General features: G+C 42.6%; 45 protein-coding genes, 1 tRNA gene, 1 other RNA gene and 1 pseudogene. 23 read left to right on the forward strand and 25 right to left on the reverse strand.

The window, feature by feature from the left end; genetic code table 11:
• Nucleotides 1-151: 151 nt before the first annotated feature.
• The 5 genes from ACOCD9_RS02800 (at nucleotide 152) to ACOCD9_RS02820 (ending at nucleotide 4,994) form a co-directional block, all read left to right on the forward strand.
• A complete protein-coding gene (locus ACOCD9_RS02800; RefSeq protein ID WP_287701395.1) occupies nucleotides 152-403 on the forward strand; it encodes an acyl carrier protein in 252 nt (83 codons plus the stop codon).
• Between the two features lie 69 nt (nucleotides 404-472).
• Entirely contained in the window at nucleotides 473-1,723 is a 1,251-nt protein-coding gene (gene fabF, locus ACOCD9_RS02805) for a beta-ketoacyl-ACP synthase II (protein WP_287701397.1), read from the forward strand.
• 82 nt (nucleotides 1,724-1,805) lie between these two features.
• Nucleotides 1,806-3,812, forward strand: a complete 2,007-nt coding sequence (gene tkt, locus ACOCD9_RS02810) for a transketolase (RefSeq protein WP_419546318.1) — start codon at nucleotides 1,806-1,808, stop codon at nucleotides 3,810-3,812.
• Nucleotides 3,813-3,925: 113 nt separating this feature from the next.
• The gene (locus ACOCD9_RS02815; protein WP_039900197.1) at nucleotides 3,926-4,186 is read left to right on the forward strand and encodes a helix-turn-helix domain-containing protein; all 261 of its coding nucleotides are present in this window, start codon (nucleotides 3,926-3,928) and stop codon (nucleotides 4,184-4,186) included.
• Nucleotides 4,167-4,994, forward strand: a complete 828-nt coding sequence (locus tag ACOCD9_RS02820; RefSeq protein WP_419546319.1) for a restriction endonuclease — start codon at nucleotides 4,167-4,169, stop codon at nucleotides 4,992-4,994. Before ACOCD9_RS02815 ends, ACOCD9_RS02820 begins: the two co-directional genes overlap by 20 nt.
• Before the next feature lie 9 nt (nucleotides 4,995-5,003).
• Here ACOCD9_RS02820 and ACOCD9_RS02825 read toward each other — a convergent pair whose 3' ends face one another.
• Nucleotides 5,004-5,897, reverse strand: coding sequence for a DNA adenine methylase (locus ACOCD9_RS02825; protein ID WP_002736931.1), 894 nt, complete (start codon nucleotides 5,895-5,897; stop codon nucleotides 5,004-5,006).
• Between the two features lie 299 nt (nucleotides 5,898-6,196).
• On the opposite strand from ACOCD9_RS02825, the gene ACOCD9_RS02830 reads away from it, so the two are divergent.
• Nucleotides 6,197-6,964, forward strand: coding sequence for a hypothetical protein (locus ACOCD9_RS02830; protein ID WP_419546320.1), 768 nt, complete (start codon nucleotides 6,197-6,199; stop codon nucleotides 6,962-6,964).
• Nucleotides 6,961-7,431: a type II toxin-antitoxin system VapC family toxin gene (locus ACOCD9_RS02835; RefSeq protein ID WP_004159431.1), complete on the forward strand. Its 471-nt coding sequence runs from the start codon at nucleotides 6,961-6,963 to the stop codon at nucleotides 7,429-7,431. The genes ACOCD9_RS02830 and ACOCD9_RS02835 overlap by 4 nt, the downstream gene beginning before the upstream one ends.
• A gap of 779 nt (nucleotides 7,432-8,210) precedes the next feature.
• On the opposite strand, the gene ACOCD9_RS02840 is transcribed toward ACOCD9_RS02835, so the two are convergent.
• The 10 genes from ACOCD9_RS02840 to ACOCD9_RS02885 form a co-directional block, all read right to left on the reverse strand.
• A tRNA-Leu gene (locus ACOCD9_RS02840) sits at nucleotides 8,211-8,295 on the reverse strand.
• Nucleotides 8,274-9,161 carry a M48 family metallopeptidase gene (locus ACOCD9_RS02845; protein ID WP_419546321.1) on the reverse strand — a complete coding sequence of 296 codons (888 nt, stop codon included), beginning with the start codon at nucleotides 9,159-9,161 and terminating at the stop codon, nucleotides 8,274-8,276. The genes ACOCD9_RS02840 and ACOCD9_RS02845 overlap by 22 nt, the downstream gene beginning before the upstream one ends.
• A complete protein-coding gene (locus ACOCD9_RS02850; RefSeq protein WP_002748977.1) occupies nucleotides 9,154-9,573 on the reverse strand; it encodes a tetratricopeptide repeat protein in 420 nt (139 codons plus the stop codon). The genes ACOCD9_RS02845 and ACOCD9_RS02850 overlap by 8 nt, the downstream gene beginning before the upstream one ends.
• Nucleotides 9,574-9,692: 119 nt before the next feature.
• Entirely contained in the window at nucleotides 9,693-10,430 is a 738-nt protein-coding gene (locus ACOCD9_RS02855; RefSeq protein WP_104396523.1) for a sulfite exporter TauE/SafE family protein, read from the reverse strand.
• 31 nt (nucleotides 10,431-10,461) lie between these two features.
• On the reverse strand, nucleotides 10,462-11,229 hold the full coding sequence (locus ACOCD9_RS02860) for a proteasome-type protease (protein ID WP_002754509.1): 768 nt from the start codon (nucleotides 11,227-11,229) through the stop codon (nucleotides 10,462-10,464).
• Between the two features lie 240 nt (nucleotides 11,230-11,469).
• Nucleotides 11,470-12,246: a 3-oxoacyl-[acyl-carrier-protein] reductase gene (gene fabG / locus ACOCD9_RS02865; protein ID WP_287701412.1), complete on the reverse strand. Its 777-nt coding sequence runs from the start codon at nucleotides 12,244-12,246 to the stop codon at nucleotides 11,470-11,472.
• A 141-nt stretch (nucleotides 12,247-12,387) separates the two neighbouring features.
• Entirely contained in the window at nucleotides 12,388-13,287 is a 900-nt protein-coding gene (locus ACOCD9_RS02870) for a lysophospholipid acyltransferase family protein (protein WP_104396522.1), read from the reverse strand.
• Between the two features lie 105 nt (nucleotides 13,288-13,392).
• Nucleotides 13,393-13,878: a DUF29 domain-containing protein gene (locus ACOCD9_RS02875; RefSeq protein WP_287701406.1), complete on the reverse strand. Its 486-nt coding sequence runs from the start codon at nucleotides 13,876-13,878 to the stop codon at nucleotides 13,393-13,395.
• A gap of 475 nt (nucleotides 13,879-14,353) precedes the next feature.
• Nucleotides 14,354-15,001, reverse strand: a complete 648-nt coding sequence (locus tag ACOCD9_RS02880; RefSeq protein WP_287701408.1) for an SH3 domain-containing protein — start codon at nucleotides 14,999-15,001, stop codon at nucleotides 14,354-14,356.
• A 454-nt stretch (nucleotides 15,002-15,455) separates the two neighbouring features.
• Nucleotides 15,456-17,810 carry a calcium-binding protein gene (locus tag ACOCD9_RS02885; protein WP_419546322.1) on the reverse strand — a complete coding sequence of 785 codons (2,355 nt, stop codon included), beginning with the start codon at nucleotides 17,808-17,810 and terminating at the stop codon, nucleotides 15,456-15,458.
• Nucleotides 17,811-18,267: 457 nt separating this feature from the next.
• Here ACOCD9_RS02885 and ACOCD9_RS02890 point away from each other — a divergent pair, with 457 nt between their 5' ends.
• The 3 genes from ACOCD9_RS02890 (at nucleotide 18,268) to ACOCD9_RS02900 (ending at nucleotide 19,821) form a co-directional block, all read left to right on the forward strand.
• Entirely contained in the window at nucleotides 18,268-18,438 is a 171-nt protein-coding gene (locus ACOCD9_RS02890) for a hypothetical protein (protein ID WP_287662226.1), read from the forward strand.
• A 356-nt stretch (nucleotides 18,439-18,794) separates the two neighbouring features.
• A complete protein-coding gene (locus ACOCD9_RS02895; protein WP_287703696.1) occupies nucleotides 18,795-19,052 on the forward strand; it encodes a hypothetical protein in 258 nt (85 codons plus the stop codon).
• Nucleotides 19,045-19,821: a class I SAM-dependent methyltransferase gene (locus ACOCD9_RS02900; protein WP_419546323.1), complete on the forward strand. Its 777-nt coding sequence runs from the start codon at nucleotides 19,045-19,047 to the stop codon at nucleotides 19,819-19,821. Before ACOCD9_RS02895 ends, ACOCD9_RS02900 begins: the two co-directional genes overlap by 8 nt.
• Here the strand turns inward: ACOCD9_RS02900 and uvrA are convergent.
• Together uvrA and cysE are read right to left on the reverse strand one after the other, a co-directional pair.
• Nucleotides 19,778-22,690 carry an excinuclease ABC subunit UvrA gene (uvrA, locus tag ACOCD9_RS02905; RefSeq protein ID WP_419546324.1) on the reverse strand — a complete coding sequence of 971 codons (2,913 nt, stop codon included), beginning with the start codon at nucleotides 22,688-22,690 and terminating at the stop codon, nucleotides 19,778-19,780. The two genes, ACOCD9_RS02900 and uvrA, sit on opposite strands and share 44 nt — an antisense overlap.
• A gap of 53 nt (nucleotides 22,691-22,743) precedes the next feature.
• Nucleotides 22,744-23,562 carry a serine O-acetyltransferase gene (gene cysE, locus ACOCD9_RS02910; protein ID WP_110544776.1) on the reverse strand — a complete coding sequence of 273 codons (819 nt, stop codon included), beginning with the start codon at nucleotides 23,560-23,562 and terminating at the stop codon, nucleotides 22,744-22,746.
• A gap of 214 nt (nucleotides 23,563-23,776) precedes the next feature.
• Between cysE and ACOCD9_RS02915 the strand changes: the two genes are divergently transcribed.
• The 3 genes from ACOCD9_RS02915 (at nucleotide 23,777) to ACOCD9_RS02925 (ending at nucleotide 26,313) form a co-directional block, all read left to right on the forward strand.
• Nucleotides 23,777-25,315 carry a choice-of-anchor I family protein gene (locus ACOCD9_RS02915; protein ID WP_419546325.1) on the forward strand — a complete coding sequence of 513 codons (1,539 nt, stop codon included), beginning with the start codon at nucleotides 23,777-23,779 and terminating at the stop codon, nucleotides 25,313-25,315.
• Between the two features lie 146 nt (nucleotides 25,316-25,461).
• A complete protein-coding gene (locus tag ACOCD9_RS02920; RefSeq protein ID WP_419546338.1) occupies nucleotides 25,462-25,578 on the forward strand; it encodes a PEP-CTERM sorting domain-containing protein in 117 nt (38 codons plus the stop codon).
• Between the two features lie 297 nt (nucleotides 25,579-25,875).
• On the forward strand, nucleotides 25,876-26,313 hold the full coding sequence (locus ACOCD9_RS02925; RefSeq protein WP_419546326.1) for a DUF29 domain-containing protein: 438 nt from the start codon (nucleotides 25,876-25,878) through the stop codon (nucleotides 26,311-26,313).
• A 207-nt stretch (nucleotides 26,314-26,520) separates the two neighbouring features.
• Here ACOCD9_RS02925 and ACOCD9_RS02930 read toward each other — a convergent pair whose 3' ends face one another.
• The 3 genes from ACOCD9_RS02930 to ACOCD9_RS02940 form a co-directional block, all read right to left on the reverse strand.
• Nucleotides 26,521-27,864: a TldD/PmbA family protein gene (locus ACOCD9_RS02930; RefSeq protein ID WP_419546327.1), complete on the reverse strand. Its 1,344-nt coding sequence runs from the start codon at nucleotides 27,862-27,864 to the stop codon at nucleotides 26,521-26,523.
• A gap of 92 nt (nucleotides 27,865-27,956) precedes the next feature.
• On the reverse strand, nucleotides 27,957-28,502 hold the full coding sequence (locus ACOCD9_RS02935) for a DUF456 domain-containing protein (protein ID WP_419546328.1): 546 nt from the start codon (nucleotides 28,500-28,502) through the stop codon (nucleotides 27,957-27,959).
• Between the two features lie 2 nt (nucleotides 28,503-28,504).
• Entirely contained in the window at nucleotides 28,505-29,974 is a 1,470-nt protein-coding gene (locus ACOCD9_RS02940) for a TldD/PmbA family protein (RefSeq protein ID WP_012266273.1), read from the reverse strand.
• Nucleotides 29,975-30,158: 184 nt separating this feature from the next.
• Here ACOCD9_RS02940 and ACOCD9_RS02945 point away from each other — a divergent pair, with 184 nt between their 5' ends.
• The 3 genes from ACOCD9_RS02945 to ACOCD9_RS02955 all read left to right on the forward strand — a co-directional run bounded on the left by ACOCD9_RS02945 (nucleotide 30,159) and on the right by ACOCD9_RS02955 (nucleotide 32,458).
• Nucleotides 30,159-30,623 carry a hypothetical protein gene (locus ACOCD9_RS02945; RefSeq protein ID WP_002776087.1) on the forward strand — a complete coding sequence of 155 codons (465 nt, stop codon included), beginning with the start codon at nucleotides 30,159-30,161 and terminating at the stop codon, nucleotides 30,621-30,623.
• A 268-nt stretch (nucleotides 30,624-30,891) separates the two neighbouring features.
• Nucleotides 30,892-31,282, forward strand: a transfer-messenger RNA (tmRNA) gene (gene ssrA, locus ACOCD9_RS02950).
• Between the two features lie 9 nt (nucleotides 31,283-31,291).
• Nucleotides 31,292-32,458 (forward strand): pyridoxal phosphate-dependent aminotransferase, encoded by a 1,167-nt coding sequence (locus tag ACOCD9_RS02955; RefSeq protein WP_419546329.1) that lies wholly within the window; start codon nucleotides 31,292-31,294, stop codon nucleotides 32,456-32,458.
• A 118-nt stretch (nucleotides 32,459-32,576) separates the two neighbouring features.
• Here ACOCD9_RS02955 and rsmH read toward each other — a convergent pair whose 3' ends face one another.
• From rsmH to ACOCD9_RS02975, 4 genes and pseudogenes are all read right to left on the reverse strand, one after another.
• Nucleotides 32,577-33,455 (reverse strand): 16S rRNA (cytosine(1402)-N(4))-methyltransferase RsmH, encoded by an 879-nt coding sequence (gene rsmH / locus ACOCD9_RS02960; protein ID WP_419546330.1) that lies wholly within the window; start codon nucleotides 33,453-33,455, stop codon nucleotides 32,577-32,579.
• Between the two features lie 310 nt (nucleotides 33,456-33,765).
• Nucleotides 33,766-35,277, reverse strand: coding sequence for a threonine ammonia-lyase, biosynthetic (gene ilvA, locus ACOCD9_RS02965; RefSeq protein WP_002797906.1), 1,512 nt, complete (start codon nucleotides 35,275-35,277; stop codon nucleotides 33,766-33,768).
• Nucleotides 35,278-35,312: 35 nt separating this feature from the next.
• Nucleotides 35,313-35,522 (reverse strand): annotated as a pseudogene (locus tag ACOCD9_RS02970) (hypothetical protein).
• Between the two features lie 238 nt (nucleotides 35,523-35,760).
• Nucleotides 35,761-37,215: a GUN4 domain-containing protein gene (locus ACOCD9_RS02975; RefSeq protein ID WP_419546331.1), complete on the reverse strand. Its 1,455-nt coding sequence runs from the start codon at nucleotides 37,213-37,215 to the stop codon at nucleotides 35,761-35,763.
• A 627-nt stretch (nucleotides 37,216-37,842) separates the two neighbouring features.
• Here ACOCD9_RS02975 and ACOCD9_RS02980 point away from each other — a divergent pair.
• Nucleotides 37,843-39,522, forward strand: a complete 1,680-nt coding sequence (locus ACOCD9_RS02980; RefSeq protein ID WP_419546332.1) for a DnaJ domain-containing protein — start codon at nucleotides 37,843-37,845, stop codon at nucleotides 39,520-39,522.
• A gap of 280 nt (nucleotides 39,523-39,802) precedes the next feature.
• Here the strand turns inward: ACOCD9_RS02980 and ACOCD9_RS02985 are convergent, their stop codons facing one another.
• The 4 genes from ACOCD9_RS02985 to ACOCD9_RS03000 form a co-directional block, all read right to left on the reverse strand.
• Nucleotides 39,803-41,083 (reverse strand): HhoA/HhoB/HtrA family serine endopeptidase, encoded by a 1,281-nt coding sequence (locus ACOCD9_RS02985; protein ID WP_419546333.1) that lies wholly within the window; start codon nucleotides 41,081-41,083, stop codon nucleotides 39,803-39,805.
• A 342-nt stretch (nucleotides 41,084-41,425) separates the two neighbouring features.
• The gene (locus ACOCD9_RS02990) at nucleotides 41,426-42,985 is read right to left on the reverse strand and encodes a serine/threonine protein kinase (RefSeq protein WP_419546334.1); all 1,560 of its coding nucleotides are present in this window, start codon (nucleotides 42,983-42,985) and stop codon (nucleotides 41,426-41,428) included.
• 526 nt (nucleotides 42,986-43,511) lie between these two features.
• Complete coding sequence (locus tag ACOCD9_RS02995; RefSeq protein ID WP_419546335.1) at nucleotides 43,512-44,519, reverse strand: serine/threonine protein kinase; 1,008 nt, start codon at nucleotides 44,517-44,519, stop codon at nucleotides 43,512-43,514.
• A gap of 231 nt (nucleotides 44,520-44,750) precedes the next feature.
• On the reverse strand, nucleotides 44,751-45,518 hold the full coding sequence (locus tag ACOCD9_RS03000; protein WP_016514820.1) for a DUF6816 family protein: 768 nt from the start codon (nucleotides 45,516-45,518) through the stop codon (nucleotides 44,751-44,753).
• 35 nt (nucleotides 45,519-45,553) lie between these two features.
• On the opposite strand from ACOCD9_RS03000, the gene era reads away from it, so the two are divergent.
• The 5 genes from era (at nucleotide 45,554) to ACOCD9_RS03025 (ending at nucleotide 50,159) form a co-directional block, all read left to right on the forward strand.
• Nucleotides 45,554-46,510: a GTPase Era gene (gene era, locus ACOCD9_RS03005; protein WP_419546336.1), complete on the forward strand. Its 957-nt coding sequence runs from the start codon at nucleotides 45,554-45,556 to the stop codon at nucleotides 46,508-46,510.
• A gap of 187 nt (nucleotides 46,511-46,697) precedes the next feature.
• The gene (locus tag ACOCD9_RS03010) at nucleotides 46,698-47,375 is read left to right on the forward strand and encodes a uracil-DNA glycosylase family protein (protein ID WP_193979988.1); all 678 of its coding nucleotides are present in this window, start codon (nucleotides 46,698-46,700) and stop codon (nucleotides 47,373-47,375) included.
• 3 nt (nucleotides 47,376-47,378) lie between these two features.
• Nucleotides 47,379-47,924, forward strand: a complete 546-nt coding sequence (rsmD, locus tag ACOCD9_RS03015) for a 16S rRNA (guanine(966)-N(2))-methyltransferase RsmD (protein WP_149987704.1) — start codon at nucleotides 47,379-47,381, stop codon at nucleotides 47,922-47,924.
• A gap of 547 nt (nucleotides 47,925-48,471) precedes the next feature.
• Nucleotides 48,472-49,776 (forward strand): threonine synthase, encoded by a 1,305-nt coding sequence (gene thrC, locus ACOCD9_RS03020; protein WP_002750866.1) that lies wholly within the window; start codon nucleotides 48,472-48,474, stop codon nucleotides 49,774-49,776.
• A gap of 107 nt (nucleotides 49,777-49,883) precedes the next feature.
• Nucleotides 49,884-50,159: a MoaD/ThiS family protein gene (locus ACOCD9_RS03025; RefSeq protein ID WP_043999947.1), complete on the forward strand. Its 276-nt coding sequence runs from the start codon at nucleotides 49,884-49,886 to the stop codon at nucleotides 50,157-50,159.
• A gap of 389 nt (nucleotides 50,160-50,548) precedes the next feature.
• Here the strand turns inward: ACOCD9_RS03025 and ACOCD9_RS03030 are convergent, their stop codons facing one another.
• Nucleotides 50,549-51,016 carry a DUF29 domain-containing protein gene (locus ACOCD9_RS03030; protein WP_046662854.1) on the reverse strand — a complete coding sequence of 156 codons (468 nt, stop codon included), beginning with the start codon at nucleotides 51,014-51,016 and terminating at the stop codon, nucleotides 50,549-50,551.
• A 210-nt stretch (nucleotides 51,017-51,226) separates the two neighbouring features.
• Here ACOCD9_RS03030 and ACOCD9_RS03035 point away from each other — a divergent pair, with 210 nt between their 5' ends.
• Nucleotides 51,227-53,989: a DNA methyltransferase gene (locus ACOCD9_RS03035; RefSeq protein ID WP_419546337.1), complete on the forward strand. Its 2,763-nt coding sequence runs from the start codon at nucleotides 51,227-51,229 to the stop codon at nucleotides 53,987-53,989.
• Nucleotides 53,990-54,343: the final 354 nt, after the last annotated feature.

The raw sequence follows: 54,343 nt of genomic DNA on the forward strand, positions 1-54,343 counted from the left end.
CTTCATCAAGAGGGGAACAACTTCCAGTAAGATGAAAAATGGTCAGTGAAAAAGCTAACCGAAATTTATTGTCGGAAATGGTAACACCGCCCCATTTCCCCAGACCCTAGAGGCTAGAGTCCGGTAAACCAGCGGATAAAAATTGACATCCATGAGTGCAGACATTTTCGATCGAGTTAAAAAAGTTGTTGTGGAACAATTAGAAGTAGAGGATCCGGGTACAGTTACCCCCCAAGCAAGCTTTGCTGATGATCTGAAAGCGGATTCCCTTGATGTGGTCGAGTTAGTGATGGCTTTAGAGGAAGAATTTGATATTGAAATTCCCGACGAAGCGGCCGAACAAATTCTCACTGTGGGCAAAGCTGTCGAGTATATTAACGAGAAAGTAGGAGCAACCGCCTAATTATTGCGGGAAAATTGACAATTAGGATTAAATATCTGGGGCAAAATCTGCCCTTATTTTTGAACAAACATGACAGAATTGCCATTAAAAAGGGTTGTCATCACGGGGATGGGTGCGATCACTCCCCTCGGCAATAATCTAGCCGACTATTGGACAGGCTTAATCAACGGCAAAAGTGGCATTGGTTTAATCACCCACTTTGATGCCTCCCGTCACGCTTGTCGCATTGCTGGGGAAGTGCGGGGTTTTGACCCCCACGACTATGTGGATCGCAAAGAGGCAAAGCGGATGGACCGTTTCGCTCAATTTGCCGTCGCCGCCAGTTTGCAAGCACTGCAAGATTCTCGATTAGTTATCGACGCTCTCAATGCCGATGATATAGGTGTACTAATTGGTACGGGCGTGGGTGGCATAAAAGTGCTGGAGGATCAACAGGAAATTTACTTGACAAAAGGTCCGAGCCGGTGTAGTCCTTTCATGATCCCGATGATGATTGCCAATATGGCCGCTGGTTTAACCGCTATCCATACGGGAGCCAAGGGACCGAGTAACTGTACCGTGACCGCTTGCGCCGCCGGTTCCAATGCCATCGGCGATGCTTTTCGTCTAGTACAAAGGGGTTTGGCCAAAGGGATGATCTGCGGTGGGACGGAAGCCGCCGTTACCCCCCTAGGATTGGCTGGTTTTGCCTCCGCTAAGGCCCTGTCCACCCGCAACGATGACCCCACCCGGGCCAGTCGTCCCTTTGACAAGGATCGGGATGGTTTTGTCATGGGGGAAGGGGCAGGAATCCTGATTATAGAGGAATTAGAAACGGCCTTGGCTCGTGGGGCGCGGATTTACGCCGAAATGATCGGTTATGGTCTGACTTGCGATGCCTATCACATGACGGCTCCGGTTCCCGACGGTCGTGGGGCCACCAGAGCGATCGAATTAGCGATCAAAGATGCCGGTTTAACTCCGGCGGAAATTAGCTATATCAACGCCCACGGCACCAGTACAGGGGCCAATGATCCCACGGAAACCAAGGCGATTAAAAAAGCTTTAGGAGAATCGGCCTACAAAATCCCCGTCAGTTCCACCAAATCGATGACAGGCCACCTTTTAGGCGGTTCTGGCGGCATTGAAGCCGTGGCCACGGTAATGGCGATCGCTAATGATCGGATTCCCCCGACTCTCAACCTGGACAATCCCGACCCCGATTGCGATCTCGATTACGTCCCCTACGAAAGTCGTCAGCAGATAGTTAACGCTGCCCTCTCCAACTCCTTTGGATTTGGCGGCCATAACGTCACCTTAGCTTTTAGAAAATATGCTTGAGTCGATGCCCCTGAAAGAGTAATCTGTGAGTGGCTCCCTCTTTAACCTGGTCTTATTTTTGTAGTTCATTCTAAAAAACATTATGGTTGTCGCCTCCCAATCCCTCGAAGAACTTTGTATTAATGCGGTACGTTTTTTAGCGGTGGATGCCGTGGAAAAAGCTAAATCCGGACACCCCGGACTGCCCATGGGAGCCGCTCCCATGGCCTTTGTCCTCTGGGATCAATTCCTGCGTTTTAACCCGAAAAACCCCCAATGGGTCAATCGCGATCGTTTTGTTCTCTCCGCCGGTCACGGTTGTATGCTGCAGTATGCTTTGATGTACCTGACCGGATACGATAGCGTCCCCCTAGAGGAAATTAAACAATTCCGGCAGTGGAAATCGAAAACCCCCGGCCACCCCGAAAATTTCGTCACGGAAGGGGTGGAAGTGACCACCGGTCCTCTGGGTCAAGGGATTGCCAATGGTGTCGGTTTGGCCCTAGCAGAGGCCCATTTAGCGGCCCGTTTCAATAAACCGGATGCCAAAATTATCGACCATTACACCTATGTGATTTTGGGTGATGGTTGCAATATGGAGGGGATTTCCGGGGAAGCTTGTTCTTTAGCCGGTCACTGGGGTTTAGGCAAGTTAATCGCTCTCTATGATGATAACCATATCTCGATCGATGGTTCCACCGATATCGCTTTTACCGAAGACGTGAGCAAGCGTTTTGAAGCCTACGGTTGGCACGTTCAGCACGTGGAGAATGGTAACACCGATTTAGATGCCATTGCCAATGCGATCGCATCGGCCAAAGCTGTCACCGATAAACCCTCGATGATTAAAATCACCACCACCATCGGTTATGGTTCCCCCAATAAGTCTAATACCGCCGATGTTCACGGGGCAGCTTTAGGAGCAACGGAAATCGAGTTAACCCGGAAAGCATTAGGTTGGGAATACGAGCCGTTTGTGGTTCCCGATGAGGTGTTAAATCGTTTCCGGCAAGCAGTGGACAAGGGAGCGACGGCAGAAACGGACTGGAATAAGTTATTTAACGAATATCAGGCCAAATATCCCGCAGAAGCGGCTTTATTTGAACAGTTAACCACCGGTCAACTGCCAGAAGGTTGGGAGCAAGCTTTACCGGTTTATAAACCCGAAGATAAGGCCCTGGCTAGTCGTAAACACTCGGAAATCTGCTTAAATGCCCTTGCGGGGGTTTTACCCGGTTTAATCGGTGGTTCGGCGGATTTAACCCACTCTAACTACACCGAATTAGAGCATTTTGGTAATTTCCAAAAAGGCAGTTATCAGGAGCGTAACGTCCATTTTGGTGTGCGGGAACACGCGATGGGGGCGATTTGTAACGGTATTGCTCTCCATAACACGGGATTGATTCCCTACGGGGCGACTTTCCTGATTTTCACCGACTATATGCGGAATTCTATCCGTTTATCGGCATTGTCAGAAACCCGCGTCATCTGGGTAATGACTCACGATTCCATTGCCTTAGGGGAAGATGGACCGACTCACCAACCCGTGGAACACGTTGCTTCTCTGCGCGCTATTCCTAACCTGTTAGTCATGCGTCCGGGAGATGGTACGGAAACTTCCGGTGCTTATAAAGTAGCGGTGAGCGAAACTAAGCGCCCGACGTTACTAGCATTATCCCGTCAAAATCTGCCCAATTTAGCGGGAACTTCCCTTGCGGGTGTGGCTAAAGGTGCTTATATTATCACCGATTGTGAAGGTACTCCCGATGTCATTCTCATCGGTACGGGGGGCGAGTTGTATCTCTGCGATAAAGCGGCTGCGGTGTTGAAAGAAGCAGGAATTAAAGCTCGCGTCGTTTCTATGCCCTGTTGGGAGCTATTTGAGGAACAATCGGCAGAATACAAAGAATCGGTATTGCCGAAAGCAGTGAAAAAACGTCTCGCGGTGGAAGCGGGTTCAACTATGGGTTGGCATCGCTACATCACCGATGAGGGGGATGTGTTGGGGGTTGATACCTTCGGCGCTTCTGCTCCAGGAGGTGTGATTCTAGAGAAGTTCGGTTTTACCGTGAATAACGTGGTAGCGAAGGCAAAAGCGTTGTTAGGTTAATTACCTGAAATCTTAGCTGTAATGAGTCAGAAAAATCTGGCTCATTTTTTTGTTTTTCTATTGTGACTGTCAGTCAGTGGACTAGGGGTCACGTCAGGCAGTTTAATCGAAGCATGGCAAAGGACAATTTAGCTCAATTTGGCAGATGTTTACATAATGCTCGCATTCAAAAGGGTTTATCCCAAGAAAGGTTGGCCGAAGCGGCCAATTTGGATAGAACTTACATCAGTCTTCTTGAACGTGGTAAAAGGAATCCTTCTTTACTATGCTTGATTTCTTTATGTAGAGCATTAAACATAAGTCTTTCGGAGCTTTTTAACACTATGTCTATAAATTCCGATGTAAATACTGATGATGTCAGAAGATTTAATTAAATTGCTTGAGCAGTTTTTGCATGATAACGAGCTTGAATGGGAATGGTTTGAAAAAATAGAAAGTTTTTGTAAGAGTTATAGTTTGAATATCAAATATATTACAGAAGTTCTCAATGATCCAAAAGTTATTCCTATGATTCGTGGCAAGTTTTTTGAGTTCACTGTACAAGATGAACTGTCAAAAATACTCGCGAATAATTATTTAGTTACTAATCCTCGGTTAAATCCTCAAGCCGGTTATCACGATATAGATGTAGCTATTATCAATCAAAAAAACGCCAAAAAATACTCTGCTGAATGTAAGTTAGCCAAAAAAGGTAGTTTCCGTCTTCAGGGAGGTATCAGACCTTTTATTGAAGTCAAATGTATGAGATCAAGAACCTTAGGAGACAAAGCAGCAGAACAAAGGTCTAAATTGATAGGAATACCTTCAACAAGCCTAAATATTCACAAAGATCAATATATTGAAACAGATTTTGATTTAGTGATTACATCTCTTGCCAATGCTTTTTTTCAGACCAATTTAGAAACGGGACTATTTGTTTGGAATCCCACACCAGAAGAGCAAATATTTTTAAGCAAAATTAATATTAATAATCAAGAAGAAGCCCTTTTAAAAATGTACGTTGCCAGAAGTAAAGATTTAACAGCAAATCAAACCAATAATATCAATTGTTCTCGCCAGAAATGCCACGATAACAACTGTAATTTCATCCCTAATTATCCCAAAATTTTCTTTGATGTTAATACGGCTGAACCTCTACAACCATGGCTCCCGATCAAAAAAATAGAGGATTTACTTGATTAAAATTAGGAATCAAGATACATCGAATAAACTTAATTGTAGAGGTGTAAATCTTGCAGGTTTCTGAAGATCATAATTAGCAATAAATACCTCCTTGCCCTTGCGTCTTTCACTCTGATAACCATGTTCTAATTTTAAACCATTTTTTTGATCATCAGTTCGATTAATAGTGTAATTCCATTCATTATCTTGTAAAGAAATACACCAATCATACATTTCTCTAATTTCGGAGCAATTATCATAAGTCAAAAGAAATTTAAATCGATGTTGATGTTTTTTCAACGTCTTACATAACCTTTCATGATCTTCTAGACTGAAGAAGCAGGAATAGAATTTATTTTGATCTGCTTGAAAGTAAGGAGGATCGACAAATAAAAAGTAATCATCGGGTAATTGATTGATTAAATCTTCAAAATCTAAACAAGATAAATTGACATTTTGCAGTTTTTCCGAAGTAGTTTTTAGGTGAGAAGGCCAGTTTTCAGGACGCATAGAATACTTATCACCATAGCCCCAATAACAATTTTCAAGTTTCATAATTCCTGAGTAGGAAGTTCTATTTAGATAATACCAACGCATGGCTCTTTCTAGGTCATTGGCTGGTTGAAATTCATTTTTATAATAATTGTGTAATTCTTTGGTAGCGTTTAGATCTTTTAATAATTCAATTAGACTATCAAGATGATCTTTGATATGTCGATAACAGTTCATTAATTCCTCATCTTTGTCATTGAGAATATTCTCTGCTACACTTTCCTTAGCAAAGAATATAGATGCTCCCCCCGCAAAGGGTTCACAATACTTATGGTGACTAGGAAGACAAGCTAAGATTAGCTTACGGGCATAAAATTTACCGCCAGGATAACGAAAAGGAGAATTACTAAGTTTTTTAGCGATTTTGGACATTACCTTTGATTTTAGAGGCTTTTCTTTGAGATTATTTTAACAAAATTACGATATTTTATCTAGGAATGTCAGAGAAGTTCGGTTTTACCGTGGATAACGTGGTAGCGAAGGCAAAAGCGTTGTTAGGTTAATTAAAACTTTGGTTTTGTGGAAAAAGCCCGCGCCAGCGGGTTTTTTTGTGGTTATAGGTCAACCTAGTTTAGGCTTTAGGGTTAGTTCATGTAAAAATGTAAAGTAGGAAGCTTTAGTAGTTAGCCAAAACCTTTACACTTGAGATAATTATCACGATTCCTAGAGCCATGACTAAAGGGGAAAGCCCTATATCGAAGGAAACAATCAAGAGCCTAACACTAGATATAGAAGGCTCACTGTTGTCTTTTGATAAATTTATCAAGGCTCAAGAACAATTAGCAATACTACTCCATGAAGTAGATAAAACCCTTGCTAACAAAAATCGCCCCCTGATAAATTGGAGAATCTCTCAAATTCATAGTGGCAGCATTCATCTTACTTTAGAAGGAATGCCTCAAGATCAGATTACACCTAGTCAAATTTCTGAAGTTATTAAGACTGTAGAAAGGGGAATAGTAACAATTTTAGAACATCCGATTCGCCCTGAGTATTTTTCTGATCGAGCTTTAGAAAGTGCGCGATCATTAGCAATATTGGCAAAAAGAGATGAGTTTATGGTGCAATTGGGCTTTGATTCGAGGTGTATCGACTTGAATCAAGCTTTGATTGCTAATGTTGATGAAATTATCGGGGGAAAATATCAAAGTTTTGGTACTGTAGAAGGTGTGCTTAAAGCTATTGATGTAAGTCGTCAACCTATTTTTAGAGTTTACAATTTATTGACTAATAAAAGTGTTAAATGTTACTTTGAACCAAATTTACTTGATAATATCAAAGAATATCTAGAAAAAAGAGTCTCTGTATCGGGGATAGTTACCTCTAGAGAAGATGGGGAAAAAATCGGGATTAAAGTTGAGTCAATTGATCTTTTTCCTGAGGAAAAAGATTTACCTACCATTGAGGAAATGATCGGAATTTGGGGAGGAAGTAAGTGATTCGTCCAACAAAAAAGCTACACTACTGGGATTCTTGTGTTTTTTTAGCTTTCCTGAAAAATGAAAAGGATAAAATTAATGATTGTATTTCTGTTCTCAAAGCAGCTGAAAATGGTCAGGTAATAATTGTGACTTCTGCTCTTACTTTTATTGAAGTGGTGAAATTAGAAAAAGGACAGCCAAAATTACCTAAAGAAAGTGAGGAAAAAATCAGAGATTTTTTCCGACATGAGTGGATTTATATTTATGATGTGGACAGAAAAGTTGGCGAACTAGCCAGAGAATTGATGTGGCAATATCAGGCACTAAAACCTAAAGATGCAACTCATGTGGCGACGGCAATTAAAGCCAGAGTGGATGTTTTAGATACTTTTGATGATGGCTTGCTGAAACTCTCTGGAGAAATCGGTGATCCTCCTTTAATAATTAGAAAACCTTTTTTTGAAGTTCAACTTGATCTTTTTTGAAAAAATACCCATTCTCGCGCAGGAAAATTACAAATCGAATTACCGAACACAAAAGGTCTAAATTGATAGGAATACCTTCATATTAAAACAGATTTTGATTTAGTAATTACATCTCTTGCCAATGCTTTTTTTCAGACCAATTTAGAAACAGGACTATTTGTTTGGAAGCCCACACCAAAAGAGCAAATATTTTTAAGGAAAATTAATATTAATAATCAAGAAGAAGCCCTTTTAAAATGTACGTTGTCAGGAGTAAAGATTTAACAGCAAATCAAACCAATAATATCAATTGTTCTCGCCAGAAATGCCAGGATCACAACTGTAATTTCATCCCTAATTATCCCAAAATTTTATTTATTTTGTCTGATGGGATTATTTATTTTTACCAGTAATTTTGTCAACTCCTTTTTTATACTGCGTTCTGTCATCATTCCGGCCAGCATCCCGCCAAGCCCGCAAAAAGTTAAGACAGGGGCTGTAAATGGTAACATTCCTGCTAAGGCTATAGCTGCTCAAGCTCCACCAGCCAGCCCTACTCTTGCCCCAGCTTGATTATCCTTAAACAGTTTAGTCTTTTTTATGTTGTCGAAAGGTTTTGAGTATTCTGACATCGATTATTCTCCAAATCAGGATGCCGATATTACAACACAGCTTTCGGGAATTGTCTATATACTGATCATCATTCATGCCATCGCTAAAAGCGAGGGAAGAATGCTGACACTAGGTTAGAATTGCGGTAACGCACCATAAATTCTTATGCTTGGTTTTTGTCATTTTAATGGGCGGAGTCGGACTCGAACCGACATGAGGGGCTGCCTCGCCACATTTTGAGTGTGGTGCGTCTACCAATTTCGCCATTCGCCCTTGGCATTAATTTTATTATTATAACCCATTTTTGGCCCCTTTAACAAATTTTGATAATCGGGGGAACTGGCCCAACGATCGATTTCTCGCGCACGCAGGACGGGGAGGGGATGGGTTAACTGTTGGGTTTGCAAACCCTTTAACATTTCGCCCATTTCCGAGGCACTGACGGCATCGTAGGACTTGGCCTGATCGATAAAAGCCTCTAAATTTAATAAAGGTGCGAGACTGGGGGAACCTCCGGCTAACTTCATTAACACCGACATGACGATTTTTGGGTCTTGAACTGCCAATAAAGCGGATCGATCGCAACTAAACTCGGCGCAGCGCACCCATGCTAACATTCTCTCCTGTAGGGATCGTGCTAACATTGTCCCCCAATTGGGCAGTAATCCCGCCGCCAGAACCATAATATTGGCTAAAGTCAGATAAACGCCGTGTTCACATTTGAGATGACCTAATTCGTGGGCCATTACCGCTTGAATTTCTGCGGGAGTCAGCATTTCAATTAGGGAAGTGTGCATCACCATAAACGGTTTTTTGCCGCGCATGGCGAAGGTATAGGCGTTAGGAACGGGGTTTTGTTGAATGTATAATTGAGGTGGTTCTAAGTCGAGAATTCGGCAAGCTTCTAGGAGGAGATTATGCAGGTCGGGTAATTGTTTTTCCCCCACCAAAACACTAGCAGCAATATTATTTAAGTAAAAGAATTCCTCAGCGACGGAACCTAACAAACTTCTCACGGCTATATCTAAACCGGGCAACTGTTTAAGGGAGTTAGTCGCCTCTAGGTCGATGGGATGCCGAAAATCATTGGCTTTTAAGCCTAGTAATAACTGTTTTGATAATTCCATATTCTTATTCATTTAACCAAACTTTAACGCGTTCTAAACTTTTCCAATCGGGTTTTCTAGCTAAACCATCGGCGATATTTTCATCCACTTCTTGGCGAACTTCTTTGTTTAAACTAATTAATTGTTGCACCAGTTCGATATGTTCCCTAACTCCGGCGGTTTTGGTTTCCAACATAGCTAAAACCAAATTGATCCGGTTTTGGGGGGAAACTTTATCGAGTTTAACGGCTTTTTGGGCGGCTTTTAGGGCTAATTCCGGTTTATCGGTGAGCATATATAACCAAGCTAAACAAGACCAAACGGCGGCATTTTTAGGACTGCGATCGCTTAATTCTTTAAATTCGGGCAATAAGCTGGCAGCGTTTTCTCCCTGTTGGTAGCGTTCTAAACCTTGTTCGAGGGTAAAATTGGCGATTTCTGTCATTTTCAGCTAGGGGGTTAATCAAGGAGCAAATCTAACGGTGATCGGCGTATTACACTGTTTTAGTACAATTTGCCTTTATTTAGTATTCTAGCAAAATTTGTCCCCTTGTCAGCAAAATTTTAAAAGACGATGCCGCGTTCTCGCCAGATCATCAATAGGCCACTCATCGAAACGAATAACATCACTGCTTGTTTAAATTGCTGGGGACTCATTTTTTCTAAAACTTTTTGTCCTAACCAATTGCCTGGCCAGGCTGCTAATCCTAACAATAAACCGTAACCAAGAAAAGGCAGATGTAAAACTCCAAAAGCTGCGTAGGCGATTAATTTGGCCACATGAACTACTACCATATGAACGGATTTCGTTGCCACCATTGGTTCTTTAACTAGCCCATAGTTAATATAAAATAGGTTCATCATCGGGCCGGTACTACCGACTAATCCTGACAGGAAAGCGTAGATAAATCCCGAGGGCATAAAATACCAAGTTTTAATCTCAAAAAAAGGATTTTCTTGTTGGGGAAATAATTGTTTAAGCGAGGATAAAACCAGAAAAATTCCCAAAACTAGCGGCAACCATTTGAATTGTAAATGGGCAAACACAAAAGCGCCGAGGGTAGATCCCATAATTGCCCCGGGTAAATACCACACCGTCGAGGGCCAGTCAATGGCGCGCCAATACATTCCCATGCGTTGGACATTACCGATTAGCATCCCCGTGGTCAAAACCGGAGGAATGACGGCAGCATCGAGAAACCAACCTAAAACGGGGAGTAGAATCAGGGGGCTGCCCCCACCAGCAAGGCTACTAAAAAACCAAGCTAGACTACCTGCCAACATCAAGGTAACAATGATCATCGAGTTGTAAGGTTAATTCACAAAGAGTTACTTAATCTATTATGATATCTTCTTTGGGATCTTCATCGGTATAATGCCATTCCACATTGGGCATAGCCTCGAAAGCTTGCCGGACGTAATCTTCCCAGAGTTTCCGCATTTTGGCTAGGTAGGGATCTCCTAGGCGCAATTGTAACTTATGACGTAGGCTTAGGCTATTAGCTTCATACATACTCAAATAGATAGGCGGTCCGACGGAAATATTCGATTTCATGGTCGAATCGATGGAAAGTAAGGCACATTTGGCCATTTCCTCTAGGGGTGTATCATAGGTAATGGTACGATCAAGAATCGGTTTACCGTATTTAGTTTCACCTATCTGTAAAAAGGGCGTTTCTTTGGTGGCTTGAATATGATTTCCTTGGGGATAAATCATGAATAATTGCGGTTCTTCTCCTTTAATTTGTCCCCCAAGAATAAACTTACATTTAAAATCAATATTATCTTTTTCTAGCCAAGTTCTTTCCCTAGCTTGTACTTGACGACTTTTATCACCGATATAGTGGGCGATATCGTAGAGATGAGTCAGAGAATGGAGATTTTTATCCTCTTGATTGTGCAGATCTCTTTTTAGTTCGTGAATCACTCCTTGGCTAATCGATAAATTCCCCGATGTACAGACCATAATTACTCTTTCTCCCGATACCGAAAAGTCAAATAATTTCCGATAGGCCGAGATATAATCGACTCCCGCATTCGTGCGAGAATCCGCCCCCATAACAATGCCAAAACGATTGATAATTCCTAAACAGTAAGTCATTTTCAGTAATCAGTAAACAGTAATCAGTAAACAGTAATCAGTGAACAGTAATCAGTGAACAGTAATCAGTAAACAGTAATCAGTGAACAGTAATTAGTGAAGAGTGAAGAGTGAAGACTGAGCGGTGAATAATATCATTTAAAGCTTAAAACTTAAAACTTTAATCTGATAACTAATCACTGATAACTAATCACTGATGACTGATAACTGATAACTGATAACTGATAACTGATAACTGAATTAAGCCATAACCATACCACCATCGACGTTAAAGACTTGACCAGTGATATAAATAGCGGCGGGATCGGCGGCTAAAAAACGCACCATTCCGGCGACTTCTTCCGGTTTTCCGTAACGGGAGAGGGGGATATATTTGAGAATTTCATCTGCTTTGAGGTCATTAGTCATATCGGTTTCAATAAAGCCGGGGGCCACGGCATTAACAGTGATGCCTCGACTGGCAAATTCTTTGGCTAAAGTTTTCGTTAAACCGATAACACCGGCTTTAGCGGCGCTGTAATTAGATTGACCCGGATTACCCATCAAACCGGATACAGAAGTGATGTTAATTATGCGGCCGCTTTTCTGTTTTAACATCAATTTACTGACGGCGCGAGTGCAGAGAAAAACTCCGGTTAAATTGAGATCGATGACCGCTTGCCAGTCTTCTAATTTCATTCTTAACATCAGGGTATCCCGGGTAATACCGGCATTATTAACTAAGACATCAATATGACCGAATTTTTCCTTGGTACTGTTCACTAAGTTATCCACTTCTTCGCTTTTAGCCACATCTGCTTGTAGAGCTATTGCCTTTCCCCCGGCCGCGGTAATTTCTTCAACAACGGCATCGGCAGCACTGCTAGATTTAGCATAGTTCACCACTACAGTAGCACCCTGGCTGGCTAATTCCAAGGCGATCGCTTTACCGATCCCTCGCGAGGCCCCAGTTACTATGGCTACTTTGTCTTGTAAATGCTGGCATTCTGCGGGTAATAGTTTCATAATTTTCTGCATTCCCCAAATAATCGTCAAATCTCAAGAGAAAACTTTGTACTGATAACTTTGCTCAAAACAATTCATTATCTCACAAGCGGGTTAATCTGACCGCAGCCATCCTCAAGTGCGATCGCTTTGTCCCCACTTTCCTCTATAGTATCAGGGAGAATTGGCTGCCACTAATTGATCGAGTTGCTGCTGCATCAAATAACAGACTTTCTCATAACATTCGCGTACATAACGGCGGTCCCGGGCTGCTTTTTTGCCGTAACGTTCAAAAATAATTGGGGGACAAACCCGCGTCTGTATCGGTACGGGTAAGGGAATATTCGGCAGGGGACCGATAGCTAGTCCCCAGGGTAAACCGAAATAGATGGGACAGGTCCCGGGGTCAATACCGAAAGGCCAAGGCATACCCTGTTTATGCAATTCTTTTAATTGAGGATAAATATCTTCGAGGACAAACAGGGTCGAGTGAGCGCCGTGGGAAATGGCGGGAATAATCGGCACTTCGTACTGTAAAGCTAGTTTAACAAAAGCTTGATTACCGGCAAAATGAATTTTATTTCTTAAACTGTGGGGACGGAAAACATCCGTAGCACCCCCTGGATAAATTAAGACACTAGCGCCACTATTTAAAGCAGCGATCGCCATTTTCGGATGAGCATGAATGGCTCCCATTTGGGCCACTAGATGCGCTTGGGATGGAAAAACTCGCCAGACTCGCGAATCCATCAAACCATAGACTAAGCGCTCGCTGCCAAAGCGTTGAAACCAATCATACATCATCATAAACATATCAGGAGCCGCTAAACCGCCGTTATGGGAGCCGATGAATAATACCTGTCCTGAGGGGGGAATATTTTCCCAACCATCGGTTTTAACCCGAAAATAATGGTGATAAAACCAATCCAGAAGGGGGACAAATTTTTCGATCACTTGCGGATCGCGATCCTCTAATGACCAACCGGTGAGGGTATCAACAGGGGCCTTGGCCGCTTGTAGGGATAATTCGGCAAAAGTGGCCGTAGATGAGACAAAAGAACTAAAAATCTGCATTGATGCCCAGTTGATAATTTAATCGCATCTTATTATCGCAAATTTCGGTTAAAAAACCCGCCATTTTAGAACGGCTTTCCTCGATAATTCTATCATTTTTAATGTCTAATCTTCACAGTTGAACCAATTTTTATCTAATAATTGCTCTAAACTGTAAGGACATTCTGAGGGAAAATCGCCAGAAAAACCAGTTTTTTGTTGAACATAATCGAAAGCATCCTGATAGATTATCGGTAATTCCTCAGCTAAATAATTCTGTAAATTCGTCGTTAAATATTTTCTTAATTGCGTGCGAAAACTGATAATTTCCGCTCGCCAATGATTCCGATTTATTTCTGCTTCTGTTGTCCAATATTGTAAAAGTAATAAATGCCTGATCACTTGTTCAAGTAAGCTACTGACTCGGTTTTTATCTCTTTTACTCAAGCTTTCTAATTCCTCAATTAAATGGATTACATCTAATTCATCTAAGCGATTTTCCTTGAGGATTTTTATTGTTTCCTCTAACCAAAGATGTTGATCAATTTTGTAAAGTAGGGGCAGGGTTTCTCCTCCCTCTACTTGCCAGGGATTCTGATTTAAAGTTTTCATTGGGTTGTTGGCGGTTTTTAATAGGAAATAAGCACCCTCATATATATATTAGGCCACTTTCTCCTAATTTTGATATTGACACGGGAAAAATTACCGTCCCTCCTTACAGTAACTAACTGCCATTATCCCTAAATAAATGTAAAAAAGATTAATTTTCGCCAAAATAGTTGACTTTACACTCCTCCTGTGCTGCGGTGCGCTTCAAAGTAGGTTGGGTTGAAGCATGAAACCCAACGCTAGAAACGACTCTAAGACCGATAGTCTCTCAGCTAGGGAAAGGATGTTTCCATTCAATTAATTTCTAAGCACGAGTAGAGAGATTTTTTGGCGTGGTTGAAGGAATAGAGGACGGTTTACGCAATCCCCTCGCCTTCGGTTTCCCCCTTTAAAAGGGGAGGTAGGGGGGATACCTAAGAAGTTATTTTTCAATTCTTGATTAGGGGGTATAAACCTAATTTTTCCGTAGGTTAAGTTTTTAGTTTTTACATAAAGAAACATTTTCATTGATGCCGGTTTTCCCCGTTAATATCCAGCCTTCTTGTGGTGATTTTATGGCCACCCAGTTCAGATTATCATTGGTGGTAAAGATCATTAAAGGAAATGATTCCCCTTGAACAATTTGTCCACTTTTAACGATGCCTAAATGACGGGAATTAGTGGTAGAGTCTTCATAAATTATTAAGCCATTTTTTACGGAACTATTAACGCGCAAGCAAGGAACAGTTCCTAAAGAGGTGTTATAGGCAGTAACAGTATTAGTGCCTTTGAATTGACCATTTATCCAACAGCCATATTGTATTTTTCCCGAACCTATTTGATTGATGTCATTATCTAATCTCCACCAGTAGGTTTCTTGTTGTTTCTTCTCAGCATTGGGGGTGTCAACTTCGCCAAAACATAATTGCTGTAATTCTAGTCCTGCTCCTAAGTCCATATTGGAGAAACCGAAATCTATATTTGCATCGGTTAATTTATCCCAACGTTGCCATAGTGTCCAGCCTGTTTGGGGTTGATTATTGGAACCATTCGGATCGCCTATTTCTGCTTGTGTTTTTATGGAGAAAAGGTTGATCAAGCTATAAATTGTTAAACTGAGTAAGCTGGTTTTTAAAATGTTTGACATTCTCATCTTGAATTATTGTTTAGAGGAGTAATAAGTAGGTAGGCGTTAAAAGTTGTCAGATGCCCCCCTTATCAAGGGGGGATTAAGGGGGGATCCCCCCGCCTATCGGCACTCCCCTTATCAAGGGGGGATCAAGGGGGGATTAAAGGCAAAATCCATTTTTAATTTAATTATAACCAGCTACTTAGAAAGTAATGATCAAGCAGGATTTGGAGAATAAACCCCTAGGAAGGGGAAAGAACAGAGCAAAAACCGAGAGCGAAAGATAATTGTTTAAGAAGTAACACCCCAGAGGGTTGCTTCTCCCACGGGATTTCCCTTCATCCTTGATGCTTTATCTGCACTGAATACAATTTAATTTGGTATCAGCAGAAGTCCCTCGCTTTTAGCGATGGGACTTCTGCTGACACTCAGTTAAATGCACTAAGAGCTTATTGCCTCAAACCAGAGGATGTCACAGCACTATACTGGTAACAGGTAAACTATACACTCCAGCGATCGCCAATTGCAAGTCGCTGACTGCATCGCCGTTGGTATCCCCGGAAAGGAGACCGCCGTAAAAGCGCAGTTGTCCCGCTTGACCTGAAAAATCCGAGGCACCAATAAACGTGAAACTCTGATTACCAGCGTTGAGGGAGTTGGCATCAATGCCAGAGATGTCAATAGTATCAAGACCAGTATTGAAATCGAGGATATTGTCTTGGTTTGCACCTTGACCGATTTCATCAACGGTGTTGAAGATAAAACGGTCGCGACCTTCACCTCCCGTTAGTTGATCTGACCCTAATCCTCCGTTAAGTTTGTCCTCACCACCGCCACCAATAATGACATCATTACCAGTGCTACCGGTGATAGTATCATTCCCCCAATAGCCATGAATTTGGATATTGCCACCGACAAAAGCAGTATTAGAGAAGTCGAGGGTGTTGTCACTCCAATCGCCGACGATGGTGACTTTTCCTGCTACTCCTGTCCCGTCGATGGTTTCAATGCCGCTATTAACCCCAAAACTCTTGAGACCGATATCAACATTAGCCGCACCTTTGGCGACAATGGTATCTGTGCCACTTGTCCCTGTATCCGTAATGGTGTCATAGCCTTGGAAACTCGACCAGCCTCCGGCTAGATTACCGGAGACATAATAAGTGTCTGACCCTTCGCCTCCATCCAATTGGTCATTGTCTGCGCCGCCATAGAGTAAGTCATTACCAACTCCACCCGATAAAGTGTCACACCCCCAATCTCCATCGATTAGGTCATCGCCGCCGCCACCACTGAGAACATCATTTCCCCCGTAACCCATCAGGTGTTCAGCAAGATTCGTACCTGTAATCGTGTCGCTAGAGTTATCACCGTAAATAATGGTTTTCTGAAGATAGAAATAGTTGAGCCAACTGGAAACATCGTTAAGGCGAGCATTTGCATCACCATCTTCGTTGACGAGACGATTGTCTTCGATGTTAAAGCCAATATGATAGAGTCCATCGGCTACGGTATTGACTAAATTTTTACCGAAGTATTGGGTTGTCGCTCCGTCATTTTGTACCAGGTGGTAGCCTGTTTCCTCATTTCCCTCATCGTCACCGTGGAGGAGGATAAATTCGTCATAGTGATTAGTGCGAACCCATTGATTGAGGGTGCGAATATCATCGCTGGTAATCCAGCCATCAGCAGCGATACCTGTAGCAGTAATACCATCTACTAATAGATGGTTAAGTCCATCGGCGGCGGCGGCTCCAGCGTTAATATCCCCCGCATTTGTCCACTTGGCTAAGCCAGTATCAATTTTGATGGTATCGACAATTTTATCTAATCCTGTGCCAGTGGTGGACTGATCAACGTAAAAATATGTTACCCAATCCGCTACGTCTTTGACTGTGGCATTAGCTGCACCATCTTCGTTGAGAAATCGCCCATTTTGGATCTGAAAGCCAATATGATAGATTCCGTCGGCAACGGTATTAACTAGGTTTTTCGCAAAATATGTGGTCTGAGCGCCGTCATTTTGAACTAAATGGAAGCCAGTTTCCTCTGTCCCTTCATCATCCCCATGCAGAACAATAAAAGTATTATAACGGGTGGCATCGGAGCGAATCCAATTGTTAATTTGTGCAATATCGCTTTCGGAAATTGAACCATCGGCGGCGAGATTGTAGGTGGTAATCGCTGTTTTTAATAAATCATTCAGTCCATTGGCCGCATCAGCACCGCCAGCAATTTCTTGCCAAGGTATATTTTGCGCTAAACCCTGATCTGCAATAATTAATTCCGTAATCCGATCAAGTCCGGTATTAGTTGTTGCCCGATCTGTATAAAATTGGGTTAGCCAATCCGCCACCTGAGCAACTGTGGCATTGGCGTTACCATCTTCATTGACAAAGCTGCCATTTTCAATTAGGAAACCAATGTGATAAATGCCATCAAAAACCGTATCGACTAAATTCTGATTGCGATACTGTTGAGTCGCTCCGTCATTTTGGACTAAATGAAACCCTGTTTCTGTTGTCCCGTCATCATCGCCGTGGAGAGCAGTAAATTCTGCCAAACGGTTAGCGCGAATCCAAGCATTAATCGCGGTTACGTCACTGACAGTAAAAATGCCGTTACTAGCAACTCCAGTGGCTTGTTTGGCTTCTAAGATTAAATGATTTAATTCATTAGCTGCCGTCATTCCACCCGTAATATTTGTGCCGAGATTAGCACCAGCAAGTCCTGGATCTCTGCCAATTCTTTCAACCGTTTGATCTAGTCCCGTTCCGGTTGTTCCAGTTGGGGAATTTTGCACCATCGAATAAGATTTGCTTGCCATAATTTTTAACCATAAAAAATAAGGTAGTTAGTGAAATAGCAACAATTGTTAGACAAGTAACGACAAAACCGCACTAAGGCAGGTTTATCCTAAATCCAGTTAGCAAAACCCAGTTATCATCAGGGACCACTGAAGTGGTCACTAGGAACCAGAAGGGTTGTCCACTGCACTGGATCAGGGGGATTTGGTGTTACCCTGACAATTGCGGATCGATATCCTCACCCATACCCGAATTCGATCCCAACGATTGGACAGTCTCAGATAGTCAATTAGTTCTAACCGATTGTCTTGCCTCTGCTCAGACTATCGAACGAGGCTTTCCGACCTTGATAGTCCTGAGTCGGCGTTTGATAATCTAACCTTTGATGGAATCTTAGATTATCGTAGCACTTTATACAGATATTTGATCCCCGCTGCTTTTTCTCTCTTAGCGTTGCTCAAATAAAAATACCTGATCTTGCGCGTAACTGAATTTAAACCTAGGCGATCGCTGCAAGCCTCTGATCAGATGGCTGACAACCGACTCGGCGCTATCTACTTTCGTCAACTGGAGGTTGGGACGGTGGGTCAGGTGGGGAGCAATTTGGGAAGTCGTCAGGACAATTTCCAGACTATCAAAGACAACTAATATAAAACAACTTTACATTTCTTTTATCACTTTTGGAAAATGCTATCCTTGTAGATGATACAAAAGAGCTAAAAATCTCCATTGATGCCAATTGGATAATTTAAGCGCATCTTAATGATAGTCTAAATCTTTTCTTAAAGATGGTAGTAGGAAAGAGCGGCTACCGTGAGAGAGTAGTATCCATCGTCTCGGTCTTGAGTGGGATGTACTGCCATTCTCATCGGATGGTGGTTTCTGCCATGTCTGACCTGTTTGGGGTGAAGATGTCTTTATGGTTAAAAGACTGCAGGGAACGCACGTTGTCAGACGAGGATATATGACACTATCATAAGATAGTAGTAGCCTGAGCCGAAACCATGAAAACAATTAGTTTTAAAACCCATGTGGGAGAAGATGGAACATTACAAATATCTTTACCCCCTGAACTTAAAAACACAGATTTAGAAGTTACCTTAGTTTATCAGCCAATATCTCTAAAAGAAAAAGAAGAAAAAACTACATTTAGCCAATGGCAAGAAGGCTTCTTTGAAGAAGTAATTGGCGGTTGGGAAGGTGAATTATTAGTAAGAGAAAAACAGCCAGATTATGAGGAAAGAGCGATCGAGAATGATTAAGGATAAAAATCAGCAAACCTATAGAGACCCTAGTATTGTCGGTTATTATGCCCAATTAACCGCACTACAGCCGGCAGAAAAGACAATTTTAACCCTGCTGCAAGAGCGTTTATCAACCATGAAAATGCTTGATTTAGGGGTAGGTGCGGGACGAACTACGAAGTATTTTGCCCCTCTTGTGGGAGAATATATCGGTGTTGATTATTCTGCGGAAATGATCGCCGCTTGTCGTCAAAAATTCCCCCATTTAGTCTGGCAAGTGGCCGATGCTAGAAATCTAGAACAATTTGCCGATAATTATTTTGATTTTATTCTCTTTAGTTTTAATGGCATTGATTATATTTCCCCTGCTGACCGTTTTCTAGTTTTAGAGGAAATTAGCCGCATCGGTAAAACTGGCGGTTATTTTTGTTTTTCTAGTCATAATCTTCAGGGAATTATCCCAGAATTCGATTGGAAAAAAAAGATTAGTTTGAATCCTTTTAGTAGCTATGTAAATTTAGTCCTCTGGGTGATTTTGCGGGCCTGTAATCCCTCTCTTAGCTACGAACAGTTATTGACTGCTGACTATGCAATTATTCGGGATGAACCCCATAATTTTCGTCTCCGAAATTATTACGCCACCCCCAAAGAACAATTAAGACAGTTAAGGTCTTACTTTCAAGATATTAAAATTTATTCTTGGAAAACCGGTCAGGAAATTAAAAGCGAACAAGAGTTAAATACTAATCTTGATCATTGGCTTTATTATCTCTGTGTTCTTCCCTAATATTATCCTGCTTTTTTGGGGGATATTGAAGTAATGCTTGGGCAAGATAATGACCGGTGTAGGATTTTTCACATTTAGCCACGGTTTCCGGTGTTCCCACCGCGATTAATTCTCCTCCCTTGTCCCCTCCTTCCGGTCCCAAATCAATAATCCAATCGCTACAGCGAATCACGTCGAGATTATGTTCGATGACGATAATCGAATTACCTTTATCGACCAATCTTTGTAACACATCTAAGAGATGATGCACATCATAAAAAGATAATCCCGTAGTCGGTTCATCGATCAAATATAGGGTTTTTCCCGTGGCCCGTCGGGATAATTCGGCCGCTAATTTCACCCTTTGCGCTTCTCCACCGGATAAAGTGGGGGCGCTTTGACCGAGTTTACAGTATCCTAAACCCACATCCACGAGAGTTTGTAATCTGGTGGTGGCCCGGGGGACATTTTCAAAGACCTTTAATGCTTCCTCGATCGTCATATCTAAGACATCGGCGATCGAATAACCTTTATACTTAACCTGTAGGGTTTCCCGATTGTAACGCGCCCCTTTACACACATCACACTGCACATAGACATCGGGGAGAAAATTCATCTCGATGACGTTTACTCCTTGGCCTAGGCAAGCTTCACAGCGTCCTCCCTTAACATTAAAAGAAAACTGCCCCGCTTTGTAACCTCTAGCTTTTGCTTCGATGGTTTCGGTGAAAATCTCGCGAATAATGTCAAAAACCCCCGTATAGGTGGCAGGATTTGACCGAGGAGTGCGTCCTATCGGTGATTGGTCGATGACAATTACTTTATCAACCGCGTCCAATCCTTCCACTTTCTCTAACTCTTTGGGGAAGGGAGTTAAACGGGTTAAATGATGTTGTAAAGCTGGATATAATAACTCATTAATTAGGGTAGATTTGCCCGAACCAGATACCCCCGTAATCGAGACTAATTTTCCTAAAGGAATCGTTACATCAATATTTCTTAGGTTATTTTGATGGCAATTTTTTAAGACTAAAGCATTACCATTCCCTTCCCTTCTTTGGGGAGGAGTTTCAATAACTTTGCGGCCCGATAAGTAGGCCCCTGTTATCGATTTTTTGGACTTTAAAAGGGTTTTAAAACTGCCTTGACAGATGATTTCTCCGCCATGAATCCCCGCTTTCGGACCGATATCGACCACATAATCGGCTGCCCGAATCGTTTCTTCATCGTGTTCGACGACAATTAAAGTATTACCTAAATCTCGCAATCTTTGCAGGGTTTCTAACAGTTTACTATTATCTCTTTGGTGTAATCCGATGCTAGGTTCATCGAGAACGTATAATACTCCCGTTAATCCTGAACCGATTTGAGTGGCTAATCGAATTCGTTGGGATTCTCCCCCAGATAAAGTCATCGCTGGTCGATCGAGGGTAAGATAATCTAATCCCACATCGATTAAAAATTGTAGTCTCGCTTTGATTTCTTTAAGGGCTAATTCCCCAATTAATGCTTGTCTTGGGGTTAAATGACAATCATTAATTCTCTGCAAACAATCCCGAATGGTAACTCCAGTAAAATCCGTGATCGTATATTGTCCTAAACGTACCGATAAAGCTTCCGGTTTTAATCTTTTTCCGTGACAAACTTCGCAGGTTTGGTTAACAATATATTTCTCTAGTCTTTGTTTAATAACTTCCGAGGTGGTTTCTTGATAATTCCTATCTAAGATATTGATAACTCCGGCAAATTCTCGATAGTAACCGCGACCAGTATCATAACGGTAATCATCTTCAAAATATATCGGTTCTTTACTCCCATAGAGAATGATATCTTGTTGGGTTTTTGTTAGTTTCTGCCAAGGGGTTTGAATTTCAAAACCTAAAGCTTGCCCTAAACCGTAGAGGAGAGAAAGATAGTAGGAATTATCCTTATCTGACCAGGGGGCAATAGCAGAATATATCGGTTGTTTCGGGTCGGGAATGACTAAATCTGCCGAAAATTTCCGTAAACTGCCCAATCCGTGACAGTTGGGACAAGCACCATAGGGAGAATTAAAAGAGAATAAACGGGGGGATAATTCTTCCATAACGGCCCCGTGTTCGGGACAGGCAAATTTCTCGGAAAAGACAATTTCTTTGGTAACTTCGGGATTATCTTCGTTATTCTCATCGAGAATTTCTACAATCGCTACACCATCGGAATGCTTTAAACAAGTGGTTAAAGAATCTACTAATCTTTCCTGTAAACCCTCTTTTTTGATCAGGCGATCGATAACAATTTCGATATCATGAAGATGTTTTTTATCTAACTCGATGCCCTCGGATAATTCTACTACCTTGCCGTCAATCCGCACCCGGGCAAAGCCTTGGGAGGCCAAACTAGAGATTAATTGCTTATGAGTGCCTTTTTTGCCGCGAATTACTGGGGCTAAGATTTGAAAACGGGTTTTCTCGGCTAATTCCATCACTCGATCGCACATTTGATCGATGGTTTGGGGGGCAATATTGCGATCGCAATGGGGACAATGGGGTTCACCGGCACGACCGAACAATAAACGCAAGTAATCGTAAATTTCCGTAACAGTTCCCACACTAGAACGGGGATTGTGGGAAGTGGATTTTTGGTCAATGGAAATAGCCGGACTTAAACCCTCGATCGCATCCACATCGGGTTTATCTAATTGTCCTAAAAATTGGCGCGCATAGGCGCTGAGGGACTCCACATAGCGGCGCTGTCCCTCGGCAAAAATAGTGTCGAAAGCGAGGGAAGATTTGCCCGATCCCGAAACTCCGGTAAAAACAATCAACTGATTGCGGGGTAATTCGAGATCAACATTTTTGAGATTGTGTTGTCGTGCGCCACGGATACGGATTGAGTCAGTTTGAGCCATCGGACGGTGCCAAGTAGTCCTTAACAATCATAGCCTTGATAAATGGGTTTCAGCTACTTAGAAAACGAGTCTTCTATCATATCAGAAGATTCTCGGGGATAAACCGATCTTTCGAGAAACTCGCGCATATCCCGATCGGCCGCAGGACAAAAGCTATGACTCGCCTCTTCTTCTAAATGGGCTAAAACTGGGCAATTAATCCGATAATCTGGTTCTTTTGACCGTTCTAGCCGCAATTCGTACACTTGTTTTTCCAGTTGTTCGATGCGGTCCACCAAAGCGCGAATAGCCACCGCTTCCGAGTCGGGTAAATCACCGTGTTCGAGGGGTTCCACCCGCGTCCCAGCGCGATAGATTAAACGACCGGGTACACCAACGACGGTACAATCGGCGGGAATATCGCGCAGGACCACAGAACCAGCGCCGACGCGAACGTTATTACCCAGATAAATATTACCTAAAACCTTGGCCCCAGCGCCGACGACCACATTTTCCCCTAGAGTCGGGTGACGTTTACCGCTTTCTTTCCCCGTCCCTCCTAAAGTAACTCCCTGATAGATGAGGGCATAATCACCGACAATGGCCGTTTCTCCGATGACCACTCCCATGCCATGGTCGATAAAAACACCCTGACCTATTTGGGCGCCGGGGTGAATTTCGATACCAGTCAGAAAACGGGCAAGATGGGAAATTAAACGGGGAATAAAGGGAATCCCGATCTGATATAGCCAATGGGCGAAGCGATGGCACAGTAAAGCCTGTAATCCGGGATAACAAAACAGTACCTCTAACCAGTTGCGGGCAGCGGGGTCACGTTCAAAAATGATCTTGAAATCGGCTAGGAGAGTAGATAACACGAGTCTTGATTCCATATTGATCGAGCTTATACTAAACTATGTTATCACTCCGGTAAATGAGCCGTTCAACTAAAAATCGATCGAGTAACCCGTTTTCCTAGTTCGCTTTTACTGTTCTCGGCCAAATTTTGAAGATATCCTTAATTTCCCTCCTGTTTAATCTTCCTTTAACTTGGGGCTGAAAAAATGCGATTGTTTAGCCTTTTTTTGCAGGGTTTCAGCTAAAAATATGATTAAGGCTATCGATCGTCACCATGGGAATTTTTTATTAACCTTGCTGTCAATTGCTGGCAGTATCAACATCGTTACCGAATCGGCCTCAGCTTTAAATATCACCCGATTAAGCAGTCTTGGCAATAGTACAATTGCTGCTAATAACTTCGGGTCAGAAATTCCCGCTTATGACCCCGCTAGTCGAAAATTATTCCTGACCGGTCCCAATAATCGTCTAGATATTGCCGATATCAGTAATCCCGCTAGTCCAATTCCCTTACCCTCGATCGATCTTAGCTCCTACGGTGCAGGGGTTAACAGCGTTGCCATCAAAAATGGTATCGTGGCCGTGGCCATGGAAGCTAATCCCATTACCAATAACGGCAGTGTAGTATTTTTCAATACCAATGGTGTCTTTCAGAGTCAGGTGACTGTGGGCGCTTTACCTGATATGTTAACCTTTGCTCCTGACGGTAATCGGGTTTTGGTCGCTAACGAAGGGGAAGCAAGAGGGGCGATCGATCCCGATGGTTCCGTTAGTATCATTAACCTTAACCTTAGCTCTGGTATTCTCAATCCCACCGTCAACACCGCTACTTTTGATAGTTTTAATGGTCAAGAGAACACTTTAAGAAGTCAGGGAGTCCGTATTTTTCCCGGTCAAACGGTTTCCCAAGATGTGGAACCAGAATACATCACCGTTTCCGACGATGGAACCTCTGCATGGGTGTCTCTACAGGAAAATAATGCTATTGCCGTAGTCGATGTTGCTAACGCTCAAGTCACCAGTATTGTACCCCTAGGAGCCAAAAATTTTAATGCACCGGGTAATGGTTTGGACCCTAGCGATCGAGATGGGGTAGTATTTGGAGGAGCGGCTAATTCCCCAGCAATGAGAATTAATAATTGGCCGGTTTTTGGCTTATATCAACCGGATACGATTGCCACCGTTACCATCGCCGGACAAACCTATTTAATTACTGCCAATGAAGGTGATACTAGAGATGAGGCCCGACGAGTTTCTACTGTAACTTTAGACCCCAATGTTTTCCCTAATGCGGCCACATTGAAATTAAACCAAAATCTCGGCCGTTTGGATGTTTCTAGCATTGACGGACTTAACGCCCAAGGTCAATATAGCCAACTTTTTGCCTATGGTGGTCGTTCTTTTTCGATTTGGAATGTCACTAATGGACTGTCCCCAGTCTTCGATAGTGGCGATGATTTTGAACAAATTTTGGCGGCTTTTTCGGCAACTCCCCTAAGTCCTAGTATCTTTAATTCCGATGGTACTCCTAGTAGTTTCGATAGTCGTAGCGATAACCGCGGGCCAGAACCGGAAGGTTTAGCATTGGGAAGCGTGAGGAATCGTCTTTATAGTTTTGTGGGAATAGAAAGGGCTGGCGGTTTCATGGTTTATGATATCACCAACCCTAGTAATCCTTTGTTCACTAATTATATCAACGATTGGCAATTAGGCGATAGGCTCTTCTCGACTTTGTGTGATAATTTTTGCTTATGGAATCGTGAAATGCTTATCGGGCAACACTTTTAGGACTATTTTGTCGAAGAAACTATCAGTATAGACCTCGTTTCCACACAGAAACCAGAAGAGCCGGCGATATCTCTCCCGAAGGATTATTATTTATCCCCGCTGCCGATAGTCCCAATGGTACTCCCCTGTTAATTGTGGCCAATGAAGTGAGTCGTAATCTGGCGATTTATTCCATCAAACCTGTCCCAGAACCTAGCGCAGTTTTAGGATTGCTAACCCTCGGATTAGCTGGTTATAGTTTGAAAAAAAGAGGGTATTGCTAATTAGGGTTTGCGGCAAAAAGTTTTTCGTGGGGTGTGGGGTGTGGGGTGTGGGGTTTTACCGATGTTGAGGACGTTCGGCGATGCTCAGCCGAACCGCCGAACCGCTTGTCGAACCGCCGTGGTCAATTAGCTAATTTTCAGGGAAAAAGTACCTTAATTTTTCCCCCGATCACTCCCATATCTGATATACTTTTTGAGAAAAAAAGTCTAAAAGTCTTAGCCAAAAAGGTGTTTAGATGTATTCAGCCAGCCCTAGATAGAGAGCCATTTAAGTAATTTTCTATGGAGAGTTAAATTATGTCGTCAACTGCCTACGAAACTGATTATAATCAATGGCTAAAAGAGACGGTAAAACATTTACAAGAGCGCAATTTTGAGCAAGTGGATTGGGATAATTTAATTGAAGAAATCGAGAGTATGGGAAAAAGTGATAGACGAGCTTTAATGAGTCTGTTAACCCGTCTTATCGAACATCTTTTAAAGCTGGCTTATTGGCAAGAAGAAAAAAAACGGTCAGGTAATCATTGGGCGGCAGAAATAGTCAATTTTCGCGCCCAAATTCAGCAGCGTTTAGAAGATAGTCCCAGCTTACGGCCAGAATTAGCAGCCATGTATGATAAAGTTTATCCAGTGGCGATTAAATCGGTTTCTCAGCTTTTTTCCCTTAATTCAGACGCTCATATATCCCTCGAACAAACATTAGATGATAATTGGTTTCCCCCAGCGGAAAAATAGTTCTTAATTAGGGTTTGCTGAAAAAGTTTATTGGTGGGGTTAGGAGATAGGAAATTATTTTTATTTATTCTCCCCGGTCTTAATTCTGGTGTAGTTTTAAGGAGTAATTTAGATAGTCAACAGCTTACCCACGACTATAAAATTAGCATCCATCTGGCGGGGGGTATTACCCTTGTTAATACCCCCTATTTTTGGTCTGGTATAGTGTTAAGCTTCTCCCGTGATTGATAAACCCTCTACCCAAACGTAGGGACAAACACCACTGGGAGTAATAACCGCTTCCGGTTCCAGATAAACAATCGATTTCAGCAGTGTTAAAATATCTCCGGCTACGGTAGCGGAATCGATGCTAATGCGCTCATTTTTGTTCACTAACCAACCATCAAAGGGCAAAGAGAAGGAACCTTGTAGAGAATTAACTCCTGCATGAAGTGCCTGTAAACTATCAATTAAAACCACATTTTCTGCCGTTTCCAAAGAATAGCTTTGGGGTTGATTAGCACTAGCAAAAACGTGATAAAAATGGGGACTAACCGTTACTTTTGCCCCAATGTTACCGTTGCCAGTTGGTTCCGTATTCATCCGTTTAGCGGTAATCGTGCTATGGAGAAAATTACTCAAAATCCCCTCTTTAATTAATTCCACACGATGGGTGGGAGTACCTTCACTATCAAAAGTTTCCGCGGAAACATTAGCCGGATGGAGGGCATCATCGCACAAATTTAAGGCAGTAGCGGCGATTTGTGTTCCCAAAGATTCAGGAGTAGAAAGACTCTGTTTATCAAGGACATTTTGGGCATTAAACAGATTAGAAAATGCTCCCATTAGACTCAAAAAGGCGCGGGGGGCAAAAACCACCAAATATTTACCCGTGGTAATCGGTTGATAGTCCAGATGGCTAACAGTTTTGCTAATCGCTTCCTCGATGCAGCCATCGATATCTAATTTTTCCAGGCCCGGACTCACCCGAAAAGCACCGGCGCTGCGGGGTTTTTTGCCTTCCTGTTCGGTTTTGGTGTATAAATACACGCTGGCATAACTACGCGCTTCCTGACGCATTGCCCCGTCGCTATTGAGATAAAAACGTCTGACCTGCTGTTGTCCCAAACCGTTATAGGGAACACTGGCAATAGCCGGATGGGCTGCTAGTAGGGATTTTTCGGCGGCTAATAACTTATCGACGAGAGTGGATACAGGTGCTTGATTAGACATTTCGCTGGCCACTTCTGTGGTAGGTGCGGTGGCAGCGGGACTAAAATCGGGGACATTTTCCTTAACGCCAAAAACGCTGGCTTCCTGAGCGGTTTTTAGGGCTAATTGCAGTCCCACCGGGTCCACATCGGTGGTGGAGGTGACACCGACTTGATTATCCTGATTCCAGACGCGAACGATAACGCTGGAACGATTGGAAGCTTGTACCTGTTTCGGTTCCCCTTGAAACACATCCACATCGGTTTCATCGACCGAGGAACCATAGATGTCGTATTTAGCAATTCCTAAAGCTTGGGCGCTAGAATTAGCGATTTGGGCGATATCTTCAACTTTTGGCATAGATTTTTTTTGGTGTTGGAGGATAGTGATAGGGAAGTGGGGGAATGGGGGAATGGGGAAATTTCAAATAAAATCCCAACATTCAACATCTTCTAACTGATAACCGAAGAGAGATTCGGCCAGGTAGTGACAATAAAGACGATAACGGCGGCCGTGGCCAGCATAGCTTTGGCAACGTGACCGATAACCGTACCGACGACGATACCGACACAGACTTTTAGGGATTGTTGCAAACGGGGGGTTAATTCCAAATCGCGACGATAGGCGTATTCTCCCAAAAAAGCCCCCACCACAGGACCGACAAATAGGCCGATAATCGGGCCGCCAATGGGTAAAGCCGGTAAAAGCCCGAATATTCCCGCTAATAAGCCCACTACTAGACCGATTTGACTCCAATTACTGGCCCCAACTTTTTGGGCGCCGAGATAACTAGCGAGGAATTCCACCCCCAGACTGAGGAGAAGGATAACAAAGGCCACGGCTAAAGCGACCCCCATCCCCGCGAATTTGGTGACAAAACCCCACACCAGCATGGCGATTAAAATCAAACTCATGCCGGGGATAGCGGGCAGCAGTTCGCCAATTATTCCCACTATCATGATGGCAATGAGGAAATAGTAGAGAATTACTAAAGTCATGATTAACGACCGCCAACGGTAATAGAATCGACTTTTAAATGGGGTTGACCAACGGTGACATAAACGCTACCACTGACGGAACCGCAAAAACCCGCCGCTAGTCCTAAATCTTGGGAACACATAGAGATTTTATTCATAATCTCCTTGGCTGAACCGATTAAAGTCGCGCCTTTCAGGGGTTTAGTCAGGTTGCCGTTTTCGATAAGATAGGCCTCCTCGACGGCGAAATTAAATTCCCCGGTCGCCCCCACACTACCACCGCCCATTTTTTTGCAATAAATGCCTTTATCGATGGAATTAAAGAGATTATCGAGGGTATATTCCCCAGGTGCGATGTAGGTATTCCGCATCCGACTAGCGGCGGCATAGGTGTAGTTTTGACGGCGACCGCTACCTGTGCGCGGATGGCCGGTTTTAATTGAACCGGTGCGATCGGCAATGAAGTTTTTTAGGATACCATTTTCAATTAGGAGAGTACGCTGGGCCGGCATTCCCTCATCGTCCATATCGATAGTACCGAAAGCTTTATCGGATAATCCTTCGTCCCAAGCCGTCAGGTTTTCGTGGGCGATTTTTTCGCCTTTTTTATCGAGAAAGGGCGTGGTTTTTTGCTCAATTTGCGTAGTTTCTAGCAAATGGCCGCAGGCTTCGTGGAAGATAACGCCGCCAAATTCATTGGCCATGACGATGGGATAACTGCCGGATTCTACATAGTCAGCGTAAAGCATTTTACCCGCCGATTCGGCTACTTCTGCCGCCGATTCCTCGGCATTCCACGTCCGCAGAAAATCGGGATTACTGGTACTACCCACCCGTTTACCAATGCTAGAACGATTAGTCCCATCGGCACAGAGGAGATTATAGCCCACCGATTGGGTGAGGCGAATATCCCGGGCAAAAGTGCCATCACTAGCGGCAACTAAAATTTCTTGCCAATCGCGAAAATAAGCGGCGCGACGAGATTGGACGTGAGAGGCTTTCTGATTGAGTTGAACGTTAGCAGTTAGGAGAATATCACCCATTTCTCGCAAAGAACTGCAATTATTCAGCCAAATATCCTTATTTTTGACCGTGGCATAATCCCGGAACATTTCCAGATTGATTTCGGGAATATAGGCGTTAGGACTGGGTAGGTTTAAACCAAGAATCGATAAACCTTTTTCTAGGGCATTTTTTAAGCCTTGGAAGCTTAAATCGTTGGTACTGACATAACAATCGGCTTTACCGCGAAAAAGGCGGATTCCTGCCCCTGTAGATAGTTTCGGTGAGAGACTGGTGATGGTGTCATCTTCGGCTAAACAACTGATATAGTTGACTCTTTCCAGGAAAAATTCGATAAAAGTCGCCCCGGCAGCCCGTCCCAGTCCCAGGAGAGTGGACAAAGGAGCCGCCCAAGAGCTATCAAAGCGCTCCAGACTAGGATTATATTTCAGGGTGGGGAGTTCTTTGGAGATGAGTAGAGTGGGTGACATAAAGCTCGTTTATCAGTTAATCTGCTGGTTTCTAGTCTAACAGCTATCAGTTTTTTCCGTCTGGGGATGCGTTAGCGTGGCCCAACCCAGCTAAATTTTTCTCCTTCATATCTCTTAATAAAAACCTTGATTCGAGCGCTGATCACCCGCAAGATTAAAGAAAGAGCGACTCAGGATCAAAATAATGGCCACAGCGACACAATTCTTAAACATTTCTGACTTGACAAAAGATGATTATTGTGTATTCGGTTTAGCGATTTGTTTTCTTAAACAGGAGGGAGAATTAGAAAAAGTGGCGGTGTTAGAACCGATTCCCTCGGCAGCCCTAGAGGCAATTGTCAAAGGAATTCCCACTTCCTACGAATTTGCCCGCGCCATGGCTTTAGGAGAGGTATTTCAGGACGATAATCCTCAAATACCCAGTAATTTCCCCGATAATACCCAATTATGCGAGAATTTTGTCGAAAGGGCGATTGCGGCCACTCGCACCTATAAAAATCAACCCCACCTACAAGGGTTAATCCCCTTGGGCGGCCAAAAAGACGATTTAAACTTTTCCCTAGAGAAAAAACGCATCTTGAATGCTGTTCATGTGGTGCGGACGGAGGATAACGTCAAACAACATTCTCACACCCACAAGGTTTTGTAATCAAGATTAGTTCGGATTAGGGAAATTTGGCAGTTTTCCCTGATTCCGAACTCAGGTTATCGCAGTGGAGCAATAGCTGCTCAATTAATTGTTTAGTCTCTGGTGATACTAATCGAGGGCAAATATAGGATAATTTTCCCAAAAATCAGCGATAAAAACCTTTTTTCCCATCTGGACTGGCTCTGAAGACTGGGAAGCTCGGAAAAATCCCAATTGAGCCACAATTAGCTTAATCAAAAAATGTGCTATAATCAGAATGTAAGCACAAGGGGCCGTAACGGTTTCGACAGGTTAGCGAAAGCTCCCCCGTGATACAGGTCGAGAGTGAGTCTCCTCTCGTAAATCAAAGGCTCAAACAAAAAGTAAATGCGAACAACATCGTTCCTTTCGCTCGTAAAGCCGCTCCTGTAGCTGCCTAATAGTCTCTAATCGACTCGAGCATTCATAGTTTGACTCCGTTAAGGACTATGGATAAACCCCCAACGGATGCCACGTTTAACTTTCTCTAGTTAGTTAACCGTCTAAGCTTTAACTAGAGCATCCCACTGTCCGGGATAAGTGACAGTCCCCGTTTCGAGGGTAATCGAAACTAAACCTGTGAATGAACGGACAGTCAATACCTAATTTGGACAGCAGTTCGACTCTGCTCGGCTCCATTGATTAGTTTAATGAAAAACCTTCTCTCCCGCATGGACGGGGTGCAAACACCGATTATTCCCGTGGTCGGTCAATTAATTAAAGCGAACCCCGGCACTATTTCCCTAGGTCAAGGGGTTGTTTCCTATTATCCACCCCGGGAAGCGATCGAATCTCTATCTTTATTCTTAGCTAATCCCAAAAATCATCAATATCAATCTGTGGCGGGAATTACCCCCTTATTAGCAGTAATTCGGCAAAAACTAGCCGAAGATAATCGGATAGAAATCAGCGATAAACAGGCAATTTTTGTGACGGCGGGCAGTAATATGGCTTTTATGAATGCTATTTTAGCCATTACTTCCCCGGGGGATGAAATTATTCTCAACACTCCCTTTTATTTCAATCATGAAATGGCCATAAAAATGGCTGATTGTCAAGTAATTTTGGTCGCCACAGACAAAAATTTTCAATTGCGTCCGGCTGCCATTGAAGAGGCAATCACGGCAAAAACTAAGGCAGTGGTGACGATTTCTCCTAATAATCCCACGGGAGTAGTTTATCCAGAAAATACCCTAAGAGAAGTCAATCGAATCTGTCAAAAAAAGGGCATCTATCACATTCATGATGAAGCTTATGAGTATTTTACCTATAACCATGCTCGCCACTTTTCTCCGGCGGCAATTGTTGGCAGTGAATCCTGGACTATTTCCTTATTTAGTCTCTCAAAAGCCTACGGTTTTGCCAGTTGGCGCATTGGTTATATGGTAGTACCAGAACATTTATCTGAGGCGATTAATAAGATTCAGGATACTATTTTAATCTGTCCGCCAGTGGTTTCGCAATACGCCGCCCTAGGGGCGTTACAGGTGGGTAAAAGCTATCCTTTAGAACAGTTGAAAACTATCAGTCAAGTTAGAGAAATTTGCCTGAATGCTCTAGAATCGATTAGGGATATTTGTGATGTTGCTACTGCGGAAGGGGCTTTTTATTTCTTCCTGAAAATTACCACAGACAAGAATGATTTTCAGTTAGTTAAAAGTTTAATCGAGCGGCAGCGGGTGGCGGTGTTACCCGGTTCAACTTTTGGGATAACAGAAGGCTGTTATTTGCGTCTTGCCTACGGTGCTTTATCTCCAGAAACGGCTTTAACGGCAGTAGAAAGATTGGTAAAGGGACTGCGTTATTTTAGTCAGTGATTTTCAAGAATAAATACCGGCTTTCTTTCTTGGTTTTTACTTTACCACAGCCTTTTTCCTCAAGATAACGACTCCCTAAAACCAGAGAGTTTGTACCTCACCATTAAGATAACTGCTATCAGATAACCTCTGATTCTATCTTTTGGGCTATTCTTAGTTTAGCCGAACGAGAACGAGGATTTTTAGCTTGTTCTTCTCGGCCGGGGATAATCGGCTTTTTCGTGATAATTTTCAAGGAATTATTTTCGCGAAAGCCATACTTGATCAGACGATCTTCTAGACTATGAAAACTGATCATAGCGATAATTCCCTCGGATTTTAGCCAGTGGGGGGCTTGATTTAACAATTGTTGGAGAGAATCTAATTCTTGATTAACAGCGATGCGTAGGGATTGAAAAACCCGCGTTGCCGGATGAATACGTCCATAACGGTAACTAGCGGGGACAGAACTAGCGATGACAGCCGCTAATTCAGTGGTGGTAGTAAAAGGACGTTTTTGGACGATCGAGCGAGCAATAGGACGAGATAAACGTTCTTCTCCGTATTGATAAAAAAGATCTGCTAATTCTTTTTCGTGCCAATGGTTAATAATATCGGCTGCCGTCAGGGATTGACAGCGATCCATCCGCATATCTAAGGCTGCCGTGTGGCGAAAACTAAAGCCGCGCTCGCTCTGATCGAATTGGGGAGAACTGACTCCTAAATCGGCGATAATGCCATCAAAACTGCTATTTTGTCCATTATAATCGGCGAAGTTCCCCCACCAGAGGGTTAAACGGCTATCTAGATAGGGGGCAAGACTAATTTTAGCGGCTTCTAGGGCGCTTTGATCGCGATCAATGGCGGTTACTGTGGTTTCGGGATGAGCTTCTAAAAGCAAGCGGCTGTGTCCACCACCGCCTAGGGTAAGATCGAGATAATGCCCCCCGGGTTGAATATTTAAACCGGCGATTAATTCTTGACTCAAAACGGAAATATGGAGAAAATCTTGATTCATCTGTACTGATAACTTCCTGAAAATGGCGATTTAACCTAGGGTTTGCGGCAAAAAGTTTGTTGGTGGGGGCAGGGTGTGGGGTGTGGGCTTCGGCCGTGAGCTCAGCGTTCGACCGAGCTCACGCCGAGGTCCGAACGGGTGTGGGGTGTAGGGTGTAGGGTTTTACCGATTTTGGGGTAGTCAGTTACCTAATTTTCAGGGAAAAAGTGCCTGAATTTTACCCCCGATCACTCCAATGGTCAGCACTTTTTGAGGGAAAAAAAGTCTAAAAGCCTTATCCAACAAAGTTTTTAGATTTATTCAGCCAACCCTAACCTAGAAATAACTGATAGGCCCGGTTTTGACTTTCATCCCAATAGCGATAGCCGAGAGTATCGAGAAAAGCTTGCCATTGATTCATTTCATCGGGGGGGACCTGTATGCCCACGACGATACGCCCGTAATCGGCTCCGTTATTGCGATAATGGAAAACGCTGATATTCCAGTGGGGACTCATGGAGGCGACAAATTTCATTAAAGCCCCCGGTCGTTCGGGAAACTCGAAGCGATAAAATAATTCATGATCGGCTAAATGCGATCGCCCTCCCACCATGTGGCGCAGATGCAATTTAGTCAATTCATCATCACTAATATCGAGGGTTTTAAAGCCGCAAGCTTCAAAACTCTCGGCTAATTTCTTGGCATCGGTGCGATTTTCGATCTGGGCGCCGACAAAAATATGCGCTTCTTTTTCATCGGCAATGCGATAACTAAATTCGGTTAAATTGCGTTTGCCGACACATTCGCAAAAACGCCGTAAACTGCCCGGTTGTTCGGGAATAGTCACAGCATACAACGCCTCGCGCCGTTCCCCTAATTCGGCCCTTTCCGCCACAAACCGCAGACGATCAAAGTTCATATTCGCCCCACAAGCCACAGCAACAAGGGTTTTATCCTCAATTCCTTCTCTTTCTACATAAGCTTTCGCTCCTGCTACCGCTAACGCCCCCGCAGGTTCTAAAATCGAGCGTGTATCTTGAAAAACATCCTTAATCGCGGCACAAATATCATCCGTATCCACGAGGATAATCTCATCCACATACTGCTGACAGAGACGAAAAGTCTCCTCTCCCACCTCGCGCACCGCTACCCCATCGGCAAATAATCCCACTTGAGACAAACGCACCCGATAACCGGCTTTTAGGGATTGATTCATCGCGTCTGAGTCCACAGGTTCCACCCCGATAATTTTAATTTCTGGGCGTAAACGCTTGACATAGGCGGCAATACCTGATATAAGTCCACCGCCACCAATGGCGACAAAAATGGCCTCGATCGGTTGCTGATATTGTCGTAAAATTTCCATACCGATCGTACCCTGGCCGGCGATTACCTCCGGATCATCGAAGGGATGGATAAAAGTTAAGCCTTTTTCCGCTTCTAACTGCCGCGCGTAGGTGTATGAATCATCGTAGGTGTCACCGTGCAGGACGACAATTCCCCCCCGGGCTTTTACCGCGTCGATTTTGACTTGGGGAGTGGTGACAGGCATAACGATAATCGCTTGGGTTCCCAATTGCCGCGCTCCCAAAGCGACTCCCTGAGCATGATTTCCCGCCGAGGCAGCAATTACACCTTTTTGTAACAAATCCCTTGACAAATACGCCATTTTGTTGTACGCGCCGCGCAGTTTAAAAGAGAAAACTGACTGCATATCCTCACGCTTGAGTAAAAGCTGATTGTGCAAGCGTTGGGAGAGATTGGGGGCAAATTCCAAGGGGGTTTCTTGGGCGACATCATAGACGCGTGCGGTGAGGATTTGAACCAGGTAATCGCAGTACATTATTCTTTTTTGGCGGTGGGGATTGGCAAGTCAGGCTAGGATCCAGAATAGATCATCGTCGGTCCGGTTCGCAATAAAGAGCTATCATACTGAATCCTTTGATCATTTTCAACTTTTTCGATGAGTTTTCCTAGTCCGTAATCCTCTAGGATTTATGCAATTTTTTCAAATTCGGCAATGATAATCTTAATGGCAATCAGCTTTTGATCCTCGTCTAATACATAGTTTTTGGTAATTTCTAGCATTTGGAGTTTACCCTAAAATTTCTCTAGATTATTATTGATAAGCTGAATCGTGAGCGGAATAGGTATATCGGTTGGTAGAGAAAAGATAAGCAATTGACAGATAAAGATAGCGGTATCTTTCTGTTTTTGGGTCGGCAAATATCTTCTCCTAGAATTGTGCCAGTTTTGTTATCCCTATTTTACAGAATAGGAGGGTGGTGGTTTATGCTTGCCTAACGCACCCTAAGCACTGTAACCCTTAGATTTTACATTTTGCAAGTCTCCACGCGAGAGAAGATACCCTAAGTCCACCCCACTTCTCCCCATTCCAACCCCATCCCACCATCCCCAACCCAATCAAACCTCTAACTACAAGAAATCTACAGGGGAGATGGCCTTGGGGTGCTTTCAAGTCAAAAGTAACGTCTTTGTAGTATATCCATCTCTTCATTAGGTATATACTTTGCCGCCAGCCCACTTTATCGCCGAAAGCGTTCCAGATTTCTTCATTATACTCCTGCGTCCCACCGAGTTCGCGGTAGATTTTCGCTTGCACAGAAAAGCCAAATTTTCCGTTACTATATTTCACCCATAATTGGTCAATTGTTCGCAAATCTTCGCAGGGTAACTTATCGATATCCTCTATCCACAGCAACTCCTCTTTTGTGCGGTTGGCAGTCTGTAGCATTACCTTCATGGTTTCCTCGTCTGCTTCTTTCCATTGCTGCCGTTTTAATAAATCCTCTAAGTTCCGATAATCGATTCCTTTGGCACTTTTAAGCTGAATAGATGGGGGAGTTTGCGTAATAGTTGTCTGAGATATAGAGACTGATGTTTTTATCTGCAAAGCTTGCAACACTTCCGAGGCGGATTGATAGCGTTTTTTCGTGCCGAACTCGATTAATTTATCCAGAATATTCCCTAACTCATTACTAACAGGATTATTAACCAACCACTGTCGCCATACCCATTGGTGTTCCCCCCCATCGAATAAATCAAAGGGAGATATTCCGGTTAATAAATAAAGGCAAGTTACACCCAAACTATACAAATCACTGGCATTAACTGCCTTGCCATTTCCCTGTTCAGGGGCAATATATTCGGCAGAACCGATAATTGTTCCTGTAATGGAACGATTTAAAGGACTGACAAATTTTGCCGCCCCAAAGTCCACTAAAATTAATTTATTATCGCTTTTTCTGCGAATAATATTTTCGGGTTTAATGTCGCGATGAATTACTTGTTTACTATGAATAAATTCTAGAATCGGTAAAATCTCTGACAAAAGATGTTTAATTTTAGCTTCGTTAAATACTCCTTCCTGTTTTAATTCTTGTTCTAGATTTTGTCCTTCGATATATTCCTGTACGAGATATTGTCGCCCGTCATTAGCGGTAAAATAGGCGTAAAGTTCGGGGATTTGTGGGTATCTTCCCAAACTATCTAAACGAATCGCTTCTTCTTTAAATAATTCTGCTGCTTTTTGTAAAGTTCCTGTTCCCTGCGCTGACGGGAAAAATTGTTTAATTACACAATAGGGTTTTGAGGGTTTATCCTCATCTATCGCTTGAAATGTCTTGCCAAAACCCCCTTGACCGATTAATTTTAGCGCTCGATAACGTTCTCTGAGCAGTAATTGAGAACCGCACTTATGACAGAATTTATCCGTGGGGGTGTTTTGGTGCGAACAATCGGGATTGAGACAGAGACTCATAGCCGTTTGACAAGTGTGGGAAGATTAACCCCTATTATAGAAAAAGAAAGCAAGCTAGGGCGACTCTAGTGGGCAAATTTTCTGATAATTCGCTGAAAATAAGGTGACAGGTATGGTCAATCCACAACCCGCTATACTTTTTCGGTACCACAATTTAGCCATTTTGTCAAAAAAATTTTGACCTTGCAACAAAACTACACAAAAATTAGATCAACGCTGTTGGGGAAAAAAGGGATAATTGGCGAAAGTGTTTGGTTTTGCTCAAGGGAAAAATCTAGATTTAGCAAGGGTTTTAAGACAACCTAGACCATAAAAACCTTAAAAATTACAATAAGAGCCATCATAGCATAATGGAAAATTGTACCAGAATCGCTGGAAGTATTGCAACCTCGTAAATAAATAAAAATTATTCTCAATAAATTCTTAAGTAAAAATAAATATTACCGATTGTAAATTTAAATATTTTTAAGCATTGAAGCTATTTATATATAAAATACTTATCATTTTTCCTGATTGCCTCTGACTTTTCCCTCCCCAGAGTAATTTTGGGGAGTCAGTCGTCGATACCAAACTAGGCTAAACTCTATGGGAGAAACCCGATGACTAACTTGATTATTTCGCAAAAATATGGCTAAAAAGCTCGATTTTGTTATTCCTGCCGTCGGTGGAGTCACAGGAGCCAATTTATCTGCTTGTCTGGGAAATATTGGCTTAGTCGGCGGATTTGGCGGTATAAGCGTCGGTTTAGTGGGAATGACGGGGATTGGCATCCTGACAAGTTCGGCAATTTATGCCAGTCTGCAAGGACTAGAAACAAACGATCACAATGTCGGGTTAGCTTTGGGAATAGGAAGCCTTGGCGGAATCGGTATCTACTCTACCTTTGGGGGTGTGGGAGTCGCGGTTAAAGGTACAGCTTTCGGTGTTGGTGTCGGTTCTATGGCAATCGCTGGCGGCCTAGTCGGGTTAGGAATCTACGGACTGATGAAAATGTTATCTCCCACCTACTCCAACGATAATTTTTATAGGAATCTAGAATTTTTTGATCGCATTACTAGAGAGTACGAAGAAGCTTTATTTTGGCAAGAAGTTACGGGGAAATATGAAAATCTAGAGGCAGAATTACAGCAACTGTTGGAAGAAGTATCTGTTCAGGAAAATCAACAGTTAGATTCTACAGAAATTACTATTCCAGAGCGTTTATCTTGGCAGTGTTTCCAAACTCTTAAAGGTCATCAGGAAAATATTGGGGCGATCGATGTTAGTCCTGATGGTAAAATTATCGCTAGTGCGGGAGAAGATCAAACCATAAAACTTTGGCAGCGAGAAACGGGTAAATTAATTTATTCGTTTGTGGGAGTTAATGAACCGCTCCAAACTCTGGCGATAAGTCCTAACGGTAAATCGATTATTGCTGGTGGATTAGATGGCAGAATTAGTCAGTGGCAATTAGACACTAAGCAGTATAAAAGTAGTTTTTTCGCTCGTGTCAATGCTCCCCATAGCCACGATGGTGTCATTTTACAATTAGCTTTTGCTGCCAATGAAAGATTTATTGTTAGTGCTAGTAATGACAAAACTCTGCGAATCTGGGGTTATCATACAGGAGAATTAAAGCGAACTTTAATCGGTCATGAGGAGGCAGTTAATACCTGTGCTATTAGTCCCGATAGCCAAATTATTGCTAGTGGTAGTGATGATAAAACTATTAAATTATGGCGATTTGATCATAGTTATGCTTATCAAACTTTTATCGGTGACAGGGCAGCCGTTAACAGTTTAGCTTTTAGTAATGATGGTCAATATCTAATTAGTGGCGGTAGTGATAAAACGATTAAAATCTGGGATATAAAGACAGGAGAAATTATTAAAAGTTGGCAGGCACACGAGCAGGCAATTATCAGTATTGCTATTAATCCTCATCGCCATTTAATTGCTAGTGCTTCCCGAACAGAAATTAAAATTTGGCAAGGACAAACAGGAGAACTAATTAAAAATTTACGGGGAACTGCTCCCTTAAAATTTAGTCCTGACGGTCAATTTTTAATTACAGGTAGTTATGGACATAAGGTAAAAATATGGTCAGAAATGTTAGGAGAATTAGAAATATTGCCCTCCGATTCCGAGGATTGGTGGGAGGTTTTAGAAATTTCTAAAAATGCCAGTTTTTCAGAAGTTAAACAAAGATATTATCAGCTTGCTCGTCAGTATCACCCCGATCACAATTCTTCCGCCATGTCGATTAAAATTATGCAAAAAATTAATCGAGCTTACGAGCGGTTTTTATTTTCTATCTCCCAACAGTAAAATTGTGAGCCTAGGGTGAAGTATTTAACTATCTTTCGATTCTGGCTTAATCCCCCCTTGATCCCCCCTGCCCCCCTTGATAAGGGGGGTGCCGATAGGCGGGGGGATCTCCCTTGATAAGGGGGGTATCTGATAATTTTTAACGACTACCTACTTATCTCACCATTAAGATAAATGCTATAATTATTGGATTCAAGAGCCAAAAGTAAAACCAGAAATATAGAGAGCTTAGTAACAAGCTCTCTATAAAGTTTAGGTCTTCTACCACTTATCTTCCAGACTAGGATTTGTTAGCAGTATTCAAGCTACCCACTTGAATATTCAGATTAATTTTTTGTCCTTCTCGGCTAATTTCTACGAGTAAATTATCGCCGATTTGAGTATTATCAACAATTTCCTGAACCGCATTGGGATCGGTGACATTCTTACCACCTACAGACTTTAACACATCACCCGATCGCAATCCCGCTGCTGCGGCAGGAGAATCTCTCATCACCCGCACTAACAAGACACCAGAATCATCGGGGATAGTCCAATTATCAGCCATAGGACTATCGGCTAATTGTTCTTTTACCTCTGGGGTTAACTGTACCATTTGAACACCGAGATAGGGATGTTCCACCTTACCCGTGGCGATTAATTGTTCGGCGATTCTTTGGGCAGTTTTAATCGGAATAGCAAAACCTAAACCCTGGGCATTTTGAATGATAGCGGTGTTAACTCCGATAACTTCTCCCCGAGCATTTAACAAAGGTCCGCCGGAGTTTCCGGGGTTAATTGCCGCATCGGTTTGCAGGAAATCTACCCGTTTATCACTAGCACCAATTTGGGAGCCATTGCGTTCCTTGGCGCTAATAATCCCCGTGGTGACAGTGTTATCTAATCCCAAAGGATTACCGATAGCGATCGCCCATTCTCCCACCTGTAAACTATCAGAATTACCTAATTTAACCGTGGGTAAATTGCTCGTTTCCACCTGTACCACTGCCACATCAGTTAAAGGATCACTACCTAAAACTTTGCCATCGATAGTGCGACCATCTTTGAGGGTGACTGTCACCTTATCTGCTCCCTCGACAACGTGAGCATTGGTGATAATTTTACCGTCATTACTGATAATAAACCCCGAACCTGTACCCCTTTGAACTTGTCTTTCTCCTCGCTCCGGTATTTGGGAACCGAAGAAGCGACGGAAAACAGGATCGTTAGCAAATTCAGAAAAATCACCGCCTCCATTGACTTCCCTAGAAGCATTAATTCTTACCACCGCCGGCCCCACTTCTTGCACCACAGAAGCGACAAAATTGGTGGGAATAACTAGGGTTGAGGGAGCGGCTGCGGCTGCTGTGGAGGGGCGAGGATTATTGGTAGCGGTGGCAATATTTTGGGCTAATTCTAGAGGATTTTGACTGTAGGCGTAGGTGGCCCCGATACCTAACCCGGCACCCAAAACCAGTAAGGAGGAATAGGCAAAAAGTTTTTTCATTGCAGAAGATTTGGAGCGTTTGGGATTGCCTTCGTTGAGCGGGGAAATATTATCGTTAAAAATATTGTGAGTCATAGTTTTTATTGTTTAACCATTTTGAGAAGGGAATAAAAGTCAGTCCTAATAATCGTGGGTGTGAGAGGAGTGTTTTGGAAAACGGCTTGGGACTGACTATCTCTAATTTAGGTGGGGGATATGAACTTACTGTGACGCAGACATGAACTTTTGATTGCAAGCTCATTGTTTTATAGTTTTTGACAGCTATAAGCATTAATACGCATGGCACAAGTGAGATGCTCCTCAGCAGAATAGACTCACTACTATGGCACAATTTAATTTTTGGGTTGCATTAATTAACTTAATCTAGGGAAGATAACAATAGAAAAAACGGAATTATGAGGATAGTTTTATGTTTTGTTAGCCTTTGGAATGCAGGAGAAAACCCAATAACCAACCGCTTGCTAAACCACTTAAATTTGTAACCGCAGGAATCAGAAAAATATTGAAAGGGCTAAAGTTTTTCCTGTCTAACTCCAATGCAGTACAACCCTGAGTAAATACTATTACCATGCTCCCTATTCCAGTTACTACTCCCCCAAGATTCCCTGACATAAGACTGAAAGTAATACCACCTATAAAAAACAAGAAAGGTGCAAACTGATTTGTACTTTCCCGGAGATTGAACCATAACACAACCACAGCCGCAACCCCAGCCACAGCCCAAGCCACAGCCCAAACCCCAGCCCCAGCCCAAGCCACAGCCCAAGCCACAGCCCCAGCCCAAGCCACAGCCCAAACCCCAGCCCCAGCCAAAGCCCAAGCCACAGCCCAAACCCCAGCCCCAGCCCCAGCCAAAGCCCCAGCCACAGCCAAAGCCCCAGCCACAGCCCCAGCCACAGCTTCCCAATGTGCTAAACGCACGCCTAAAGCGTAACCGACTAGAGCATAAACAAGAAACACACCGATTAACCAACCCCAGGGAAGAGCTTTTAGTTTTTTCTGAAGAGAACTATCAGAAGGTTTTGGGTTAACAGGGGCTGTTGTTTCAGCCCTTTTTGGTTCTTTCCTTGGCTGTGGGGGATTAACTTTTTCTTGACGATATTTTTCTTCTACAGGAGGCGGTGGTAATTCCAATTGTTGTAACCAATCGGACATAGACTGAGGGCGGTTTTCTTTTTCTAAAGCCATCCCCAGAGTAATGGCTTTGTTAAGATGATCACTTAAATTAGGATTAATTTCTTTCGGTGATGTTAAAGGATGATTATCCCGGCGTGCCATTGAGGTAGTCGGTTTTTGTCCGGTGACAGCATAATAAAAAGTAGCCGCAAGCGTATAAACATCGACACTAGGTTTACGATTACTTGTAATGTTTTCTAAAGCTCTATCTTGACTTTGAAAGTGTTCTACAATCTGTTCATAGGGGGCAAAAGACAAATTAGCTCCTGAATTTGTGGAACTACTACCAGCCGGAATAATCTCTTTAGCAATGCCAAAATCAATCAAGATAGCATTCCCATTGGGTTGAATCATAATATTGCCAGGGTGAGCGTCTCGGTGTACCATTCCTGCTTGATGAACTGCCTCTAATGCGCTGCCAATTTGCCGAATATATTTTAAACATTCCGCTTCCGATAATTTTCCTTGAGTTTTCACCCTTTCCATCAAAGTTTGACCCTGAATAAAATCCATCACCAAACAGGGAACTTTATCTTCAGTAAAAAAATCGGAAATACGGACGATATGGGCATGGTGAGTCTGGGAAAATTTGGCTAACTTGCGTCCTTCCGCCTCAAATTGTCTAACATAATCCTCGTATTCCGTATCTCTTTTTTTCAAAATATCAGGAGTTTTGATCACCACTTCCATGATGAGTTGGCGATGACGTGCTTTATAGGTCAGGCCAAAACCTCCCCGTCCCAAGACCTCAAGGATCTCGTACTTGCCATTGTGGAGGAGTTGTCCCGCTTGCCAAACCATAGAATTTTGCAATAGTTATTTTTATCATACCAAAAAATCTGCTTTTGTCTCAAAATTGGCTTATGTTTTGGTATTTGAGTTTGTAGGGGCGAAGCATTCGGATAAAAAATTTACGGTTTCAGCGATAGGTTATTGCCCGAATGCTTCGCCCTTACGGGAGTTTGGTGGTGCTTAAGTTTACACCAATGGCACGTCTTGCATCCCATTGTGGTTAGTGAGTTTATCGAACTGCAATCGCCCTTGATCCCCCCTTGATCCCCCCTTAATCCCCCCTTGATAAGGGGGGTTTGATCCCCCCTTGATCCCCCCTTGATAAGGGGGGTTTGATCCCCCCTTGATCCCCCCTTGATAAGGGGGGTTTGATACCCCCTTGATCCCCCCTTGATAAGGGGGGTTTGATCCCCCCTTGATTCCCCCTTGATAAGGGGGGTTTGATACCCCCTTGATCCCCCCTTGATAAGGGGGGTTTGATACCCCCTTGATCCCCCCTTGATAAGGGGGGCATTTGATAATTTTTAACGCCTACCTACTTAGGAGAAGATGGGGGAGAACCTGTCGGAGTTGGTTGAGGTGTAAACTTTTGCTTCATCAATTCTGGTACACCTAAAGCCGTTAATAAAGTAGCAATCGCCGCGACACCAGCCCACACTAATGTCCAATTAATAACAATGGGTTGAGATATTTTAAATTGTTCTGGTTTGGGAATAGACAAACCTAAATCCTTAAACCATGCTTGCACTGACTGAGGACGTTTATCTGCGTCTAATTCCAATGCCCAAAGAATGGCTTTGTTGATATTAGGGCTGATTTTTGAATTGTAGGTTTTCGGCTCAATTAAAGGCTGATCATCATTATTTTTTCGAGTCATCGCATCTTTTCGAGTCATCGCATTCACTGGAATTTTACCCGTTAAAAGCTCGTATAACACGGCTCCTAAACTATAAATATCGGTAAAAGCTCCGCGTTTATTATTAAGAAAATAACACTCAATAGGTGCAAAACCTGAGGCTAATTCCTGGGTACGAATTTTCGTTAATTCCTCATCAAAATCTAAGGCTAAACCAAAATCAATTAAGACCGCTTCTGGTTTACCAGTCCGAATCATAATGTTACCCGGTCGAATATCTCGATGCAGAAAACCGCGACTATGTACCACCATTAAAGCCTGTCCAATCTGCTCAATGTAGCGTAAGGCTTCTTTTTCTGGTAAAATTTTTGTTGATCGCCGATCTAAGGTCGTCCCATCAATATATTCCATAACCATGCAGTTAGCTTTACCCTCTGAAAATAACTCTTTAACTCGCACGATATGAGGATGATCACAACCTTTTAATTTACTCGCTTCCTGCCAAAAAAGTTTCTGTAAACGCTTAGACTCCCACAATTTAAAACCCACATCCCTCGGCGTTTTGATCACCACTGAATCACCATTGCGATCGCTGGCTCGATAGGTAATGCCAAATCTTCCTTCACCCAATACTTCCTGAATCCTGTACTGGCCATCTTTAATTTTCTTGCCCAGATCCCAAACCATTAACTCCTAGCTCCTCTGCTCACAAACATTAATTAAACTTATTTTAATAGCGATGTCATTTTCCTAGAAGTATAACCTAATGTGGTGTTAACGACCGGCGACCGGCGACTGGCGACCCAATTAGATAAATTTGACCTAATCTTAGGTTTTATGGCTAGGATTATCTCTTGTCTTTTTTCTCCTCCTGTCTCCTCATCTAAGGGAAGATTTTTGATTTTTACAGGATTTCTATTAATCTTTCAGCAATTCTAAGCGATAACGATACAAAGCCACAGGACGATTCGGCGCTTGGAAAAAATCCGGGGATTGGGGGGAAAGATAAATGGCTGTCACCTGATCGCCTAGAATTTTATTAGGAGATAATAACTGATAGGCGGTGGTGGTTTCCACCTCATTAAGATAAGTGTTGGTTTCTCCCCGGAAAATTTGTTGACTGATTTCTGTGGCAATAAATTGATTTCGGCTAGGAGTTTCGCTATTTCTGGCAATTACGGTGGAAATTAGTTGATGAGCGCCGCGTAAAAAGGTAATCTGACGATTGGGATTATTAGGGTCAGTTTTTACCGATAATACCGATTGATTACCTAAATAGGCGCGACTAATTGCTAAACCATTAAAGGATCGATCGGCCACAATTGATGGTTTACTGATAATAGTGGATAAAAAGGCAGCATTTATCGGTCTGGAAATAGCTTTCTCGATGAATCTCACCGGAAACTCGATCGATTTTTCTAGGTAACGACGATTACTTTCAAAACCGGGTGTGATAATCTGGGGAGAAAGAGGAGCGGTTAAATCGATTAGGGTACTGGTGACAGTCCAATTGCCTACCATCCAATCGGGATAAACTAAATCTCCACTGGCAAAACTAACCACTGGTTTAGTCATCCAGCGAGGATAATTAGTTAAGCGATCGCTTAAATTTCCCGCTATAGATAATTCTAAATGGTTACTACAGCCTAGAATCAATACTAACAAGAACAAAATTATCCTTTGCATGGGTAAAAATATTTTTTAAGTAATATTCTTTAATTATGAACGATTTTATCAACTCCCAAGCCTTTAATCTCGATTCGGCAGTAATTCCCATCGCACCCACTGGTTTTAAATCCGGTTTTATTGGCATTATTGGTCGTCCTAATGTGGGCAAATCTACCCTGATGAATCAATTAGTGGGACAAAAAATCGCCATTACTTCCCCCATCGCTCAAACTACCCGCAACCGTTTACGCGGCATTGTCACCAGCGAGATATCCCAGATGATTTTTGTCGATACCCCCGGCATTCACAAACCCCATCACGAATTAGGCAAAGTTTTAGTTAAAAATGCTGAAAACGCCATAAATTCTGTAGATTTAGTTTTATTTGTTGTCGATAGTAGCAATTTTTTGGGTAGTGGCGATCGCTATATCGCCGATTTACTGACTAAAAACCAAACTCCCACGATTTTAGGGCTAAATAAAGCCGATCAGCAACCGGAAGACCCGGAGCCTATCGACGATAGTTATCGCACCTTAGCGGCGGAAAATAACTGGCCTCTGCTCAAGTTTTCGGCACTGGAGGGGACAGGAATCGTAGAACTGCAAAATCTGTTAATTGATTCCCTCGAAGTCGGTCCCTATTACTATCCCCCCGATTTAGTCACCGATCAGCCGGAAAGGTTTATTATGGGCGAATTAATCCGCGAACAGATTTTACTGCAAACCCGTCAGGAAATTCCCCATTCTGTGGCGGTGGTGATTGAACGCGTCGAGGAAACTCCCGCTTTAACCAAGGTTTTTGCCGCCATTAACGTGGAACGAGCTTCCCAAAAAGGGATCGTCATCGGTAAAAATGGCAGTATGTTAAAAGCGATCGGCTCTTCCGCTCGATCGGCTATTCAAAAGTTAATCGCCGGGGAGGTATATTTAAAATTATTTGTGAAGGTAGAACCGAAATGGCGACAATCTCGCTCACTTTTAGCAGAATTTGGCTATCGCACCGAGGAGTGAATTGGGGTGTGGGGTGTAGGGTGTGGGGTGTAGGGTGTGGGGAGAAGCTTTTTTCAGTGTTGCCAAAGGCACGGCGTAGCCGTCCAGTAAACAGTAAACAGTAATCAGTGAACTGAAAACTCACATCTGATAACTGAAAACTCACATCTGATAACTGATAACTGATAACTGATAACTGATAACTGAAATGACCGATATTAAAACCCTAATCAAACAGGTACACCAAGAGGCAAAAAAAGAGGATTTTCCCATCGATACCCTGATTTACCAAGAGGCAAAAAAAGACCCCTTTGAACCGGTTTTGTATGCTGGGAATCTTGCTAGTCAGTTATGCTTTTTTGGCCGGGATTTAGGACGAGATGAAGTGTATGCAGGACAACCTTTGATCGGGGCTGCCGGTAGAATGGTAAGAGAGGGATTTTTTCAAGCTTGGCAGGGGAGAAAATCCCATGATCGTCAAGAGTTATTATCGGTGTGCGATCGAATTTTCTTAACTAATACAGTTCCCTACAAACCTCCTGGTAATAAAGCTTATTCTGGGGAAGTGAAAGATCGTTTTCGTCCATTTATAGAAAAACTGCTCGTTTTTTATTGGCAAGGTGATCATATCATTCCCCTTGGCACGGAAGCTTTTAAATGGTTTGAACCCTACGGTAAACCCAGAGAAGTGGATAAATTCTATCTTGATAAAGAACGCTTTACTAAAAAACTGCTAGTTACCCTTACCGCTACCGATGAAGATGGATTAAAACAGCAAAAAAAAGTGACTTTATTGCCTCTCCCCCATCCTTCTCCTCTCAATCAAAGATACTATGCCCTTTTTCCTGATTTATTACAAAAAAGATTAACTGAATTTGCCTTTTAACCGATGAGAATTTACGGCAATCGTCCCATAAAAACCCTAGCAGGACAATTAACCCGTCCGACGACAGCAAGGGTGCGAGAAGCTTTATTTAATATCTGGCAACAGAAATTATCTGGCTGTCGTTGGTTGGATCTTTGTGCGGGTAATGGTTCCATGGGTGCGGAAGCTTTATGTCGAGGTGCGAGTCTAGTAATCGGAATTGAACAATCAGGACGCGCTGGCGAAATTATCAAGGAAAATTGGCGCAATTTAGCAACTTCTCCCCAGCAATTCCAAGTAATTCGGGGAGATGTGCTGACAAAGTTAGCCACTTTAGCGGGGAAAAGTTTTGATCTAATTTATTTTGACCCTCCCTACGAAAGCGGTTTATATTTACCGGTACTAACTGCCATCTCTCAATTTAATTTATTAGATTCTCTGGGGGAAATTGCCGTGGAACACAATCCCAAATCTTGGCAAGCAATTAATCTAGAAGGTTTAACCATTTGTCGTCAAAAACGCTACGGCAATACTACCTTAACTTTTTATCAAAAAGCAGATGTCTCCTGACCACTGACTTGAAAGAGGGTGTAGGGTGTGGGCTTCGGCCGTGAGCTCAGCCGAACGGGTGTGGGGTGTGGGGTGTGGGGGGAGAATAAATAAAAGCAATCTCCTGACTCCTGCTGAAAATAGTCAATTTTATTGGGCAGCCTAGAAAAATTATTATTTCTCAACAAAATCACATAATTTGTCACTTTTCTTGACAATCATCCTGAGTAAAGCGAGAAACTTTCTGGCAACCGCAGTTAATCGCCCCCCTTTTTAGGCTATTTAAAGAAAAATTAGGGTTTATTTCGATAAAATTAGCAGTAAATAGGCTGTAACCTCCTAAAAAACTTAAATCCCTTCTCCTAGTCCTTTTTTTGACCTAAAACTACCCCGAAGTTTCCTGACACGGCAGCCGAACTCTCTCCCCTTAACCCTTGCTGCTCCCCAGAATATCACCTAGTTTTTGTATAAATTTATACCCGACAAAAATAGTCGGGTATATTTGACACCAAGATTTTGCCGGTGATAGGATGTGTGTAGATTCAGTTGACGGCAAGACAGGAAAATCATGACCCTAGCGACAAACATCAAAACCTCAAAATTCATCCCCACCTTTACCCGCTTGGTTTCTAAGGAAGGAGGGACTTCTTACCCTCTGAAAGCGCTGAATATCTGCGAAGAAACCTTTGCCCCCCTAGAAGTGGACTACGATTACGACCTCATCCGTCGCACCGTTACCAGAGAAAGCATTCAAGCAGGTCCCAATTCCATCTGGCGCTATCGTTCCTTTTTGCCGGTGGAAAGTGAAAATCCCATCGATGTGGGTACGGGTATGACTCCCCTAGTTAAATCCCACCGTTTAGCTCGGCGCTTGGGTCTAAAAAATCTCTACATTAAAAATGATGCCGTCAATATGCCCACTCTCAGCTTCAAAGATAGAGTGGTATCCGTCGCCCTTACCCGGGCCAAAGAATTAGGTTTTACTACCGTTTCCTGTGCTAGTACGGGAAATCTGGCCAATTCCACCGCCGCTATTGCCGCTCACGCCGGTTTAGACTGTTGTGTTTTCATTCCCTCCGACTTAGAAGCGGGTAAAATTCTCGGCACCCTAATCTATAATCCCACGGTAATGGCAGTTAAAGGCAATTACGATCAAGTTAACCGTCTCTGTTCAGAAGTGGGCAATACCTACGGTTGGGGTTTTGTCAACATCAATCTGCGTCCCTACTATTCCGAAGGTTCCAAAACTTTAGGCTTTGAAGTGGCTGAACAATTAGGCTGGAAACTCCCCGATCATATTGTCGCACCTTTAGCCAGTGGTTCCCTCTTTACCAAGATTTATAAAGGCTTCCAAGAATTCGTCAAAGTCGGTTTGGTGGCAGATAAAGCAGTGCGTTTTAGTGGCGCTCAAGCGGAGGGTTGTTCCCCCATTGCCCAAGCTTTCAAGGAAGGACGGGATTTTGTCGCCCCAGTTAAACCCAATACTATCGCCAAATCGATCGCTATTGGTAATCCCGCCGATGGTGTTTATGCCCTTGATATTGCGCGTAAAACTGGCGGTAATATTGAATCCGTCACCGATGCCGAAATTATCGAAGGTATTAAACTTTTGGCAGAAACGGAAGGCATTTTCACGGAAACCGCAGGCGGTACGACTATCGCCGTCTTGAAAAAATTAGTGGAAGCGGGTAAAATCGACCCCGAAGAAACCACAGTTGTTTATATCACCGGTAATGGTCTAAAAACCCAAGAAGCGGTACAGGGTTATATCGGTGAACCCCTGTTAATCGAACCGAAATTAGAAAGCTTTGAACGGGCCCTGGAACGTTCCCGCACCCTCGAACGCCTCGAATGGCAACAGGTTCTCGTCTAGAATTGATGTTCAGGGATGATGGGGCGATTATCCTCTTGCCTCATCTCCACAAGCAATTTAAATTCGCGCGCAGCTTACTGTCCTTTCCACTTTTTCCTTTAATATCTATGGCTGTAAAAGTTCTCGTTCCCACTCCCCTGCAACAACTTACAAAAAATAAGGCTACCGTCGAGTGTAGTGCTAGTAATGTCGGTGATTTAATCGAATCCTTAGAAGCAAGTTTCCCCGGTATTAAGGCCCGCTTATGCGATGAAGAGGGCGCACCCCGGCGCTTTTTAAATTTCTACGTCAACAGTGAAGATATTCGCTTCCTCGATGGGACAAAAACTCCCTTAAAAGATGGCGATGAAGTCAGTATCGTTCCTGCGGTGGCTGGAGGTTAACCTCCCCATAAGTTTGTTTTCCGTCAATTGTAATTAAACCCCTAGAAAGTGATGTTTTCTGGGGGCTTTTCTTCAGGTAAGTTTTAGTTAGGGTTTGCTGAATAAATTTGAAATGTAGGCAAAGTAAAGGTTTTGGGGCTTTTCTCGCTCCCACAGGTGCAAGATTTTGAGAGAATCGTCGTTCAAAACCTTGCGTCTTCATCGGTCCGCGTCCTGTAGGGGCGAAGCATTCGGACAATAACCTATCGGTGAAAAGGTAGATTTTCTATCCGAATGCTTCGCCCCTACTTATTCAGCAAACCCTAGTTAGGGTTGCCAGAAAAACCTAATCTTTGTGTCCTTTGTGCCTTTGTGGTTGTTCATATTATTATAAGCTGAGACACATTTGGTCAATTGCCATAGAAGTTCTCATCTAAGATTTGCTCTGGCAAGAAAGGACAAATTTGAGGATAATCATTTTCTGGGGGAATCCGAACACCAAATTGAGCAAGTTTCCCTTCCTTAATTGCCACTTGACGAGCATCTGGATAAGCTTCCTCAATGGCAGTTTCTAGATAGGATTTCAGGGAAGGCGTATTGCGTAAGTTTTTCTCAATTCGCTGGCGATGCTCAATAATAGAACAATACCAGCTATCCTTCATTGATGGCGGTGCGTCCTGCTGTACTTTTAATTTGAGCAAATGAGCTAAAAGAATCATCAAATTACTTTCTAAAGTTCTTTTTTCCGATTTTCCCAACTCGGTTAACTCCTCAATTAAGTTATCAGTATCCAGCGCAGCAAATTCCCGCTTCTGTAGGTGGCTAATTGTTGTTGCGAGCCATACTTGAAAATCTTGTTCGTAGAGAGTTTTCGACATAGCGATAAGTTGTTCCTTCGAGTCAATAACTGCACTGATAACTAAGCGGCTACAATTCTCAAGGCGTTACTAATTTCTAGTTTCCCTTGTAGTTTACCAAAAAATCACCTAAAATGGAAACTATCTGTATCCCTTGCTGACTGCATCTGGCTCCCTACACCATTTTCTAGTATCGTTGAGCAAACCGGCGAAAGATAAGGAGTTAAAACTATGCCTTTAAGTTGGAATGAAATAAAAAATCGCGCCATCGCTTTTCAAAAAGAGTGGGAAGGAGAGACTTCAGAAAAAGCAGAATCTCAGTCTTTTTGGAATGATTTTTTTAATGTCTTTGGCATTTCACGGCGTAGGGTAGCTAGTTTTGAGCAACCGATAAAAAAAGCCGATAATAAACAGGGTTTTATTGATTTACTCTGGAAAGGAACGATTTTAGTTGAGCATAAATCGAAGGGTAAAGATTTAGAAAAAGCCACACAACAGGCTAAGGATTATTTTCCCAATTTAAAGGAACATGAGTTACCGCGTTATATTTTAGTCTCGGATTTTCAACGGTTTAAATTATATGATTTAGATTCGGGCAATCAATGGGAATTTGAATTAAGTAATTTTGTTGATAACGTTCATTTATTTGATTTTATTGCTGGTTACGAAAAGCGAGTTTATAAAGACGAAGATCCCGTCAATATTCAAGCAGCCGAGTTAATGGGAAAACTTCATGATTGCCTGAAAGAAATTGGTTATATGGGGCATAATTTAGAAGTTTATCTAGTGCGTTTATTATTTTGTTTATTTGCCGATGATACGGGTATTTTTAATAAGGGTATTTTCTGGGAATATATCGATTTACATACCAAAGAAGATGGCAGTGATTTGGCGATGCACATTGATGCTATTTTTCAGGTTTTGAATACACCAGAAGACAAAAGATTAAAAAATCTCGATGAGAATTTAACTCAATTTCCCTACATAAATGGCAAGTTATTCGAGGAGTCGTTACCTTTAGCGGCTTTTGATAGCAAGATGCGAGTCATGTTATTAGAAGCTTGTGCTTTTGATTGGGGAAAAATTTCCCCTGCTATTTTTGGCTCTATGTTTCAAGCGGTAATGAATCCAAAAGAGCGACGCAATTTAGGGGCGCATTATACCTCAGAGAAGAACATTCAAAAGGTGATTAAACCATTATTTTTAGATGATTTACACAGGGAATTTGAGAAGATTAAAGGCAATCGCAATAAATTACTAGAATTTCAGAAAAAGATTGCTAATTTATATTTTCTTGATCCTGCCTGTGGTTGCGGCAATTTTTTAATTATTACCTATCGGGAGTTACGAGATTTAGAGATTTTGGTATTACAGGAGTTAGATAAATTAGATAAAACGGGGCAGTTAGTAACAGATATTAGTACCATTATTCAGGTAGATGTCAATCAGTTTGCTGGTATTGAATACGATGAGTTTGCGGTGAGGGTGGCAGAGGTGGCAATGTGGTTAATTGATCATCAGATGAATATTAAAGTTAGTAATACTTTTGGTCAATATTTTGTGCGTTTACCATTAAAGAAAGCGGCAAAGATTGTTAATGGAAATGCCTTGCGGATTGATTGGGAAGAACTTATATCAAAAGAGAAGCTCAATTTTATTTTAGGTAATCCTCCTTTTGTGGGGAAACAGTTACAAAATGCCGACCAAAAGGCTGACATGAATCATGTTTTAGGGGACATTAAAGGAGCAGGTGTTTTAGATTATGTGACCGCATGGTATATTAAAGCGGCTGAATTTATTCAAAATAGTTTAATTCGTTGCGCTTTAGTTAGCACAAATTCTATTTCTCAGGGTGAACAAGTTGGTGTTCTTTGGCAAGAGCTTTATCAAAAATATAAAATAAAAATTCATTTTGCCCATCGAACTTTTAGCTGGAGTAATGAAGCAAAAGGAAACGCCGCAGTTCATTGTGTTATTATTGGTTTTGGGCTAGAAGATATTGACAATAAACGTATTTTTGATTATGCTGATATTAAAGGTGAACCAACAGAAAGAAAAGTTAAAAATATTAATCCTTACCTAGTTGAGGGTAGTGACTTGGTAATTTTAAGTAGAAGAAAAACCATTTCATCTGTTCCAGAAATAAACTTTGGAAGTATGCCAAACGATGGTGGTCATCTTATTCTTTCACAATCTGAAAAAGAAGAATTAGTTAAGAATGAACCTGATTCTGATAAATGGATAAGACGCTATACAGGGGCGCAAGAATTTATTAATGGTTATTCTCGTTATTGTCTTTGGCTTGTTAACATTCAACCTCAAGAATTAAAGAAGTCAAAAGAAATTTATAGAAGAGTTGAAGAAGTTAGAAAAGTGCGAAGTGAAAGCAATCGAAAAACCACTCAAGAATTATCTAAATTTCCAACTCTTTTTGGAGAAAATAGACAACCTGATACTAATTATTTACTTATTCCGGGTGTTTCATCAGAGAATAGAAAATATATTCCAACTGGATTTTTATCTCCTGATATAATTACAAGTAATTCATGTTTAATTATTCCTTATGCAACTCTTTATCATTTTGGTATCTTAACTTCAGAAATGCACATGGCATGGGTTAAATATGTTTGCGGAAGATTAAAAAGCGATTATCGTTATTCAAACACCATCGTTTATAATAATTTTCCCTTTCCAGAAAATATCACCGACAAACAAAAACAAACCGTTGAAACTTGCGCTCAAACTGTGCTAGATACAAGGGTAAAATATCCTGATAGTAGCCTTGCGGATTTATACGATCCTTTAACCATGCCTCCCGACTTGCTCAAAGCTCACCAAAAACTTGACAAAGCTGTTGATTTGTGTTATCGTCCCCAACCCTTTACCAGTGAATTAAACCGTATTGAATACCTCTTTGAACTCTACGAAAAATTAACCGCTCCCCTACTCCCTACCAGCAAACAAAAACCCGCAAAAAGAAAAAATCCTCAATAACGAAGACAGGAGACTCCGAGACTCCGAGACAGGAGATTATTTTTATTTATTCTCCCCATTTCCCCACCCCCCACACCCCACACCCCACACCCCCCCCCCCCCACCCCCCCCCCCCCAACCCCTCCGCCGGGCCCACCGCCCCAACCCCCAACCCCCACCCCCCACCCCCCCCACCCCGCCCCCGTTCGTCTGAGCTCACCGCCGAAGCCCACCCCCCACACCCCACACCCCACACCCATCCCTAAGCGCCGCAATTCCGGAGATTATATAAAAAAACACCCAGAACAATCGAGGTGATGGACAATACTAAAGGTTGTGTAGGTCATCAGAAAAGCCCTGTCAGGGTAAAATACT

The sequence above is a fragment of the Microcystis sp. genome (assembly GCF_048564745.1).
Taxonomy (GTDB): Bacteria; Cyanobacteriota; Cyanobacteriia; order Cyanobacteriales; family Microcystaceae; genus Microcystis; species Microcystis ichthyoblabe_A.

What these genes read in the sequence shown, in the direction of transcription:
- ACOCD9_RS02800 (WP_287701395.1), top strand. Translation starts at nt 152, where the DNA reads ATGAGTGCAGACATTTTCGATCGAGTTAAAAAAGTTGTTGTGGAACAA.
- fabF (WP_287701397.1), top strand. Translation starts at nt 473, where the DNA reads ATGACAGAATTGCCATTAAAAAGGGTTGTCATCACGGGGATGGGTGCG.
- tkt (WP_419546318.1), top strand. Translation starts at nt 1,806, where the DNA reads ATGGTTGTCGCCTCCCAATCCCTCGAAGAACTTTGTATTAATGCGGTA.
- ACOCD9_RS02815 (WP_039900197.1), top strand. Translation starts at nt 3,926, where the DNA reads ATGGCAAAGGACAATTTAGCTCAATTTGGCAGATGTTTACATAATGCT.
- ACOCD9_RS02820 (WP_419546319.1), top strand. Translation starts at nt 4,167, where the DNA reads ATGTCAGAAGATTTAATTAAATTGCTTGAGCAGTTTTTGCATGATAAC.
- ACOCD9_RS02825 (WP_002736931.1), bottom strand. Translation starts at nt 5,897, where the DNA reads ATGTCCAAAATCGCTAAAAAACTTAGTAATTCTCCTTTTCGTTATCCT.
- ACOCD9_RS02830 (WP_419546320.1), top strand. Translation starts at nt 6,197, where the DNA reads ATGACTAAAGGGGAAAGCCCTATATCGAAGGAAACAATCAAGAGCCTA.
- ACOCD9_RS02845 (WP_419546321.1), bottom strand. Translation starts at nt 9,161, where the DNA reads ATGAATAAGAATATGGAATTATCAAAACAGTTATTACTAGGCTTAAAA.
- ACOCD9_RS02850 (WP_002748977.1), bottom strand. Translation starts at nt 9,573, where the DNA reads ATGACAGAAATCGCCAATTTTACCCTCGAACAAGGTTTAGAACGCTAC.
- ACOCD9_RS02855 (WP_104396523.1), bottom strand. Translation starts at nt 10,430, where the DNA reads ATGATCATTGTTACCTTGATGTTGGCAGGTAGTCTAGCTTGGTTTTTT.
- ACOCD9_RS02860 (WP_002754509.1), bottom strand. Translation starts at nt 11,229, where the DNA reads ATGACTTACTGTTTAGGAATTATCAATCGTTTTGGCATTGTTATGGGG.
- fabG (WP_287701412.1), bottom strand. Translation starts at nt 12,246, where the DNA reads ATGCAGAAAATTATGAAACTATTACCCGCAGAATGCCAGCATTTACAA.
- ACOCD9_RS02870 (WP_104396522.1), bottom strand. Translation starts at nt 13,287, where the DNA reads ATGCAGATTTTTAGTTCTTTTGTCTCATCTACGGCCACTTTTGCCGAA.
- ACOCD9_RS02875 (WP_287701406.1), bottom strand. Translation starts at nt 13,878, where the DNA reads ATGAAAACTTTAAATCAGAATCCCTGGCAAGTAGAGGGAGGAGAAACC.
- ACOCD9_RS02880 (WP_287701408.1), bottom strand. Translation starts at nt 15,001, where the DNA reads ATGTCAAACATTTTAAAAACCAGCTTACTCAGTTTAACAATTTATAGC.
- ACOCD9_RS02885 (WP_419546322.1), bottom strand. Translation starts at nt 17,810, where the DNA reads ATGGCAAGCAAATCTTATTCGATGGTGCAAAATTCCCCAACTGGAACA.
- ACOCD9_RS02895 (WP_287703696.1), top strand. Translation starts at nt 18,795, where the DNA reads ATGAAAACAATTAGTTTTAAAACCCATGTGGGAGAAGATGGAACATTA.
- ACOCD9_RS02900 (WP_419546323.1), top strand. Translation starts at nt 19,045, where the DNA reads ATGATTAAGGATAAAAATCAGCAAACCTATAGAGACCCTAGTATTGTC.
- uvrA (WP_419546324.1), bottom strand. Translation starts at nt 22,690, where the DNA reads ATGGCTCAAACTGACTCAATCCGTATCCGTGGCGCACGACAACACAAT.
- cysE (WP_110544776.1), bottom strand. Translation starts at nt 23,562, where the DNA reads ATGGAATCAAGACTCGTGTTATCTACTCTCCTAGCCGATTTCAAGATC.
- ACOCD9_RS02915 (WP_419546325.1), top strand. Translation starts at nt 23,777, where the DNA reads ATGATTAAGGCTATCGATCGTCACCATGGGAATTTTTTATTAACCTTG.
- ACOCD9_RS02925 (WP_419546326.1), top strand. Translation starts at nt 25,876, where the DNA reads ATGTCGTCAACTGCCTACGAAACTGATTATAATCAATGGCTAAAAGAG.
- ACOCD9_RS02930 (WP_419546327.1), bottom strand. Translation starts at nt 27,864, where the DNA reads ATGCCAAAAGTTGAAGATATCGCCCAAATCGCTAATTCTAGCGCCCAA.
- ACOCD9_RS02935 (WP_419546328.1), bottom strand. Translation starts at nt 28,502, where the DNA reads ATGACTTTAGTAATTCTCTACTATTTCCTCATTGCCATCATGATAGTG.
- ACOCD9_RS02940 (WP_012266273.1), bottom strand. Translation starts at nt 29,974, where the DNA reads ATGTCACCCACTCTACTCATCTCCAAAGAACTCCCCACCCTGAAATAT.
- ACOCD9_RS02945 (WP_002776087.1), top strand. Translation starts at nt 30,159, where the DNA reads ATGGCCACAGCGACACAATTCTTAAACATTTCTGACTTGACAAAAGAT.
- ACOCD9_RS02955 (WP_419546329.1), top strand. Translation starts at nt 31,292, where the DNA reads ATGAAAAACCTTCTCTCCCGCATGGACGGGGTGCAAACACCGATTATT.
- rsmH (WP_419546330.1), bottom strand. Translation starts at nt 33,455, where the DNA reads ATGAATCAAGATTTTCTCCATATTTCCGTTTTGAGTCAAGAATTAATC.
- ilvA (WP_002797906.1), bottom strand. Translation starts at nt 35,277, where the DNA reads ATGTACTGCGATTACCTGGTTCAAATCCTCACCGCACGCGTCTATGAT.
- ACOCD9_RS02975 (WP_419546331.1), bottom strand. Translation starts at nt 37,215, where the DNA reads ATGAGTCTCTGTCTCAATCCCGATTGTTCGCACCAAAACACCCCCACG.
- ACOCD9_RS02980 (WP_419546332.1), top strand. Translation starts at nt 37,843, where the DNA reads ATGGCTAAAAAGCTCGATTTTGTTATTCCTGCCGTCGGTGGAGTCACA.
- ACOCD9_RS02985 (WP_419546333.1), bottom strand. Translation starts at nt 41,083, where the DNA reads ATGACTCACAATATTTTTAACGATAATATTTCCCCGCTCAACGAAGGC.
- ACOCD9_RS02990 (WP_419546334.1), bottom strand. Translation starts at nt 42,985, where the DNA reads ATGGTTTGGCAAGCGGGACAACTCCTCCACAATGGCAAGTACGAGATC.
- ACOCD9_RS02995 (WP_419546335.1), bottom strand. Translation starts at nt 44,519, where the DNA reads ATGGTTTGGGATCTGGGCAAGAAAATTAAAGATGGCCAGTACAGGATT.
- ACOCD9_RS03000 (WP_016514820.1), bottom strand. Translation starts at nt 45,518, where the DNA reads ATGCAAAGGATAATTTTGTTCTTGTTAGTATTGATTCTAGGCTGTAGT.
- era (WP_419546336.1), top strand. Translation starts at nt 45,554, where the DNA reads ATGAACGATTTTATCAACTCCCAAGCCTTTAATCTCGATTCGGCAGTA.
- ACOCD9_RS03010 (WP_193979988.1), top strand. Translation starts at nt 46,698, where the DNA reads ATGACCGATATTAAAACCCTAATCAAACAGGTACACCAAGAGGCAAAA.
- rsmD (WP_149987704.1), top strand. Translation starts at nt 47,379, where the DNA reads ATGAGAATTTACGGCAATCGTCCCATAAAAACCCTAGCAGGACAATTA.
- thrC (WP_002750866.1), top strand. Translation starts at nt 48,472, where the DNA reads ATGACCCTAGCGACAAACATCAAAACCTCAAAATTCATCCCCACCTTT.
- ACOCD9_RS03025 (WP_043999947.1), top strand. Translation starts at nt 49,884, where the DNA reads ATGGCTGTAAAAGTTCTCGTTCCCACTCCCCTGCAACAACTTACAAAA.
- ACOCD9_RS03030 (WP_046662854.1), bottom strand. Translation starts at nt 51,016, where the DNA reads ATGTCGAAAACTCTCTACGAACAAGATTTTCAAGTATGGCTCGCAACA.
- ACOCD9_RS03035 (WP_419546337.1), top strand. Translation starts at nt 51,227, where the DNA reads ATGCCTTTAAGTTGGAATGAAATAAAAAATCGCGCCATCGCTTTTCAA.